Source organism: Aeromicrobium sp. IC_218 (assembly GCF_004336805.1).
In the GTDB taxonomy this organism is placed as follows: Bacteria; Actinomycetota; Actinomycetes; order Propionibacteriales; family Nocardioidaceae; genus Aeromicrobium.
Genome location: NZ_SJXM01000002.1, coordinates 282,813 through 338,352, shown reverse-complemented (window position 1 = coordinate 338,352; position 55,540 = coordinate 282,813). Strand labels below are relative to the sequence as shown.

At 72.3% G+C, this 55,540-nt stretch carries 62 protein-coding genes (2 of these 62 only partly in view); 50 read left to right on the top strand and 12 right to left on the bottom strand.

All coding sequences use genetic code 11. The annotated features are described in order from the left end of the window. The 7 genes from E0W78_RS03685 to E0W78_RS03655 form a co-directional block, all read left to right on the top strand. Positions 1 to 135: the final stretch of a ribonuclease HII gene (locus E0W78_RS03685; protein WP_242686211.1), read on the top strand. The gene continues 606 nt to the left of window position 1, outside the view; only the last 135 of its 741 coding nucleotides appear in the window; the start codon falls outside the window, past its left edge; its stop codon occupies positions 133 to 135. A gap of 53 nt (positions 136 to 188) precedes the next feature. Beyond that, positions 189 to 497, top strand: coding sequence for a DUF2469 domain-containing protein (locus E0W78_RS03680; protein WP_019145359.1), 309 nt, complete (start codon positions 189 to 191; stop codon positions 495 to 497). Position 498: 1 nt separating this feature from the next. Then, positions 499 to 1,650: an acyl-CoA dehydrogenase family protein gene (locus E0W78_RS03675; RefSeq protein WP_131402479.1), complete on the top strand. Its 1,152-nt coding sequence runs from the start codon at positions 499 to 501 to the stop codon at positions 1,648 to 1,650. Between the two features lie 90 nt (positions 1,651 to 1,740). Beyond that, a complete protein-coding gene (locus tag E0W78_RS03670) occupies positions 1,741 to 2,103 on the top strand; it encodes a YraN family protein (protein ID WP_131402478.1) in 363 nt (120 codons plus the stop codon). After that, positions 2,103 to 3,674, top strand: coding sequence for a YifB family Mg chelatase-like AAA ATPase (locus E0W78_RS03665; RefSeq protein WP_207392614.1), 1,572 nt, complete (start codon positions 2,103 to 2,105; stop codon positions 3,672 to 3,674). Before E0W78_RS03670 ends, E0W78_RS03665 begins: the two co-directional genes overlap by 1 nt. After that, positions 3,671 to 4,831 (top strand): DNA-processing protein DprA, encoded by a 1,161-nt coding sequence (locus E0W78_RS03660; protein WP_131402477.1) that lies wholly within the window; start codon positions 3,671 to 3,673, stop codon positions 4,829 to 4,831. Before E0W78_RS03665 ends, E0W78_RS03660 begins: the two co-directional genes overlap by 4 nt. Positions 4,832 to 4,881: 50 nt before the next feature. Beyond that, complete coding sequence (locus E0W78_RS03655; protein ID WP_131402476.1) at positions 4,882 to 5,802, top strand: tyrosine recombinase XerC; 921 nt, start codon at positions 4,882 to 4,884, stop codon at positions 5,800 to 5,802. Between the two features lies 1 nt (position 5,803). Here the strand turns inward: E0W78_RS03655 and E0W78_RS03650 are convergent, their stop codons facing one another. After that, entirely contained in the window at positions 5,804 to 6,685 is an 882-nt protein-coding gene (locus E0W78_RS03650) for a M23 family metallopeptidase (RefSeq protein ID WP_131402475.1), read from the bottom strand. 302 nt (positions 6,686 to 6,987) lie between these two features. Between E0W78_RS03650 and rpsB the strand changes: the two genes are divergently transcribed. From rpsB to E0W78_RS03600, 10 genes are all read left to right on the top strand, one after another. Beyond that, positions 6,988 to 7,911, top strand: coding sequence for a 30S ribosomal protein S2 (gene rpsB, locus E0W78_RS03645; protein ID WP_131402474.1), 924 nt, complete (start codon positions 6,988 to 6,990; stop codon positions 7,909 to 7,911). A 93-nt stretch (positions 7,912 to 8,004) separates the two neighbouring features. Next, entirely contained in the window at positions 8,005 to 8,820 is an 816-nt protein-coding gene (gene tsf / locus E0W78_RS03640) for a translation elongation factor Ts (RefSeq protein ID WP_131402473.1), read from the top strand. Between the two features lie 41 nt (positions 8,821 to 8,861). Beyond that, on the top strand, positions 8,862 to 9,608 hold the full coding sequence (gene pyrH / locus E0W78_RS03635; RefSeq protein ID WP_131402472.1) for a UMP kinase: 747 nt from the start codon (positions 8,862 to 8,864) through the stop codon (positions 9,606 to 9,608). 86 nt (positions 9,609 to 9,694) lie between these two features. After that, positions 9,695 to 10,249, top strand: a complete 555-nt coding sequence (gene frr / locus E0W78_RS03630) for a ribosome recycling factor (RefSeq protein WP_207392628.1) — start codon at positions 9,695 to 9,697, stop codon at positions 10,247 to 10,249. Next, complete coding sequence (locus E0W78_RS03625) at positions 10,239 to 11,120, top strand: phosphatidate cytidylyltransferase (protein ID WP_131402470.1); 882 nt, start codon at positions 10,239 to 10,241, stop codon at positions 11,118 to 11,120. Before frr ends, E0W78_RS03625 begins: the two co-directional genes overlap by 11 nt. A gap of 1 nt (position 11,121) precedes the next feature. Next, positions 11,122 to 11,571: a PGPGW domain-containing protein gene (locus tag E0W78_RS03620; protein WP_131402469.1), complete on the top strand. Its 450-nt coding sequence runs from the start codon at positions 11,122 to 11,124 to the stop codon at positions 11,569 to 11,571. 40 nt (positions 11,572 to 11,611) lie between these two features. Beyond that, the gene (gene rlmN / locus E0W78_RS03615) at positions 11,612 to 12,739 is read left to right on the top strand and encodes a 23S rRNA (adenine(2503)-C(2))-methyltransferase RlmN (protein WP_131402468.1); all 1,128 of its coding nucleotides are present in this window, start codon (positions 11,612 to 11,614) and stop codon (positions 12,737 to 12,739) included. 99 nt (positions 12,740 to 12,838) lie between these two features. Continuing rightward, a complete protein-coding gene (locus tag E0W78_RS03610) occupies positions 12,839 to 13,549 on the top strand; it encodes an enoyl-CoA hydratase (RefSeq protein ID WP_242686210.1) in 711 nt (236 codons plus the stop codon). Further along, positions 13,546 to 14,001 carry an AMP-binding protein gene (locus tag E0W78_RS03605; protein ID WP_131402466.1) on the top strand — a complete coding sequence of 152 codons (456 nt, stop codon included), beginning with the start codon at positions 13,546 to 13,548 and terminating at the stop codon, positions 13,999 to 14,001. The genes E0W78_RS03610 and E0W78_RS03605 overlap by 4 nt, the downstream gene beginning before the upstream one ends. Further along, positions 13,998 to 14,558, top strand: a complete 561-nt coding sequence (locus E0W78_RS03600; RefSeq protein ID WP_165570398.1) for a GNAT family N-acetyltransferase — start codon at positions 13,998 to 14,000, stop codon at positions 14,556 to 14,558. The genes E0W78_RS03605 and E0W78_RS03600 overlap by 4 nt, the downstream gene beginning before the upstream one ends. Positions 14,559 to 14,564: 6 nt before the next feature. On the opposite strand, the gene E0W78_RS03595 is transcribed toward E0W78_RS03600, so the two are convergent. Both E0W78_RS03595 and E0W78_RS03590 read right to left on the bottom strand, forming a co-directional pair. Beyond that, positions 14,565 to 15,017, bottom strand: coding sequence for an Lrp/AsnC family transcriptional regulator (locus E0W78_RS03595; RefSeq protein WP_131402464.1), 453 nt, complete (start codon positions 15,015 to 15,017; stop codon positions 14,565 to 14,567). Further along, on the bottom strand, positions 15,014 to 16,411 hold the full coding sequence (locus E0W78_RS03590) for an aspartate aminotransferase family protein (RefSeq protein ID WP_131402463.1): 1,398 nt from the start codon (positions 16,409 to 16,411) through the stop codon (positions 15,014 to 15,016). Before E0W78_RS03590 ends, E0W78_RS03595 begins: the two co-directional genes overlap by 4 nt. 202 nt (positions 16,412 to 16,613) lie before the next feature. Here E0W78_RS03590 and E0W78_RS03585 point away from each other — a divergent pair, with 202 nt between their 5' ends. From E0W78_RS03585 to E0W78_RS16455, 10 genes are all read left to right on the top strand, one after another. Next, positions 16,614 to 17,525, top strand: a complete 912-nt coding sequence (locus tag E0W78_RS03585) for an ATP-binding cassette domain-containing protein (RefSeq protein ID WP_207392613.1) — start codon at positions 16,614 to 16,616, stop codon at positions 17,523 to 17,525. Continuing rightward, entirely contained in the window at positions 17,522 to 18,307 is a 786-nt protein-coding gene (locus E0W78_RS03580; RefSeq protein ID WP_131402461.1) for an ABC transporter permease subunit, read from the top strand. Before E0W78_RS03585 ends, E0W78_RS03580 begins: the two co-directional genes overlap by 4 nt. Positions 18,308 to 18,339: 32 nt before the next feature. Next, positions 18,340 to 19,542 (top strand): 1-deoxy-D-xylulose-5-phosphate reductoisomerase, encoded by a 1,203-nt coding sequence (gene dxr / locus E0W78_RS03575; protein WP_131402460.1) that lies wholly within the window; start codon positions 18,340 to 18,342, stop codon positions 19,540 to 19,542. After that, the gene (locus E0W78_RS03570; RefSeq protein ID WP_131402459.1) at positions 19,539 to 20,837 is read left to right on the top strand and encodes a M50 family metallopeptidase; all 1,299 of its coding nucleotides are present in this window, start codon (positions 19,539 to 19,541) and stop codon (positions 20,835 to 20,837) included. Before dxr ends, E0W78_RS03570 begins: the two co-directional genes overlap by 4 nt. Positions 20,838 to 20,854: 17 nt before the next feature. Then, the gene (ispG, locus tag E0W78_RS03565) at positions 20,855 to 21,985 is read left to right on the top strand and encodes a flavodoxin-dependent (E)-4-hydroxy-3-methylbut-2-enyl-diphosphate synthase (protein ID WP_131402588.1); all 1,131 of its coding nucleotides are present in this window, start codon (positions 20,855 to 20,857) and stop codon (positions 21,983 to 21,985) included. A 64-nt stretch (positions 21,986 to 22,049) separates the two neighbouring features. After that, positions 22,050 to 22,889 carry a DUF4081 domain-containing GNAT family N-acetyltransferase gene (locus E0W78_RS03560; protein ID WP_131402458.1) on the top strand — a complete coding sequence of 280 codons (840 nt, stop codon included), beginning with the start codon at positions 22,050 to 22,052 and terminating at the stop codon, positions 22,887 to 22,889. 17 nt (positions 22,890 to 22,906) lie between these two features. Next, positions 22,907 to 23,269 (top strand): MauE/DoxX family redox-associated membrane protein, encoded by a 363-nt coding sequence (locus E0W78_RS03555; protein WP_131402457.1) that lies wholly within the window; start codon positions 22,907 to 22,909, stop codon positions 23,267 to 23,269. Positions 23,270 to 23,319: 50 nt separating this feature from the next. Then, positions 23,320 to 25,056 carry a proline--tRNA ligase gene (locus E0W78_RS03550; protein WP_207392624.1) on the top strand — a complete coding sequence of 579 codons (1,737 nt, stop codon included), beginning with the start codon at positions 23,320 to 23,322 and terminating at the stop codon, positions 25,054 to 25,056. 8 nt (positions 25,057 to 25,064) lie between these two features. Further along, positions 25,065 to 25,313 carry a hypothetical protein gene (locus tag E0W78_RS03545; protein WP_131402455.1) on the top strand — a complete coding sequence of 83 codons (249 nt, stop codon included), beginning with the start codon at positions 25,065 to 25,067 and terminating at the stop codon, positions 25,311 to 25,313. Between the two features lie 6 nt (positions 25,314 to 25,319). Then, positions 25,320 to 25,493 carry a hypothetical protein gene (locus E0W78_RS16455; protein ID WP_165570397.1) on the top strand — a complete coding sequence of 58 codons (174 nt, stop codon included), beginning with the start codon at positions 25,320 to 25,322 and terminating at the stop codon, positions 25,491 to 25,493. A 6-nt stretch (positions 25,494 to 25,499) separates the two neighbouring features. On the opposite strand, the gene E0W78_RS16450 is transcribed toward E0W78_RS16455, so the two are convergent. Further along, on the bottom strand, positions 25,500 to 25,910 hold the full coding sequence (locus E0W78_RS16450) for a DUF4439 domain-containing protein (RefSeq protein ID WP_165570396.1): 411 nt from the start codon (positions 25,908 to 25,910) through the stop codon (positions 25,500 to 25,502). Further along, positions 25,907 to 26,332, bottom strand: coding sequence for a hypothetical protein (locus tag E0W78_RS16445; protein ID WP_165570395.1), 426 nt, complete (start codon positions 26,330 to 26,332; stop codon positions 25,907 to 25,909). The genes E0W78_RS16450 and E0W78_RS16445 overlap by 4 nt, the downstream gene beginning before the upstream one ends. A gap of 90 nt (positions 26,333 to 26,422) precedes the next feature. On the opposite strand from E0W78_RS16445, the gene rimP reads away from it, so the two are divergent. From rimP to E0W78_RS03500, 8 genes are all read left to right on the top strand, one after another. Continuing rightward, positions 26,423 to 26,869 carry a ribosome maturation factor RimP gene (gene rimP / locus E0W78_RS03535; RefSeq protein ID WP_131402453.1) on the top strand — a complete coding sequence of 149 codons (447 nt, stop codon included), beginning with the start codon at positions 26,423 to 26,425 and terminating at the stop codon, positions 26,867 to 26,869. A 4-nt stretch (positions 26,870 to 26,873) separates the two neighbouring features. Further along, positions 26,874 to 27,944 (top strand): transcription termination factor NusA, encoded by a 1,071-nt coding sequence (gene nusA, locus E0W78_RS03530; protein WP_131402452.1) that lies wholly within the window; start codon positions 26,874 to 26,876, stop codon positions 27,942 to 27,944. Then, positions 27,839 to 28,255, top strand: coding sequence for a YlxR family protein (locus E0W78_RS03525; protein ID WP_347559422.1), 417 nt, complete (start codon positions 27,839 to 27,841; stop codon positions 28,253 to 28,255). The genes nusA and E0W78_RS03525 overlap by 106 nt, the downstream gene beginning before the upstream one ends. A gap of 139 nt (positions 28,256 to 28,394) precedes the next feature. Further along, a complete protein-coding gene (gene infB, locus E0W78_RS03520) occupies positions 28,395 to 31,226 on the top strand; it encodes a translation initiation factor IF-2 (protein WP_131402450.1) in 2,832 nt (943 codons plus the stop codon). A gap of 75 nt (positions 31,227 to 31,301) precedes the next feature. Beyond that, on the top strand, positions 31,302 to 31,739 hold the full coding sequence (rbfA, locus tag E0W78_RS03515) for a 30S ribosome-binding factor RbfA (RefSeq protein WP_131402449.1): 438 nt from the start codon (positions 31,302 to 31,304) through the stop codon (positions 31,737 to 31,739). Beyond that, complete coding sequence (gene truB / locus E0W78_RS03510) at positions 31,736 to 32,617, top strand: tRNA pseudouridine(55) synthase TruB (RefSeq protein ID WP_131402448.1); 882 nt, start codon at positions 31,736 to 31,738, stop codon at positions 32,615 to 32,617. Before rbfA ends, truB begins: the two co-directional genes overlap by 4 nt. 18 nt (positions 32,618 to 32,635) lie before the next feature. Continuing rightward, positions 32,636 to 33,871 carry a phospholipase D-like domain-containing protein gene (locus E0W78_RS03505; RefSeq protein WP_207392612.1) on the top strand — a complete coding sequence of 412 codons (1,236 nt, stop codon included), beginning with the start codon at positions 32,636 to 32,638 and terminating at the stop codon, positions 33,869 to 33,871. 42 nt (positions 33,872 to 33,913) lie between these two features. Continuing rightward, positions 33,914 to 34,849, top strand: a complete 936-nt coding sequence (locus E0W78_RS03500; RefSeq protein WP_242686209.1) for a bifunctional riboflavin kinase/FAD synthetase — start codon at positions 33,914 to 33,916, stop codon at positions 34,847 to 34,849. On the opposite strand, the gene E0W78_RS03495 is transcribed toward E0W78_RS03500, so the two are convergent. Next, positions 34,846 to 35,724, bottom strand: coding sequence for an SGNH/GDSL hydrolase family protein (locus tag E0W78_RS03495; protein WP_131402447.1), 879 nt, complete (start codon positions 35,722 to 35,724; stop codon positions 34,846 to 34,848). The genes E0W78_RS03500 and E0W78_RS03495 overlap by 4 nt on opposite strands. 176 nt (positions 35,725 to 35,900) lie before the next feature. Here E0W78_RS03495 and rpsO point away from each other — a divergent pair, with 176 nt between their 5' ends. The 9 genes from rpsO to dapB all read left to right on the top strand — a co-directional run bounded on the left by rpsO (position 35,901) and on the right by dapB (position 46,556). Beyond that, positions 35,901 to 36,155 carry a 30S ribosomal protein S15 gene (gene rpsO / locus E0W78_RS03490; RefSeq protein ID WP_131402585.1) on the top strand — a complete coding sequence of 85 codons (255 nt, stop codon included), beginning with the start codon at positions 35,901 to 35,903 and terminating at the stop codon, positions 36,153 to 36,155. A 225-nt stretch (positions 36,156 to 36,380) separates the two neighbouring features. Then, positions 36,381 to 38,612: a polyribonucleotide nucleotidyltransferase gene (locus E0W78_RS03485; protein WP_131402446.1), complete on the top strand. Its 2,232-nt coding sequence runs from the start codon at positions 36,381 to 36,383 to the stop codon at positions 38,610 to 38,612. Positions 38,613 to 38,858: 246 nt separating this feature from the next. Continuing rightward, a complete protein-coding gene (locus E0W78_RS03480; RefSeq protein ID WP_131402445.1) occupies positions 38,859 to 40,139 on the top strand; it encodes an extracellular solute-binding protein in 1,281 nt (426 codons plus the stop codon). Next, on the top strand, positions 40,139 to 41,164 hold the full coding sequence (locus E0W78_RS03475) for a sugar ABC transporter permease (protein ID WP_131402444.1): 1,026 nt from the start codon (positions 40,139 to 40,141) through the stop codon (positions 41,162 to 41,164). Before E0W78_RS03480 ends, E0W78_RS03475 begins: the two co-directional genes overlap by 1 nt. Before the next feature lie 2 nt (positions 41,165 to 41,166). Further along, positions 41,167 to 41,988, top strand: coding sequence for a carbohydrate ABC transporter permease (locus E0W78_RS03470; protein WP_131402443.1), 822 nt, complete (start codon positions 41,167 to 41,169; stop codon positions 41,986 to 41,988). Beyond that, positions 41,985 to 43,373: a GH1 family beta-glucosidase gene (locus E0W78_RS03465; protein ID WP_131402442.1), complete on the top strand. Its 1,389-nt coding sequence runs from the start codon at positions 41,985 to 41,987 to the stop codon at positions 43,371 to 43,373. Before E0W78_RS03470 ends, E0W78_RS03465 begins: the two co-directional genes overlap by 4 nt. Next, positions 43,370 to 44,386 carry a LacI family DNA-binding transcriptional regulator gene (locus tag E0W78_RS03460; RefSeq protein ID WP_131402441.1) on the top strand — a complete coding sequence of 339 codons (1,017 nt, stop codon included), beginning with the start codon at positions 43,370 to 43,372 and terminating at the stop codon, positions 44,384 to 44,386. The genes E0W78_RS03465 and E0W78_RS03460 overlap by 4 nt, the downstream gene beginning before the upstream one ends. Positions 44,387 to 44,445: 59 nt before the next feature. Further along, positions 44,446 to 45,783, top strand: a complete 1,338-nt coding sequence (gdhA, locus tag E0W78_RS03455) for an NADP-specific glutamate dehydrogenase (protein WP_165570404.1) — start codon at positions 44,446 to 44,448, stop codon at positions 45,781 to 45,783. Positions 45,784 to 45,812: 29 nt separating this feature from the next. After that, positions 45,813 to 46,556, top strand: a complete 744-nt coding sequence (gene dapB, locus E0W78_RS03450; protein ID WP_131402439.1) for a 4-hydroxy-tetrahydrodipicolinate reductase — start codon at positions 45,813 to 45,815, stop codon at positions 46,554 to 46,556. Here the strand turns inward: dapB and E0W78_RS03445 are convergent, their stop codons facing one another. The 3 genes from E0W78_RS03445 to E0W78_RS03435 are packed head-to-tail and all read right to left on the bottom strand — an operon-like array spanning position 46,557 to position 48,063. Then, on the bottom strand, positions 46,557 to 46,865 hold the full coding sequence (locus E0W78_RS03445) for an AzlD domain-containing protein (protein WP_131402438.1): 309 nt from the start codon (positions 46,863 to 46,865) through the stop codon (positions 46,557 to 46,559). Beyond that, the gene (locus E0W78_RS03440) at positions 46,862 to 47,530 is read right to left on the bottom strand and encodes an AzlC family ABC transporter permease (protein ID WP_131402437.1); all 669 of its coding nucleotides are present in this window, start codon (positions 47,528 to 47,530) and stop codon (positions 46,862 to 46,864) included. Before E0W78_RS03440 ends, E0W78_RS03445 begins: the two co-directional genes overlap by 4 nt. After that, positions 47,527 to 48,063: a GNAT family N-acetyltransferase gene (locus tag E0W78_RS03435; RefSeq protein ID WP_131402436.1), complete on the bottom strand. Its 537-nt coding sequence runs from the start codon at positions 48,061 to 48,063 to the stop codon at positions 47,527 to 47,529. Before E0W78_RS03435 ends, E0W78_RS03440 begins: the two co-directional genes overlap by 4 nt. Before the next feature lie 50 nt (positions 48,064 to 48,113). Here E0W78_RS03435 and E0W78_RS03430 point away from each other — a divergent pair, with 50 nt between their 5' ends. Both E0W78_RS03430 and E0W78_RS03425 read left to right on the top strand, forming a co-directional pair. Next, positions 48,114 to 48,929 carry a thymidylate synthase gene (locus tag E0W78_RS03430; protein ID WP_131402435.1) on the top strand — a complete coding sequence of 272 codons (816 nt, stop codon included), beginning with the start codon at positions 48,114 to 48,116 and terminating at the stop codon, positions 48,927 to 48,929. After that, on the top strand, positions 48,926 to 49,414 hold the full coding sequence (locus tag E0W78_RS03425; RefSeq protein ID WP_131402434.1) for a dihydrofolate reductase: 489 nt from the start codon (positions 48,926 to 48,928) through the stop codon (positions 49,412 to 49,414). Before E0W78_RS03430 ends, E0W78_RS03425 begins: the two co-directional genes overlap by 4 nt. On the opposite strand, the gene E0W78_RS03420 is transcribed toward E0W78_RS03425, so the two are convergent. The 3 genes from E0W78_RS03420 to E0W78_RS03410 form a co-directional block, all read right to left on the bottom strand. Continuing rightward, entirely contained in the window at positions 49,411 to 50,385 is a 975-nt protein-coding gene (locus tag E0W78_RS03420) for a glycosyl hydrolase family 18 protein (RefSeq protein WP_165570394.1), read from the bottom strand. The genes E0W78_RS03425 and E0W78_RS03420 overlap by 4 nt on opposite strands. A 66-nt stretch (positions 50,386 to 50,451) precedes the next feature. Next, a complete protein-coding gene (locus tag E0W78_RS03415; protein WP_131402432.1) occupies positions 50,452 to 51,663 on the bottom strand; it encodes a mechanosensitive ion channel domain-containing protein in 1,212 nt (403 codons plus the stop codon). Between the two features lie 46 nt (positions 51,664 to 51,709). Beyond that, complete coding sequence (locus E0W78_RS03410; protein ID WP_165570393.1) at positions 51,710 to 52,477, bottom strand: thioesterase family protein; 768 nt, start codon at positions 52,475 to 52,477, stop codon at positions 51,710 to 51,712. Between the two features lie 88 nt (positions 52,478 to 52,565). Between E0W78_RS03410 and dapA the strand changes: the two genes are divergently transcribed. From dapA to E0W78_RS03390, 4 genes are all read left to right on the top strand, one after another. Then, complete coding sequence (dapA, locus tag E0W78_RS03405) at positions 52,566 to 53,480, top strand: 4-hydroxy-tetrahydrodipicolinate synthase (RefSeq protein WP_131402430.1); 915 nt, start codon at positions 52,566 to 52,568, stop codon at positions 53,478 to 53,480. A 10-nt stretch (positions 53,481 to 53,490) separates the two neighbouring features. After that, complete coding sequence (locus E0W78_RS03400) at positions 53,491 to 55,170, top strand: ribonuclease J (RefSeq protein WP_131402429.1); 1,680 nt, start codon at positions 53,491 to 53,493, stop codon at positions 55,168 to 55,170. 4 nt (positions 55,171 to 55,174) lie between these two features. Continuing rightward, positions 55,175 to 55,393 carry a hypothetical protein gene (locus E0W78_RS03395; protein ID WP_131402428.1) on the top strand — a complete coding sequence of 73 codons (219 nt, stop codon included), beginning with the start codon at positions 55,175 to 55,177 and terminating at the stop codon, positions 55,391 to 55,393. Between the two features lie 98 nt (positions 55,394 to 55,491). Further along, positions 55,492 to 55,540, top strand: partial view of a sirohydrochlorin chelatase gene (locus tag E0W78_RS03390; RefSeq protein ID WP_131402427.1) — the beginning only. 752 nt of this gene lie beyond the right edge of the window; 49 of the gene's 801 nt are visible here — the first part of the coding sequence; the start codon lies at positions 55,492 to 55,494; the stop codon falls past the right edge of the window.

The following is a 55,540-nucleotide window of genomic DNA, read 5'->3' as shown; positions in this document are numbered from 1 at the left end:
AACAAGGGCTACTCCGCCCCCGGTCACGTCGCCGCGCTGGCCGAGCACGGCCCGAGCCCGCACCACCGCGTGTCGTGGCGCCTGCCCGGTCTCGGCGGCGCGGACGACGTGCCGCCCGAGGCTCTGCTCGGCTGAGGCGACCCGCCCGTACAGTTGCCCCCACCTGCCATCGAAGGAGCGCCTGTCGCATGAGTGCCGAGGACCTGGAGCGGTACGAGTCGGAGATGGAGCTCGCGCTGTACCGCGAGTACCGCGACGTCGTCGAGATCTTCAAGTACGTCGTCGAGACCGACCGGCGCTTCTACCTGTGCAACGCCGTCGACGTGAAGGTGCGCTCCGAGACCGGCGACGCCTACTTCGAGGTGACGATGAGCGACGCCTGGGTGTGGGACATCTACCGCCCGGCCCGCTTCGCCAAGAACGTCAAGGTGCTCACCTTCAAGGACGTCAACGTCGAGGAGCTGAGCAAGTCCGACTTCAAGGTCCCGACGACCTGACATGGACCTGCGACCCACTCCCGAGCAGGAGTCCTTCCGCGACGTCGCCCGCGCGTTCCTCGAGCGCGAGGTCGTCCCGTTCCGGCGCGACTGGGACCGCGCGGAGTCCATCGACACCTCGCTGATCGGGCGCCTGGGGGAGCAGGGCTTCTTCGGCGTCACCATCCCCGAGGAGCTCGGCGGCGTCGGCGGCGACTACGTCACCTACGCGCTGATGATGGAGGAGCTCGGCCGCGCCGACTCGTCCGTGCGCGGCATCGTCTCGGTCTCGTCCGGCCTGGTGGGCAAGCCCGTGCTCGAGCACGGCACGCCCGAGCAGCAGGAGCAGTGGCTGCGTCCCATCGCCCGCGGCGAGAAGCTCGGCTGCTTCGGCCTCACTGAGCCCGGCACCGGCTCGGACGCGGGCAGCCTCACCACGCGGGCCGTGCGCGACGGCGACGACTACGTGATCGACGGCGCCAAGATCTTCATCACCAACGGCACCTGGGCCGACGTGTGCCTGGTATTCGCCCGCACCGGCGGCCCCGGTCCCAAGGGGGTCAGCGCGTTCCTCGTGCCGACGGACACGCCGGGCTTCGAGCGGCGCGAGATCAAGGGCAAGCTCGGCCTGCGCGGCCAGGCCACGGCCGAGCTGGCGTTCCAGGGCGTCCGCGTCCCGGCCTCGGCCCGGCTCGGCGAGGAGGGGCAGGGCTTCAAGATCGCCATGTCCACCCTGGACAAGGGACGCCTGGGCATCGCGGCCTCGTGCGTCGGCATCGTCCAGGGCTGCCTCGAGGCGGTCGTCGACTACACCACCCAGCGCGAGCAGTTCGGCCGGCCGATCGCCGGCTTCCAGCTGGTGCAGGAGATCATCGCCGACCTCAGCGTCGACGCGGACGCCGCGCGGCTGCTCGTGTGGCGCTGCGCCGACCTGGTCGACCGGGGCGAGCCGTTCGGCGTCGCGGCGTCCAAGGCCAAGTACTTCGCCAGCGAGGCGGCCGTCCGGGCGTCCAACCAGGCGATCCAGGCGTTCGGCGGCTACGGCTACGTCGACGAGTACCCGGTGCAGAAGTACCTGCGTGACGCGCGGGTCATGACGCTGTACGAGGGCACGAGCCAGGTGCAGAAGCTGCTCATCGGCCGCGCCGAGACCGGCATCAACGCCTTCACCTGATCGTCCACAGCCGGTCGCCAGGGCGGGCCCGTCCACAGCCCGACGTGCTGGCGGGGCCTCCGGTCGGTGCGCGCGGCGAGCGTGGTCGCCATGACCTACGCACGCAACAAGGCGCTCGGCGGGTACGGCGAGCGGGTGGCGGCCGACCACCTGGTCGCCCAGGGCATGGTGATCCTGGCCCGCAACTGGACCTGCCGGTACGGCGAGATCGACCTGGTCGCCCGTGACGGCTCGACCCTCGTGGTGTGCGAGGTCAAGACCCGCACGTCCGAGACCCACGGGTCGCCGTTCGAGGCCGTGTCGGCGACGAAGGCGGCCAGGCTGCGCCGGCTGGCCTCCCACTGGCTCGAGGTGCACGACCTGCACCCGCCGGCCGTGCGCATCGACGTCGTCTCGGTCCGGCTGCCGCGGCGGGGCGCGCCGGTCGTCGAGCGCGTGACGGGGGTGGCCTGATGGCGTCCGCCACGCGCTCGGTCGCGCTCGACGGGCTGTCGGGGCGGCTCATCGAGGTGGAGGTCGACGTCAGCAGCGGCCTGCCCACCACGGTGGTCGTTGGGCTCGCCGACACGATGGTGAGCGAGGCGCGCGACCGGGTGCGGGCCGCGGTGGTCAACTCCGGCACGTCCTGGCCGGACCAGCGGGTGACCATCAACCTCGCGCCCAGCACGCTGCCCAAGACCGGCAGCCACTACGACCTCGCGATCGCGGTCGCCGTGCTCGGGGCCAAGGACGTCCTGCCGCTCGACGCCCTGCGTGACGCGGTGCTGCTGGGGGAGCTCGCGCTCGACGGCCGGCTGCGCGCGGTGCGCGGCGTCCTTCCCGCGGCGCTCGCGGCGGCCGAGGCGGGTGCGGACCACGTGGTCGTGCCGGAGTCCAACGTGGCCGAGGCCGCGCTCGTGCCCGGCCTGCGGGTCGTGGGCGTCCGCTCGCTGCGGCACCTGGTCGCGCTGCTGACCGGCGAGGACGAGCCGGACGACCCGCCGGTCCCGCCGCTCGAGCCGTCGCGCGAGACCCGGTGGGACGCGTGCGCCGGCCTCGACCTGGCCGACGTCGCCGGGCAGGACGAGTCACGCCTGTCCGTCGTGGTCGCGGCAGCCGGCGGGCACCACCTGCTGATGACCGGCCCGCCCGGCATCGGCAAGACCATGCTGGCCCAGCGGCTGCCGGGTCTGCTGCCCGACCTGGAGCGCGAGCAGTCGCTGTCGGTCAGCGCCGTCCACGCGGTCGCCGGGGTGCTGTCCGCCGACGAGCCGCTGCTGGTGCGGCCCCCGTTCCTCGACCCGCACCACACGGCCAGCGCGGTGTCGATCGTCGGTGGGGGCACGCGGGGCGTCCGTCCCGGGGCGATGAGCCTGGCCCACCACGGCGTCCTGTTCATGGACGAGGCGCCGGAGTTCGCCTCGAACGTCCTCGACGCGTTGCGCCAGCCCTTGGAGTCCGGACGCGTGGTGGTCTCGCGGGCGGCCCAGACCGCGGTGTACCCGGCGCGGTTCCAGCTCGTGCTCGCCGCCAACCCGTGCCCGTGCGGCCGGGCGGGCAGCACGGTCGACCGGTGCGAGTGCACCCCGCTGATGCGCCGGCGCTACTCCGACCGCATCTCCGGTCCGATCCGCGACCGCATCGACATCCACCGCACGCTCACGGCGCAGTCGCGGCCCGAGCTGGCCGGTGCGCTGGGCGACGCACGCAGCACCGCGGAGGTCGCCCAGCACGTCGCCGACGCCCGCGTCCGGCAGCGACGCCGGTACGCCGACACCCCCTGGCGCACGAACGCCGACGTCCCGGGGGCCGAGCTGCGCCGGCAGTGGCCGCTGGCCGACGACGGGCACGCCCTGGTCGACGCGCAGCTGCGGGCCCAGCGGCTCAACGCCCGCTCGGCCGACCGGGTGCTGCGCCTGGCGTGGAGCGTGGCCGACCTGCTCGGACACGACCGTCCCGACGCGAGCGACGTCGAGGCCGCCCTCGCGCTGCGCGGCTCGCTGCCGCTGCCGGGGCACCTGCGCCCCCTGGTGGCCAGCACATGAGCCCGGCGACGCGACGCTCGGAGTCCGACGTCCGGCGCCGGCTCAGCCTCGTCGCCGAGCCCGGTGATCCCCGCCTGCGCGACCTGCTCCAGCACCACGAGCCCGGTGCTGTGCTGAGAGCGGCGCAGGGCCGCGGGGTGCTGGCCGGACGTCCGCTGCCGGCGGCCTGGCAGGAGCGGGCGGCCGGTCTGGACGACGCCGACACCGTGGCCCTGGCCCGGGCGGAGTCGGTGGGTCTGCGCTGGGTGGTGCCGGGCGACGACGAGTGGCCGGAGCCGCTAGGCGACCTGGACCACGTCGAGCCGCTGGGCGGCACCGCCGGTGCTCCGCTCGGGCTCTGGGTGCGCGGCACCGTGCGACTCGACGAGGCGCTGTCCGCCGCGGTGGCGATCGTCGGCGCCCGGGCGGCCACGACCTACGGGCTCGGTCTCGCCGGCGAGATCGCCGCCGGGCTGGGCGACGCCGGTGTCGCCGTCGTCAGCGGGGCGGCGTTCGGCATCGATGCCGCCGCGCACCGCGGCGCTCTCGCCGCGCGGGGCACGACGGTCGCCGTGCTGGCCGGGGGAGCGGACCTGCCCTACCCGCGGGCGCACGCGTCCCTGCTCGACCTGATCGCGGCCGGCGGCGCGGTCGTGAGCGAGCAGCCGCCGGGACAGGTGGCGATCCGCGCGAGGTTCCTCACCCGCAACCGCCTCATCGCCGCGCTCGCGGGCGGCACCGTGGTGGTCGAGGCGGCCGCCCGCAGCGGGTCGCTCAACACGCTGCACTGGGCCGACCGGCTCGGTCGCACGACGATGGGCACGCCGGGGCCGGTCACCTCGCAGATGTCGGAGGGCGTCCACCTCGCGCTGCGCTCGGGCGAGGCCGAGCTGGTCACCCGGGCCGACGACGTCCTCGAGTCGCTCGGCGGCATCGGTGCCGAGCCGGCGCCCGAACCGGTGCGTCGCACGACCGCCTACGACCGACTCGGACCCGACGCGGCGCGGACGCTCGACGGCCTCCGGTGGTCCGAGACCCTCACCACCGACCAGGTGGCCCGACGTGTCGGCCTGGCCGGGTCGCAGGCGCAGGAGCACCTGACCGCGCTGGTCGACGCCGGCTACGCCGAGCGGCTCGGCGACGGCTGGACGCTCGTGCGGCGCGCCGACCTGGCCTGAACCCGGCGCGTCGCGGGGAAGCCACGGCGAGCCGCAGGGAGACTGGGGGCGTGAGCGAGCCGCGTGACGCCTGGGACGAGGTGCTGGACGTCTACGCCCACCACCTGCGTCACGAGCGCGGGCTGTCCGAGCACTCCGTGCGCGCCTACGTCACCGACCTCCAGGCACTGGCCGAGCACGCCCGGCTGCTGCACGTCCACGACCCGGCCGGACTCACCCTCCGCACCCTGCGCAGCCACCTGGCCAACCAGCAGACCCGTGGCCGGGCCCGCACCACGCTGGCCCGCCGGGCCACGTCCGCGCGCGTGTTCACCGCCTGGTTGGTCCGCACCGGACGCGCGACGCAGGACGCCGGCGCGCTGCTCGCCAGCCCCCGTCCGCACCGGCCGCTGCCGCCGACGCTTCGCCGCGACGAGGTCGAGACGATGCTCGAGCGCGTCACCGAGGGCCTGCCCGACGAGGGTCCTGTCGGGCGGCGCGACCTGGCGATCCTCGAGCTGCTCTACGCGACCGGCATCCGGGTCGCCGAGCTCGCCGGGCTCGACCTGGACGACGTCGACCGCGAGCGGCACGTCGTCCGGGTGCTCGGCAAGGGCAGCAAGGAGCGGGTCGTCCCGTTCGGCGGTCCCGCGGCCGACGCGGTGGACGACTGGGTGCGTCGCGGCCGTCCCGCCCTCGCCGTGTCGACGTCCGGGCACGCGCTCTTCCTGGGCGCCCGGGGCGGACGCATCGACGTGCGCGCCGTGCGCCGGGTCGTCCATGAGCGGCTGCGCCTCGTCGAGGACGCGCCGGACCTCGGACCGCACGGCTTGCGGCACAGTGCGGCCACCCACCTGCTCGAGGGCGGGGCCGACCTGCGGAGCGTCCAGGAGATGCTCGGCCACTCCTCGATGGCCACCACGCAGATCTACACGCACGTGAGCACCGACCGACTGCGCCAGGCCTACCGTCAGGCGCACCCGCGCGCCTGACTCACCCCAGTGGGTCGACCGGGGTGCCGCCGACCACGAGCATGAGGTGCAGGTGGCAGCCGGTCGACGAGCCGGTGGACCCGACGCGTCCCACCACGTCGCCGGCCGCCACGCGCTGCCCGGGCCGGACGTCCATCGCCGACAGGTGCGCGTAGCCGGTCAGCGCGTCGCCGTGCTCGACGTCGACCCGGTTGCCGTAGGCGCCGGCGAACGACGCGGACGCGACGGTGCCGGCCGCCGCGGCCCGCACCGGGGTGCCGCACGGCGCTGCGATGTCGGTGCCGTCGTGCAGCTTGCGGACCCCGGTCACCGGATGGACCCGCATGCCGAACGCGGACGTGACCGGGCCGGCCACCGGACGGCCGAGGTCGCCCGACCACTCGCCGGCGGGCGGCTGGGGGAGCGGGCCGTCGGGGTCGACCAGCCGGAAGCGTCCGGCCCCGAGAGCGGCCAGCGGGTCGAGGTACTCGTCGCCGGCCAGCCGGCCCAGGTGCAGGCAGGCGCGCGGCGCGCAGTGGCTGTGCTCGGCGACGAGCCGGCCGAGCGGCTCGCCCGCCGCGACCGCGTCCCCGACCCGCACGCCCGCGGCCACCGGCTGGTACGTCGAGCGCTCGGCCCCGTGGTCGACCACCACGACGGGCACCCCGCCCACCTGCCCGGCGAAGGTGACCCGTCCGGCCGCCACCGACCGCACGACCTCGCCGACCTCGCCGCGCAGGTCGACCCCGCGGTTGCCCGCGCCGTACTCGGTGGCGGGCGGCTCGAACTCGCGCTCGACGGCGCTGTCGGACAGCGGCCACGTCCAGCGCGGTGGAGCCCCGTGCGCCGGGGCGGCAGCAAGGAGCAGGACGGCGACGAGCAGCAGGCGGGCGAGGGGGCGCATGACCCCAGCGGACGCCTCCGAGCGGCGCCGCGGCCACGCCGTCCGGCCCGGCTGTGGACACCGTCCGGACGGGCCGACGATGTGGACCGAGCCGATTTCCGGCGGCGCGAGGCCGCACGGTAGGATGGGCCCATCACCTCACCGGAGGTGAAATTCGCGCGCCTGCACCACCTCGCGAGGGGTGGACCGGGTCCTGGTCTCCTCGGAGTCCTTCCCGCACGGCAGGCGCCAGGGTGTCGGCGGAGGTCGCCGGCACGTCAACCAGGACGGCACGCGTCAGCGTGCCACAAGGAGGAACGGCCATGGCCGTCGTCACCATGCGTCAGCTGCTCGAGAGCGGCGTCCATTTCGGGCACCAGACCCGTCGCTGGAACCCCAAGATGAAGCGCTTCATCCTGACCGAGCGCAACGGCATCTACATCATCGACCTGCAGCAGTCGCTGGCGTACATCGACTCCGCGTTCGAGTACGTCAAGAACACCGTCGCCCGCGGCGGCACGATCCTGTTCGTCGGCACCAAGCGCCAGGCGCAGGAGCCGATCGAGGAGCAGGCCAAGCGCGTCGGCATGCCCTACGTGAACCAGCGCTGGCTGGGCGGCATGCTCACCAACTTCACCACGATGCACCAGCGCCTCCAGCGCATGAAGGAGCTCGAGGAGATCAACTTCGACGACGTGGCCGGCTCCGGTCGCACGAAGAAGGAGCTCCTGCAGATGCGTCGTGAGTACGACAAGCTCAACCGCACCCTCGGCGGCATCCGCGACATGGGCAAGACCCCGTCCGCGGTCTGGATCGTCGACACCAAGAAGGAGCGTCTGGCGGTCGACGAGGCCAAGAAGCTGGGCATCCCGGTCGTCGCCATCCTCGACACCAACTGCGACCCCGACGACGTCGACTACCCGATCCCGGGCAACGACGACGCGATCCGCTCGGTCGCGGTCCTGACCCGCGTCGTCGCCGACGCCGTCGCCGAGGGCCTCAAGGCCCGCAGCGGCGCGCAGGGCGCGACCGAGACGCCCGGTGGCGACGAGCCGCTGGCCGAGTGGGAGCAGGAGCTCCTGCAGACCGGCGCCGAGGCTCCGGCCGCCGACGCCGCTGCGACCGAGGCTCCGGCCGCCGACGCCGCCACGACCGAGGCCCCCGCGGCCGAGGCCACCGAGGTTCCGGCCGCCGAGACCACCGAGGCGCCCGCCGCCGAGGCTCCGGCCACCACCGAGAACGCCTGATCGGTCGGCTCCGGCCGACCACCCGACCACCGCGGACGGCGGTCGCCGAGCAGCGATGCTCGGCGGCCGCCACCACGACGTAAAGGACATCCCATGGCAATCACCGCCGCAGACGTGAAGAAGCTCCGCGACGCCACCGGCGCGGGCATGATGGACGCCAAGAAGGCCCTCACCGAGGCCGACGGCGACTTCGACAAGGCCGTCGAGATCCTGCGCATCTCGGGTGCCGCCAAGGCCGCCAAGCGTGGCGCCGAGCGCGAGGCCACCGCCGGCCTCGTCGCCAGCAACGGCAACGCCCTGGTCGAGCTGAACGCCGAGACCGACTTCGTCGCCAAGAACGACCAGTTCATCGCCCTGGCCGAGCAGCTCGCCGCCGCCGCCAACGAGAACAAGACCGCCGACGCCGCCGCGCTCGCCGCGGTGACGCTGGAGGACGGCCGCACCGTCGCCGACACCGTGAGCCAGCTGGCCTCGGTCATCGGCGAGAAGATCGAGCTCGGCCGCGTGGCCTACCTCGACGGCGACGTCGCCGTGTACCTGCACCGTCGCGCCAGCGACCTGCCGCCCGCCGTCGGCGTCCTCGTCTCGTACGAGGGCCCGGACGAGGCCGCCGCCCGCGGCGCCGCGATGCAGATCGCCGCGATGCGGCCGCGCTTCCTGTCGCGCGAGGACGTCCCGGCCGAGACCGTCGCCAAGGAGCGCGAGATCGCCGAGGCCATCGCCCGCGAGGAGGGCAAGCCGGAGCAGGCGCTGCCCAAGATCGTCGAGGGTCGCGTCAACGGCTTCTTCAAGGAGGTCGCTCTCCTGGACCAGCCGTCGGTCACCGACAACAAGAAGACGGTCAAGGGCGTGCTCGACGAGGCCGGCGTGAAGGTCACCGGCTTCGCGCACATCGAGATCGGCGCCTGATCACCTACGATCGACAGCACGACGAGACGAGAGGGGCCGCAGTGGTCGACAGCTTCAACGAGGCCGACCCTGCGGCCCCTCCGTTCCGTCGGGTGCTGCTCAAGCTCTCCGGCGAGGTCTTCGGCGGCGGACGTCTGGGGCTCGACCCCGACGTCGTCAACGCCATCGCCCGGCAGATCGCCGACGCCGCCCGCGAGGGCGTCCAGGTCGCGATCGTCGTCGGCGGCGGCAACTTCTTCCGGGGCGCCGAGCTGAGCCAGCGTGGCATGGAGCGTTCGCGGGCCGACTACATCGGCATGCTGGGCACCGTCATGAACGCGCTCGCGCTGCAGGACTTCATCGAGAAGCAGGGCGTCGAGACGCGCGTGCAGACCGCCATCACCATGGGCCAGGTCGCCGAGCCGTACATCCCGCGCCGCGCCGTGCGGCACCTGGAGAAGGGCCGCGTCGTCATCTTCGGCGCCGGCGCCGGCATGCCGTACTTCTCCACCGACACCGTCTCGGCCCAGCGCGCGCTGGAGATCAAGGCCGACGCGGTGCTCATGAGCAAGAGCGGGGTCGACGGCGTCTACACCGCCGACCCGCGCAAGGACCCCACCGCGGTCAAGTACGACTCGGTGACCTTCGAGGACGCGCTGCGGCTCAACCTCAAGGTCGTCGACGCGGCCGCGTTCGCGCTGTGCATGGAGAACCACCTGCCGATGGTCGTCTTCGGCATGGAGGGCGAGGGCAACATCGCCCGTGGCCTGCGCGGTGAGAAGATCGGTACGCTCGTCCACTCGTCCTGAGCGGACGCAGCCACGCACCACCGGCCGACGCCCCGCGTCGGCCCCCGAGAGGCGCCGCCGAGCGGCCCGTGAAGGAGCATGACGTGATCAACGAGACGCTGAACGAGACCGAGGCGAAGATGGCCAAGGCCGTCGAGCACTCCCGCGAGGAGTTCGCCGCGATCCGCACCGGTCGCGCGCACCCGGCGATGTTCTCGCAGATCACCGCCGACTACTACGGCACGCCGACGCCGCTGCAGCAGCTGGCCAGCTTCACGGTCCCCGAGCCGCGCGTCGTCATCATCAACCCGTACGACGCGGGCGCGAAGAACGCCATCGAGAAGGCCATCCGCGACTCCGACCTCGGCGTGAACCCCACCGACGACGGCAAGGTCATCCGGGTCTCGCTGCCCGAGCTCACCGAGGAGCGTCGCAAGGAGTACATCAAGCTCGCCAAGTCCAAGGCCGAGGAGGGCCGCGTCGCGGTCCGCAACCTGCGCCGTGCGGGCAAGCAGGCCTTCGACAAGGCCGAGAAGGACTCCGAGATCAGCAAGGACGACAACACCGGCGCGGAGAAGAAGCTCGACGCGCTGACCAAGAAGTACGTCGACACGATCGACGACATGCTCAAGAAGAAGGAAGCGGAGCTCCTTGAGGTCTGAGCCGACCCCGGTCGACCCGACCGAGCCCGAGCCGGCCGAGCCGGCGGAGGCGCTCAAGCAGAGCCGCGCCGGGCGCAACCTGCCCGCGGCCATCGCGGTCGGTGTCACCCTCGTCGCGCTCGTCGTCTGCTCGCTCGTCTTCTGGAAGGCCGCGTTCGTCGGCGTCGTCGTCGTGGCGTTGACCGTCGGCGTGACGGAGCTGTCCAAGGCGCTGGGCACCGCGGGCATCCGCGTGCCGCTGGTGCCGATCGTCGTCGGCGGCATCGCGATGAACGTCGGCGCCTACGCCGAGGGCGTCGACGTGGCGGCCATCGCCATGGCGCTCACCGTCATCGGCACGTTCGTGTGGCGCATGGCCGAGGGGGCCGACGGCTTCGTCCGCGACACGTCCGCCGGCCTGCTCTGCCTGTCGTACGTCTGGCTCATGGGCGTGTTCGTGCTGCTCATGCTGGCCGAGGACGACGGACCGTGGCGCATCATCGCGTTCATCGCGGTGACCATCGCGTCCGACACCGGCGGCTACGCCGCGGGCGTCCTGGCCGGCAAGCACCCGATGGCCCCGTCGATCAGCCCGAAGAAGTCCTGGGAGGGCTTCGCCGGCTCGATGACGGCGGGCGTCCTCGTCGGCGTGCTCGTCGTGACGCTGGGCCTGGAGGGCGACTGGTGGGCCGGTGCGCTGCTCGGCGTCGTGGGCGTGCTCGCCGCGACGCTCGGCGACCTGTCGGAGTCGCTCATCAAGCGCGACCTCGGCATCAAGGACATGAGCGACCTGCTCCCCGGCCACGGCGGCCTCATGGACCGGCTCGACTCGCTCATCGTGGTCGCGCCGATGGCCTGGCTCGTCCTGCACTACCTGGTCCCGGTGGCCTGACGTGACCAAGCAGGTGAAGCGCGTCGCGCTCGAGGTGCTCGGCTGGCTGCTCGTGCTGGTCGGCCTGGCCGCGCTCGTCCTGCCCGGCCCCGGCCTGCTGTGCCTGTTCGCCGGCTTGGTCGTGCTCTCCCAGCAGTACGAGTGGGCCGAGCGCCGGCTCGACCCGGTCGAGCGTGCCGCGCTGCGTGCCGCGTACGAGGGCGTCAGCACGGCCCCGCGCATCGCCATGTCGGTCGCCGGCGGCGCCGCGCTCGTCGCCCTCGGCGTGCTGTGGATGGTCGACCCGGACGCTCCCGGCTGGTGGCCGCTGCGCGACTCGTGGTGGCTCGTCGGCGGGTTCTGGACCGGTTTCTCGCTGGCCGTCTCGGGCGTCATCTCGTGGGCCCTGATCGTCTACAGCTACCGCCGCTTCCGCGTGCGTGGGGAGAAGCCTCCGGCCCGTCGCGGCTGACGATTCGGTCGATCCTTGCCCCGGGTGGGAGACTGGTTCGGTGAACGACACGCCCCGGACGCTCCCGCTCGTCCTCGAGCAGCCGCGCGGCCGCGCCAAGCCGCCGCGCCACCTCGCCGACCTCGCGCCCGAGGAGCGCAAGGACGCCGCCGAGAAGCTCGGGCTCCCCGCCTTCCGGCTCAAGCAGGTCGCGAACCACTACTTCGCGCGGCTCGAGCGCGACCCCGAGGCCATGAGTGACCTGCCGGCCGCGATCCGCGCCGAGCTGGCCGAGGGCATGCTGCCGACCCTGCTGACGCCGGTACGCGTCATGGAGGCCGACAAGGGCACGACCCGCAAGACGCTGTGGCGCCTGTTCGACAACGCGCTCGTCGAGTCGGTGCTGATGCGCTACTCCGACCGCGCCACCCTGTGCGTCTCCAGCCAGGCCGGCTGCGGCATGGCCTGCCCGTTCTGCGCCACCGGTCAGGGCGGTCTGCAGCGCAACATGAGCACGGCGGAGATCATCGACCAGGTCGTCGACGGCGCCCGCGCGATGCGTGACGGCCTCGTCGCCGGCGGCCCCGGCCGCCTGTCGAACATCGTGTTCATGGGCATGGGCGAGCCGATGGCCAACTACAACGCGGTCATCGGCGCCGTGCGCCGCATGGTGACGCCCGCGCCCGACGGCCTGGGCATGAGCGCCCGCAACATCACGGTCAGCACCGTCGGCCTGGTGCCGCGCATCAAGCAGCTGGCCACCGAGGGCATCCCGGTGACGCTCGCGGTGTCGCTGCACGCGCCGGACGACGAGCTGCGCGACACGCTCGTGCCGATCAACACCCGGTTCAAGGTCGACGAGGTCGTCGACGCCGCGTGGGAGTACGCGCGCACCACGAAGCGCCGCGTCTCGATCGAGTACGCGATGATGCGCGACATCAACGACCAGGCCTGGCGCGCCGACCTGCTCGCCGAGGTGCTGCAGAAGCGCGGCGACTGGAACTGGGTGCACGTCAACCTGATTCCGCTCAACGAGATCCCCGACTCCCAGTTCACGCGCTCGCGCGACGAGGACATGGACGAGTTCGTGCGCCGGCTCGAGCGCCACGGCATCAGCACGACCATCCGAGACACCCGAGGCGACGAGATCGACGCCGCCTGCGGCCAGCTGGCGGCCTCCGAGGTCTGACCGGGCCCGCCGGGGGAGTGGCGGACCGCACACGGTGACGTCGGTCGGTCTGGGTACGGTGTGCCCACACCCCTGGCAGAAGGAGATCCGTTGCTCGCCGTGACCCGTGAGGGACCCGTGGCCGTCCTGACGCTGCAGCGTCCCGAGAAGCGCAACGCGCTGGACCTCGACCTGTGCCGTCAGCTCTACGTGGCCGTCGACGAGCAGGTCGAGGCCGGCGCGCGCGTGCTGGTGCTGACCGGCGAGGGCTCGGCGTTCTGCGCGGGGGCCGATCTCGACGGCGTCCACGGCGACGAGTTCCTGCACGCGCTCTACGGGATGCTGCACCACCTCGCCGCGGTGAACGTGCCGGTCGTGGCGGCCGTGAACGGCCCGGCGATCGGTGCCGGCACCCAGCTGGCCCTGGCCTGCGACCTGCGCGTGGTCGACGAGCGGGCGCGGTTCGCGGTGCCCACCGCGCTGAACGGCATGGCCGTCGACGCGTGGACCATCCGCACGCTGGAGAAGCTGGCCGGCACCGGCCGGGCCCGGCGCATGATGCTCGCCGCCGCGACGATCGAGCGCGACGAGGCCCTGGCCTGCGGGCTGGCCGACCGCACCGGGACGCTCGAGGACGCGCTCGCCTGGGCCCAGGAGATCGCGGCCATGGCGCCGATGACGCTGGCCTACAACAAGCTCGTCCTCAACGGCTCCGACGACGACGATCCGGCGGTCGAGGCCGCGTTCGCGAGCGTGTGGCGCAGCGACGACGTCCAGGAGGCCTCGCGCGCCCGGGCCGAGAAGCGCCAGCCGGTCTTCGAGGGACGATGAGCTCGCTCGCGTTCGAGGCGCTCGACCGGCACGTGATCGGCGGCCGGGCCGACGACCTCGCCGTCGCCGGTGCCGCGCGCCCGGTCACGTACGCCCGTCTGCTGGAGCTGTCGGCCGCGCTCGGCGGCGGACTGCGCCTGCTCGGCGTCGAGCCGGGCACGTCCGTCGACCTGCGCGTCGAGCCCGGCCTCGACCAGGTCGTGGCGGTGCTCGCGGTCGTCCGGCTGCACCTGGAGGTCGCCGAGGGTGGCGATCCACGGCTCGGCGGCGCCGACCCGCTCCGCGTCCACCTCGGCACCGACGAGTACGAGTGGGACACGGTGCTCAAGGCGGGCGCCGGCAATCCCGCCGGGGCCGCCGAGCGCGACCCGGAGGGGTACTCCGACCGGATGCGGGCGCGCTTCGGACACCTGCTCGACCCGTTGCTCGGCGGCGGCACCGTCACCCTGTGAGCGTCGACGGGCCGGTCGCGGCGTCCGGCGTCACCGTGCGCCGGGTCCGCGAGCACGAGTGGAGCCGGCTGCGTGACCTGCGGCTCGAGGCGCTCGGGGACCCCGTGGCCCACCTGGCGTTCGTCGAGACGCTCGACCAGGCGCTGGCGCGCCCCGACGACTTCTGGCGCGAGCGCACGGGGTCGGCCGCGACGTCCGACGACGTCGTCCAGGTCGTCGCCGTCGACGAGCACGACCGGCTCGCCGGAACCGTCACCGGGCTCCTCACCCGGCCGGGGGAGCCCGACTACCGGGGGCGGCGCACCCCGGACCTGCGCGCGGCCGTGGTCGCCGTCTACGTGCGCCCGTCCCACCGCGGCCGCGGCGTGCTGGAGCAGCTGCTCAGGGCCGTCGAGGCCTGGCTCGCGGACCAGGGCGTCCGCCGGGTGCACCTGCACGTCCACGAGCAGAACGAGCGGGCCCGCCGGGCGTACCTGCGCGCCGGCTACACGGCCGTCCCCGGCCTCGTCGAGCTCGCCGGGGTGCCCCACCGCGAGCTCGTCCGTGAGCTCGGCTGAGACCCGTCAGCGCACGCCCCAGGAGTACGTCTGCTTGGCCAGCTTGAGGTAGACGAACGTCTCGGTCGAGGTGACCTTCTCCATCGCCGCGATGGTGTCGCCGACCAGCTCGAGCAGCGCGTCGTCGCTCTCGCAGACGACCTCGGCCAGGATGTCGAAGCGTCCCGTGGTGACCACGACGTAGTCGATCTCGGGGATCTCGGCGATCCGCTGGGCCACCTCGGTGATGTGCGAGGCGACCTTCACGCCGACCATCGCCTGCTTGGCGAAGCCGAGCTGCAGCGGGTCCGTGACGGCCACGATCTGCATGACGCCGGACTCGGTGAGCCGCTGCACGCGCTGGCGCACGGCGGCCTCCGAGAGCCCGACCTCCTTGGCGATCGCCGCGTACGAACGACGTCCGTCGACCTGGAGCTTGGCGATGATCGCCTTCGACACCTCGTCCAGGGGCGAGGTCACAGCAGCGTTCCGGCCTCGGTCAGGACGCTGCGCAGGATCTGCTCGATCTCGTCGAAGTGCGACTGGTCGCAGATCAGCGGGGGAGCGAGCTGGATGACCGGGTCGCCCCGGTCGTCGGCCCGGCAGTACAGGCCGGCGTCGTACAGCGCCTTGGACAGGAAGCCGCGCAGCAGGCGCTCGGACTCGTCCTCGTCGAACGTCTCGCGGGTGGCCTGGTCCTTGACCAGCTCGATGCCGTAGAAGTAGCCGGCGCCACGGACCTCGCCGACGATCGGCAGGTCCAGCAGCTTCTGCAGCGTGCCCAGGAAGGCCGGCTCGTTCTCACGGACGCGCTCGTTGAGCTTCTCGCGCTCGAAGATGTCCAGGTTGGCCATCGCCACGGCGCACGAGACCGGGTGGCCGCCGAAGGTGTAGCCGTGCAGGAAGCTGTTGTTGCCCTCCAGGAACGGCTCCATGACCTTCTCGGAGGCGATCATCGCGCCGAGCGGGGAGTAGCCCGAGGTGAGGCCCTTCGCGCAAGTGATCATGTCCGGCTCGTAGCCGAAGCGGGTCGCGCCGAACATCTCGCCGAGACGACCGAAGGCGCAGATGACCTCGTCGGAGACCAGCAGCACGTCGTAGGTGTCACAGATCTCGCGGACCCGCTGGAAGTACCCGGGCGGCGGCGGGAAGCAGCCGCCGGCGTTCTGCACGGGCTCGAGGAACACCGCCGCGACGGTGTCGGGACCCTGGGCGAGGATCGCGTCCTCGATCTGGTCGGCGGCCCAGCGGCCGAACGCGACCGGGTCGACCATGCCGTCCTCGCCGTGCGGCAGATAGGCCGGCGCGCGGTAGGCGTTGGTGTTGGGCACGTGGACGGTCGAGGGCACGAGCGGCTCGAACGGCGCCTTCATGTCCGGGATGCCGGTGATGGACAGCGCGCCCTGCGGGGTGCCGTGGTAGGCGACCTGGCGGCTGATCACCTTGTGCTTGAGCGGCTTGCCCTTGAGCTTGAAGTACTGCTTGGCCGCCTTCCAGGCGGTCTCGACCGCCTCGCCGCCGCCGGTGGTGAAGAAGACCCGGTTGAGGTCGCCCGGGGCGTACGACGCCACGCGCTCGGCCAGCTCGATCGCCTTCGGGTGCGCGAACGTCCAGAGCGGGAAGAACGACAGGTCCTTGGCCTGGTCGTACGCGGCCTTGGCCAGCTCCTCGCGGCCGTGGCCGGCCTGCACGACGAACAGTCCCGCGAGCCCGTCGAGGTAGCGGCGGCCCTGCGCGTCCCAGACGTAGGCGCCCTCGCCCTTGACGATCACCGGGATGTCGTGGGCGGCGTCGTACGACCCCTGGCGCGAGAAGTGCATCCAGAGGTGGTCCTTGCCGGCCCGCTGGAGATGGTCGAGGTCGAGGTCGCTCATGACTCGCAGTATCACGCGTCGCCGGGGCCAGCCACAAGGGAATCCGTCGTGAAATGCCTCTGTAACGTCGTAATCAGTCGTCCTGGCCGGCGTCGGGCTGGCTCTCGTCCATCGCGCTGTCACGGACCGGTCACCGGACGGACGCCCCGGCGCGCGTGGCGGTGCTGGCGGTCGCGGGGCCGGGTCGGGCAGGGTGGAGGCCATGATCGCGGTCGAGCACCTCTCCAAGACGTACGGGTCGTACCAGGCCCTGAACGACGTCTCCTTCGTCTGCCGCCCGGGCACCGTCACCGGCTTCCTGGGCCCCAACGGCGCCGGCAAGTCCACGGCGATGCGCATCATGACCGGCCTCACGCCGGCATCGTCGGGCGTCGCCACCATCGGGGGAGTCGCCTACCGCGACATCCCCAACCCGTCGTCCCAGGTGGGCGTGCTCCTGGACGCCTCGGCCCAGCATGGCGGACGCACCGGACGCGAGGTGCTCACCATCGCGGCCAAGACGATGGGGCTGCCCAAGTCCCGCGTGGACGAGATGCTCGCCCTCGTCGGCCTCACGCCCAGCGAGGCCAAGCGACGGGTCCGGAACTACTCGCTCGGCATGCGCCAGCGTCTCGGCCTGGCCCAGACGCTCCTGGGCGACCCGTCCGTCCTCATCCTCGACGAGCCGGCCAACGGCCTCGACCCGGCCGGCATCCACTGGATGCGCTCCCTCCTGCGCAGCTTCGCCGAGAAGGGCGGCACCGTGCTGCTGTCCTCGCACCTGCTGCACGAGATCGAGGTCATCGCCGACGAGATCATCGTCATCGGCCACGGCCGCATCGTCGCCCAGGGCACGAAGGACGAGCTGCTGAAGGGCAGTGGCACCTTCGTGCGGGCACTGGACCCCTCCGCGCTGGTCAACGCGCTCGTCTCGGCCGGGATCGAGTCGCACGTCTCCGGCGCCGGCCTGGCCACCGACGCGACGGCCGAGCAGGTCGGCCGCGCCGCGGCTGCCGCCGGCGTCGTCCTGCTCGAGCTGCGGGCCGCCGAGTCCGCGAACCTCGAGGAGATGTTCCTCCAGCTCACGTCCGACACCCAGCGCGACGCGCTGGCCACCGAAGGAGCCCGCGCATGAGCGCCCCCGCCGTCGACCTGAACCGCCCGTCGATCCCGCTGGGCCGACTCGTCGCGGTCGAGGCCCGCAAGGTGTTCGACACCCGCGCCAGCCGCTGGTTCAGCCTGTCGATCCTGGGCCTGGTGCTGCTCGTCATGGTGCTGCAGGCGTTCGTCTTCGTGGACGGCCTGCAGGACCTCGACATGTTCCTGGCCTTCTCGGGGAACATCCTGGGCTACTTCCTGCCCATCGTGCTGATCATGCTGGTGACGTCGGAGTGGGGACAGCGCACCGCACTGGTCACGTTCACGCTCGAGCCGCGCCGTGGCCGGGTCGTCGCCGCCAAGCTGATCGCCGGCCTGCTGCTCTCGTTCGCGGCGTTCGCGCTGGCGTTCCTGATCTCGCTGCTCGGGACGTTCCTGGCCTCCTCCGTGCGCGGCCTGGACGTGTCGTGGAGCCTCGAGGGCGACGTGATCCGCAACTTCCTGATCAGCAACACGATCGCCGTCCTGGTGGGCTTTGCCCTGGCGATGCTGCTGGGCAACACGGCGGCGGCGATCGTCGGCTACTTCGTCTACACCTTCATCGTCCCGATCGTCATCAACCTGCTCGGCTCGTTCGTCGACTGGTTCGGCGACATCGTGCCGTGGATCGAGTTCAGCAGTGCGCAGACCCCGCTCGTCACCGGGGACGGCAGCCTGAGCGGCGAGGAGTGGGCTCACCTGGCCACGTCGGGCACCATCTGGCTGGTGATCCCGCTCGTCGTCGGCATCCTGCGTCTGCTCCGACGCGAGGTGAAGTAACCGCCGGAGGGTGGTGCGAGAGGATGGGCGGCATGCGCAAGCGTGTCGCCCTTCTCGGTTCCACCGGCTCGATCGGTACCCAGGCCCTCGACGTGATCGCGGCCAACCCCGACCGGTTCGAGGTGGTGGCCCTGGCGGCCGGCGGTTCCGACCCGGCGCTGCTGGCCCGCCAGGCGCTCGACCACGAGGTGCCGCTCGTCGCCGTCGCCCGCACCACGGCCGTCCAGGACGTCCAGCTGGCGCTCTACGCGGACGCCCAGCGCCGTGGCTGGTCCGAGGGTGACGTCCGCCTGCCGCGCATCGTCGCCGGACCCGACGCCGCCGTCGAGGCGGCCCGCGCGCCGGCGGACGTCGTGCTCAACGGCATGACCGGGGCGGTCGGCCTGCTGCCGACCCTTGCGGCCCTCGAGACCGGCGCGACGCTCGCGCTGGCCAACAAGGAGTCGCTCATCATCGGCGGCGAGCTCGTCACCGGTGCTGCGAAGCCGGGCCAGCTCGTGCCCGTCGACTCCGAGCACTCGGCCATCGCCCAGGCGCTGCGCGGGGAGCGGGTCGAGGACGTGAAGCGGCTCCTGGTCACGGCGAGCGGCGGGCCGTTCCGCGGACGCACCCGGGAGGCGCTCGTCGACGTCACCCCCGAGCAGGCCGCGGCCCACCCGACCTGGGACATGGGCCCGGTCATCACCATCAACTCGGCGACGCTGGTCAACAAGGGCCTGGAGGTCATCGAGGCCCACCTGCTGTTCGGCATCGGCTTCGACCGCATCGACGTCGTCGTGCACCCGTCGTCGGTCGTCCACTCGATGGTGGAGTACGTGGACGGCTCGACCATGGTCCAGGCGTCGCCGCCGGACATGCGCCTGCCGATCGCGCTGGGCCTGGCTTGGCCCGAGCGCCTGCCCGGCGCCGCCCGCGGCTGCGACTGGACGTCCTCGACGGCGTGGGAGTTCTTCCCGCTCGACGACTCCGCCTTCCCGGCGGTCCGGCTGGCCCGCCGGGCGGGGGAGTTCGCGCGCACCGCCCCGGCGGTCTACAACGCCGCCAACGAGGTGTGCGTGGACGCCTTCGTGGCCCGCGACTTGGACTTCCTTGGCATCGTGGACACCGTGGGCGCCGTCCTCGACGACCACCTCACCGATCCCGACAGCGCCACGCGCGACCTGACGCTCGACTCCGTCCTGGAGGCCGACGCCTGGGCCCGCGAGCGCGCCCGAGCCCTTGTGGAGCAGCGTTGACCGCCCTCGTGTACGCCCTCGGCGTCCTGATCTTCGTGATCGGTGTCGCCGTCTCGATCGCGCTGCACGAGTGCGGCCACATGATCCCCGCGCGCCGGTTCGGCGTGAAGGTGACGCAGTTCTTCGTCGGCTTCGGCAACACGGTGTGGTCGTTCCGCCGCGGCGAGACCGAGTACGGCCTCAAGGCGATCCCGCTGGGCGGCTACGTGAAGCTCGTCGGCATGCTCCCTCCCGGCAAGGGCGAGGACCCGCACGAGCTGCGCAGCACGAGCACCGGCCTGTTCAGCCAGCTCGCCGCCGACGCGCGCGACGCCGAGCGCGAGCACATCGGTCCCGAGGACGAGGGCCGGCTGTTCTACACCCGGCCCTGGTGGCAGAAGGTCATCGTCATGGCCGGCGGCCCCATCGTGAACCTGGCCATCGCCTTCGTGCTCTTCGCCACGGTGTTCATGGGCTTCGGCGCCTACGAGCCGACCACCACCGTCAACACGGTCTCGGCCTGCGCGATCCCCGACACCGAGGCCGGCCGCTCGTGCACGTCCGCGGACCCGGAGACGCCGGCCAAGAAGGCCGGCCTGCAGCCCGGCGACGTCATCACCACGTTCGACGGCGACCCGGTCGCCGACTGGGACGAGCTGAGCGCGCACATCCGGGCCAACGGGTCGGGCGAGGCCACGATCGGCTACGAGCGCGACGGCCAGGCCCGCACCGTCGACATCGAGACCACCGTGCTGGCCCGCGCCGACCTGGACGACCCCGACAAGACCGTCGAGGTCGGCTTCCTGGGTGTCTCGCCGACCACGGAGCAGGAGCGCCAGGGACTCGGCTACGTGTTCGGCGTCATGGGCGACTCGGTCGTCGGCACCGTCCACGCGATCATCGACCTGCCCCAGCGCATGGTCGGCGTCGTGAAGGCCGCCGTGGGCGGGGAGCGCGAGGACGACGGCCCGGTGAGCGTCGTCGGCGCCGGCCGCGTGGCCGGTGAGCTGGTCACCTACGACGACCCGTCCTGGGGCGACCGCGCGGTGCGGCTCATGACCCTGCTCGCCTCGGTCAACCTGTTCCTGGGCATGTTCAACTTCGTCCCGCTGCTGCCGCTGGACGGTGGCCACATCGCCGGTGCCCTGTACGAGGCGGTCCGGCGCGGGTTCGCCCGCCTGTTCCGCCGCCCCGACCCGGGCTACGTGGACGTCGCCAAGATGCTTCCCGTCGCCTACGCCGTGGGGGCGGTCCTTATGATCATGAGCGTGATCCTGATCTACGCCGACATCGTCAACCCGGTGAGCATCTCGTGAGCGCCGTGAGCCTGGGCATGCCCGCCGCGCCGCCGCCGGTGCTGGCCCCGCGACGCCGCTCGCGCAAGATCAAGGTCGGCACCGTCGACGTCGGCGGCGACGCCCCCGTCTCGGTGCAGTCGATGACCACGACGCTCACGTCTGACGTCAACTCCACGCTGCAGCAGATCGCCGAGCTGACCGCGGCCGGCTGCGACATCGTGCGCGTCGCCTGCCCCAGCCAGGACGACGCCGACGCGCTGCCGGACATCGCGCGCAAGTCGCAGATCCCGGTCATCGCCGACATCCACTTCCAGCCCAAGTACGTGTTCGCCGCGATCGACGCCGGCTGCGCCGCCGTCCGCGTGAACCCGGGCAACATCCGCAAGTTCGACGACCAGGTCGGCGCCATCGCCAAGGCGGCCAAGGACGCCGGCGTCTCGCTGCGCATCGGCGTCAACGCCGGCTCGCTCGACAAGCGTCTGCTCGAGAAGTACGGCCGCGCGACGCCCGAGGCGCTCGTGGAGTCGGCCGTCTGGGAGGCGTCGCTGTTCGAGGAGCACGACTTCCACGACTTCAAGATCTCGGTCAAGCACAACGACCCGGTGATCATGGCGCAGGCCTACGAGATGCTCGCCGAGCGCGGCGACTGGCCGCTGCACCTCGGCGTCACCGAGGCGGGCCCGGCGTTCCAGGGCACGATCAAGTCGGCCACCGCCTTCGGCTACCTGCTCGGCAAGGGCATCGGCGACACCATCCGAGTCTCGCTGTCCGCCCCGCCGGTCGAGGAGGTCAAGGTCGGCATCCAGATCCTGCAGTCGCTCAACCTGCGCGAGCGCAAGCTCGAGATCGTCTCGTGCCCGTCCTGCGGCCGCGCCCAGGTGGACGTCTACACGCTCGCCGAGCAGGTGACCGCCGGCCTCGAGGGCATGGAGGTGCCGCTGCGCGTCGCCGTCATGGGCTGCGTCGTCAACGGCCCGGGCGAGGCCCGCGAGGCCGACCTCGGCGTCGCGTCCGGCAACGGCAAGGGCCAGATCTTCGTCAAGGGCGAGGTCATCAAGACCGTCCCCGAGAGCAAGATCGTCGAGACACTCATCGAGGAGGCCATGCGCATCGCCGAGGACATGGAGCCCGTCGACGGCGGCGCGCCCTCGGTCTCGGTCTCCTGAGGCCCGCGCCGACGGGCGTGACGCCCCCGCGTCGATAGGCTGGCCGCCGAGGGAGGTGGGGACGGTGCTCGGGACGACGAACCTGCGCGTGCTGACGCCCGAGGAGATGCCCCTCGTGCGCTCGCTGACCGCGCTCGACCCCGCCGTCAACGTCTTCCTGCAGCACCGGCTCGACGTCACCGGCATGCGTCCGCGCTGGATGGGCGGACGCATGTGGGGCTGGTTCGAGGGCGAGCGCATCGTCTCGGCCTGCTACGTCGCCTCCAACGTCGTGCCGCTCAACGCGAGCCCCGAGGCGGTGGCCGCGTTCGCCGAGCACGCGCTGCCCCAGGCGCCGCGTGCAGCGTCGATCGTCGGCCCCCGCGAGACGGTCATGGACCTGTGGGGCCGGATGGCCCCGCTGTGGGGCCCGGCCCGGTCCGTGCGCGACGAGCAGCCGTTCCTGCTCATCGACCACGACGGGCTGGTCGCCCCCGACCCCCGCGTGCGCCGGGTGCTGCTCGACGAGGTGGACGTGCTGTACCCCGCGTCGGTGGCGATGTTCACCGAGGAGGTCGGCGTCGACCCCGAGGTCATGAGCGGGTCGGCCTACCGCGCGCGCGTCACGCAGCTCGTCGGGCAGGGCTGGTCGTTCGCGATCATCGAGGACGACACGGTGCTGTTCAAGGCCGAGGTCGGTGCCGCGGCCGGCGACGTCTGCCAGGTGCAGGGCGTCTACGTGCACCCGGACGTCCGCGGGCAGGGCCTCGCCGCCCCGGCCATGGCCGCGGTGGTGCAGCAGGTCCGGCGGACGATCGCACCCGTCGTCACGCTGTACGTCAACGGCCACAACGTCCCCGCCCGGCGCACGTACGACCGGGTCGGCTTCCGCCAGCACACGACCTTCGCCACCATCCTGCTGTGACGCCGTAGGGTCGGGCCATGCCCAAGTCCCTGGCCGGTCTCGCCGCGCTGTTCACCGTCTCCGGCGTCCTGCACCTCGTGCGTCCGCAGGTGTTCGAGTCCATCGTCCCGAAGCAGCTGCCGCGCAAGCGCGAGCTCGTCCACGCGTCCGGCGTCGCCGAGCTGGCCTGCGCCGCGATGCTCGCCGTCCCGCGCACGCGCCGGGCCGGCGGGGTCGCGTCCGCGGCGCTGCTCGTGGCCGTCTTCCCGGCCAACGTGCAGATGGCCGTCAGCACCCGGCGCAGCCGCAAGGCCCCGGCCTGGCTCAAGGCCGGCACCCTGCTGCGACTGCCGCTGCAGTGGCCGATGATCCGCGTCGCGCTGCGCGCCGGCCGGGCCTGACCGCGCGGCCGGGCGGCCGGTCGCCGCTCGGTAGGGTTCAGCCCATGCGCATGTCCCAGCTCTTCCTCCGCACCCTGCGTGACGACCCCGCCGACGCGGAGGTCCCCAGCCACAAGCTGCTCGTGCGCGCCGGCTTCGTCCGGCGCGTCGCCCCGGGCATCTACACGTGGCTGCCGCTGGGCCTGAAGGTGCTGGGCAAGGTCGAGAAGATCGTCCGCGAGGAGATGGACGCGATCGGCGCCCAGGAGGTGCGCTTCCCGGCGCTCCTGCCGCGCGAGCCCTACGAGGCGACCGACCGCTGGACCGAGTACGGCGACAACCTGTTCCGCCTGCACGACCGCCGCGGCGGCGACTACCTGCTCGGCCCCACGCACGAGGAGATGTTCACGCTCCTGGTGAAGGACCTGTACTCGTCCTACAAGGACCTGCCCCTGAGCCTGTACCAGGTGCAGACGAAGTACCGCGACGAGGCGCGCCCGCGCGCGGGCATCCTGCGCGGCCGCGAGTTCGTCATGAAGGACTCCTACTCCTTCGACGTCACCGACGAGGGCCTGGAGAAGAGCTACCAGGCGCACCGCGCCGCGTACGTCCGCATCTTCGACCGGCTCGGCCTCGAGTACGTCATCGTCCAGGCCGACTCCGGCGCGATGGGCGGCTCGGCCAGCGAGGAGTTCCTCGCCGTGGCCGAGACCGGCGAGGACACCTTCGTGCGCTCGCCCGGCGGCTACGCGGCCAACGTCGAGGCGGTCACGACCGTCGTGCCGGACGCGCTGCCGTTCGACGACGCGCCCGCGGCGCACGTCGAGGACACCCCCGACACCCCGACCATCCAGACGCTGGTCGACCACCTGAACGCGGCGTTCCCGCGCGACGACCGCGCCTGGACGGCGGCCGACACGCTGAAGAACGTCCTGGTGATGCTTCACCACCCCGACGGCACCCGCGAGCCGCTCGCCGTCGGCGTCCCCGGCGACCGCGAGGTCGACGCCAAGCGCCTGGAGACCCAGGTGTCGCCGGCCGAGGTCGAGCCGTTCGAGGAGAAGGACTTCGCCCAGCACCCCGCGCTGGTGAAGGGCTACATCGGTCCCGGCGTCCTAGGCACCGAGAACGCCTCCGGCATCCGCTACCTGGTCGACCCGCGCGTCGTCGACGGCACCCGCTGGGTGACCGGCGCGAACGAGCAGGGACGCCACGTCATCGACCTGGTGGCCGGCCGCGACTTCACCGCCGACGGCACGATCGAGGCCGCCGAGGTGCGCGCGGGCGACCCCGCGCCGGACGGCTCGGGACCGCTCGAGCTCGCCCGCGGCATCGAGATGGGCCACATCTTCCAGCTCGGCCGCAAGTACGCCGAGCGCCTGGGCCTGCAGGTGCTGGACGAGAACGGCAAGCTCGCGACCGTGACGATGGGCTCCTACGGCGTCGGCGTCTCGCGGGCGGTCGGCGCGATCATCGAGAACTCCTTCGACGAGGCCGGCATGATCTGGCCGCGCGAGGTGTCGCCGTTCGACGTCCACGTGGTCGTCGCGGGCAAGACCCCCGAGCTGTTCGAGGGCGGCGACCGCATCGTCGCCGACCTCGAGGCGGCCGGCTTCGACGTGCTGCACGACGATCGTCCGAAGATGTCGCCCGGCGTGAAGTTCAAGGACGCCGAGCTCATCGGCGTCCCGACCATCGTCGTCGTGGGCAAGGGCCTGGCCGACGGCGTCGTCGAGGTCAAGGATCGCGCCACCGGCGAGCGCACCGACGTCCCGGTCGACCAGGTCGTCGCGCACCTGCGCGGCTGAGCGACGTCATGAAGGTCGTCGGTGTCGACGAGCGCGACTCGGCGTGGGAGGACGACCGCCCGCGGTTCCGCGTGTACCTGCACGGCAGCGGTCCGGACGCCACGCGGGGCTGGACCGACACCTACGACGTCACCGGCGCCGACGTGCTGCAGGTCGTCGACTGGGCCCAGCGGCAGGCGGGCGGCGTGCTCACCTACGCGATCGCCCTGGTCGTGGACGACCGGCACGAGGACCGGCTGAACCCGGGACTGGGCTGAGGTCTGGTGTGGCTGGTCGGGAGTGACGGCAACGACGTCGCCGACACGCCGACGGAGCAGGACCGGCAGCGTCGCATGCTCACCCGCCGGGTCGACCCGGTCGGCGTGCTCGCAGCCGACCGGGTGGGCGACCGGACCTGGATGCCCTACGTCGACGGCTCGCTGTCGCGGCGCGGCTGAGGTCGGTCAGTCGGCGTCGGGCCGGTCGAGACCGGGGAACGCCACCGGCTCGGCGTCCCAGGCGACGGCGCGCAGCGCAGCGCGCTGGAGCAGCCGCACCGCCAGGCGGCGCTCGACGCCGCTGGTGACCCGCACGGCGGCGGCCGCGGCGTCGGCCGCGTCCTGCTCGACCTGCTGGGCCAGCCGCCGCCCGGCCGCGAGGTCCGACGGCACCTCGAGCTCGTAGGACGCCGGGGGAGCGGGGGGCGTGGCACCGCGGGCGTCGAGCGCGGCCAGCAGGTCGTCGCGGTCGCGCCGGCTCGAGGCGAACGAGTCCGCGGGGCGCGGGTCGTCCAGCCGGGCGCCGAGCAGGCCGAACACCCACACGGCGCGGTGGGCCTGGGCCAGGCACGCCTCGAGGGCGTCGGCGGCGCTCACACCAGGCTCCGGGCCTGGAGCAGGCCGGCCGACGCGGACGCGAGCACCTGGGCGAGCGCGGGGGAGACGGCCCCGAGGCACGCGGCCTCGACCTCGTCGGCCGCGTCCTGCAGGGCCACCGTGAGCCGGGGCGCGGGCGCCGTGGCTCCGGCGTCGGCGCCGCCCAGGGCGTCCAGCTGCTCGCGGACGAGCGTCGCGACCTCGGGGGAGTCCTGGGACTCGGCGGCGGCCAGGACGCCGCTGAGCGTCGTGCGCACCTGCGCCAGGCGGCGCTCGTCGGACGGGTCGGGCTGGGGGACGGGCTCGAGGCCCGTGGCACGCAGCGCGTCGTCCAGGACGCCCGCGCGCTCGGCCACGACGACGCCTCCACCGGCAAGCGCCAGGACACCCGTGCCGACGATCACCCCGCGACGTCCGATCACGATGGCAGGCTACCGGCCCGGACCCGGTAGGCTTGTCCGGACCCGCGAGGGCCGCACACGGACCGACAAGTACATACGGAGGACGACCCCATGGCCGACACAGTCGAGAACCTCGTCGAGAGGTGCGTGGCCGACCTGGGCCTCGACCTCGAGGCGGTCGAGCTCGCTCCCGCCGGCAAGCAGCGCATCCTGCGCGTGGCCGTCGACACCGACGGCGGCATCACCATCGACCACGTCGCCGAGCTGACCCGCGCCCTGTCGCGCGAGCTCGACGAGTCCGACGTCATGGGTGACGGCGCCTACACGCTCGAGGTCACCTCGCGTGGCGTCGACCGTCCGCTGAGCCTGCCGCGCCACTGGCGCCGCAACGCCGGCCGCCTGGTCAAGGCCACGACGACCGAGGGCACCAAGGTCGTCGGGCGCATCGGCGAGAGCGACGACGAGGGCGTGACCCTGGACGTCGCCGGCACCCCCACCCGCTACGCCTACGACGAGCTGACGAACCCGCTCGTCCAGGTCGAGCTGAACCGGAAGTAGGACCATGGACATCGACATCGCCGCCCTCCGCCTCCTCGAGCGCGAGAAGGACATCTCCTTCGACGTCGTCGTCGAGGCCATCGAGCAGGCCCTGCTCTCGGCGTACCACAAGACGAGCGACGCCCACTCCCACGCGCGCGTCGAGCTCGACCGCAAGACCGGCCACGTGACCGTCTGGGCCAAGGAGCGGCTCGAGACGCCCCCGCCCGCCGAGGGCGAGGAGCGTCCCGCGCCCCGCTTCAGCGAGGAGTTCGACCACACGCCCCAGGACTTCGGCCGCTACGCCGCCACCGTTGCGCGCCAGCTGATCATGCAGCGGCTGCGCGACGCCGAGGACGAGCAGAAGTTCGGCGAGTTCTCCGGCAAGGTGGGCGACATCGTCTCCGGCGTCGTCCAGCAGGGCCGTGACCCGCAGGACGTCCTGATCAACCTGGGCCGGCTCGAGGCGCTGCTGCCGGCCACCGAGCGCGTCCCCGGCGAGACCTACAGCCACGGCGAGCGGGTCAAGGCGTACGTCTACTCGGTCGAGAAGGGCATGCGCGGTCCTCGTGTTCGCGTCTCGCGCACGCACCCGGGCCTGGTGAAGAAGCTGTTCGAGCTCGAGGTGCCCGAGATCGCCGACGGCACGGTCGAGATCGTCGAGATCGCCCGCGAGGCCGGTCACCGCAGCAAGATCGCCGTCCGCTCGCGCGCCCAGGGCGTCAACGCCAAGGGCGCCTGCATCGGCCCGATGGGCCAGCGCGTGCGCAACGTCATGAGCGAGCTGCACGGCGAGAAGATCGACATCGTCGACCACAGCGACGAGCCGGCCGAGTTCATCGCCCACGCGCTGTCGCCCTCGCAGGTGAAGAGCGTCACGCTCGTCGACCCCGCGGCCAAGGCCGCCCGCGTGGTCGTGCCCGACTTCCAGCTGTCGCTGGCGATCGGCAAGGAGGGCCAGAACGCCCGGCTCGCCGCGCGTCTGACCGGGTGGCGCATCGACATCCGCTCGGACACCGACCCGCGCGGCGACCAGCCGTCGGCACCCGCCGGCGGCGGCGCGTCCGGTCGTCCCGGCGCGCCCGGCGGCGCGTGACGACCAGGGAGCCGCTAGACTCGTCGTTGGTGATCCGCACGTGCATCGGTTGTCGAGAGCGAGCGGAGAAATCCACCCTGGTACGTGTCGTCGCGACGGGGGACTCGCCGGTGACGGTGGTCCTCGACCGTGACGGCCGACTTCCGGGCCGAGGGGCGCACCTGCACCCCGATCCCGGATGCCTGGAGCTGGCCCAGCGCCGCAAGGCGTTCGGCCGGGCCCTGCGTGTCGCCGGCACGCTCGACCTGACCTCGGTCGTCGAGCAGCTGGCACCCGACGCGGGGCACGCACCACCCGCACGACCCACGTAAACCCGGCGGGGCCCACCCAGGGCCCCCGAGACGAAATCGGAGCACTCGCTCATGAGCACTCGATGAGTTCTTTCCGATGAGCCTGTACGACAACTAGTGGTCTGCGCCCTTCAGGGTGTGGGCCCCCTGAAGGAGAAGTGTGGCTGTCAGAGTCCACGAGCTCGCCCGCGAGTTCGGTGTTGAGAGCAAGGTCGTCCTGTCCACCCTCAAGGACATGGGCGAGTACGTGAAGTCCGCCTCGTCCACGATCGAGGCGCCGGTCGTCCGCCGCCTCACCGAGGAGCACGGCGACGCGCTGCGCGCCCAGGGCGCGAAGAAGGGCGGCGCCAAGAAGGCGGCCGCCAAGCCCGCCGACAAGGCGGCGCCCAAGCCCGGCCCCAAGGCTCCGGTCGCCGAGGCGCCCGCCGCCCCGGCTCCCGAGGCCCCCGCTGCTGCGACCGAGGCACCGGCTGCTCCGGCCGCCGAGGCCCCCGCCGCTCCGGCCCCGGCCAAGCCGCGTGGTCCGGTCCCCGGTCCCGCCGCCCCGAAGCCCGCTCCGGCGGCTCCGCCGGCGCCCGAGTCGGCCGCCCCCCAGGCGCCGACGCCGCCGCGCACCCCCGGTCCGCGTCCCGCGGCCCCCGGTCCGCGTCCCGGCCCGGGTCGTCCCGGCGCTCGTCCGGGCAACAACCCGTTCTCGTCGAAGCAGGGCATGCAGCAGGAGCGCCCGCCGCGTCCGCCGGCCGCCCGTGAGGGTGGTCAGGGTGGCGCTGCCGCGCCGCGTCCGGGCATGCCGCGCCCCAACCCGGCGATGATGCCCAAGCAGTCCGGTCTCCAGCGTCCCGGCCCGGCCGGTCGCGGCCCGGGCGGTCCCGGCGGTCGTCCCGGCCCGGGCGGTCGTGGCCCCGGTGGACCCGGTGGTCGTCCCGGTGGTGCCGGCGGCGGTCGTCCCGGTGGTGGCGGCGGTGGCGGCGGCTTCGCCGGTGCCGGTCGTCCCGGCGGTGGCGCTCCCGGCGGCTTCGCCGGTCGCCCCGGCGGTGGTGGCAACCGTCCCGGTGGACGTGGTGGCACGCAGGGCGCCTTCGGTCGCCCCGGCGGTCCCGCCCGTCGCGGACGCAAGAGCAAGCGCGCGAAGCGTCAAGAGTTCGACCAGATGCAGGCGCCCGCCATCGGCGGCGTCCGCGTCCGCAAGGGCAACGGCGAGGTCGTGCGCATGGCGCGCGGCGCCTCGCTGACCGACTTCGCCGAGAAGATCGGCGTGGACGCGGCGTCCCTGGTCCAGGTGCTGTTCCACCTGGGCGAGATGGTCACCGCGACCCAGTCGGTCAACGACGAGACGCTGCAGATCCTCGGCGAGGAGCTGAATTACGACGTCCAGGTCGTCTCGCCCGAGGACGAGGACCGCGAGCTGCTCGAGTCCTTCAGCCTCGGCTTCGGCGAGGACGAGGGCTCCGAGGAGGACCTGGTGGCCCGTCCGCCGGTCGTCACGGTCATGGGCCACGTCGACCACGGAAAGACCAAGCTGCTGGACGCGATCCGCAGCACGAACGTGGTCGCGAAGGAGGCCGGCGGCATCACCCAGGCCATCGGCGCCTACCAGGTCACGACCGAGGTCGACGGCAACGAGCGCGCGATCACCTTCATCGACACGCCCGGTCACGAGGCGTTCACCGCCATGCGTGCCCGTGGTGCGCAGTCCACCGACATCGCGGTGCTGGTGGTGGCGGCCGACGACGGCGTCATGCCGCAGACGGTCGAGGCGCTCAACCACGCCAAGGCCGCCGGTGTGCCGATCGTCGTCGCGGTCAACAAGATCGACAAGCCCGACGCCGACCCGACGAAGGCTCGCGGTCAGCTGACCGAGTACGGCCTGGTCCCCGAGGAGTACGGCGGAGACACGATGTTCGTCGACGTCTCGGCTCGTGCCGGCCTCAACATCGAGGGCCTGCTCGAGGCGATCATCCTGACCGCCGACGCCGAGCTCGACCTGCGGGCCAACCCGCACCAGCACGCCGAGGGCGTCGCCATCGAGGCGCACCTGGACCGCGGTCGCGGCCCGGTCGCCACGGTGCTCGTCCAGCGCGGCACGCTGCGTGTCGGTGACTCGCTCGTCGCCGGTCCGGCCTTCGGCCGTGTCCGCGCGATGCTCGACGAGCACGGCGACAACATCGAGGAGGCGACCCCGTCGCGTCCTGCGCTGGTACTCGGCCTCACGGCCGTGCCCGGTGCCGGTGACAACTTCATGGTGGTCGAGGACGACCGTCTGGCCCGTCAGATTGCCGAGAAGCGCGAGGCCCGCGAGCGCAACGCCACGCTGGCCAAGCGCAGCGGTCGCCGCACCCTCGAGGACTTCATGTCCTCGATGGAGAAGGGCGAGACCGACGAGCTGCTGCTCATCCTCAAGGGCGACAGCTCCGGTGCCGTCGAGGCGCTGGAGGACTCGCTGGCCCAGATCGACGTCGGCGAGGACGTCGCGCTGCGGGTCATCGACCGCGGTGTCGGTGCGATCACCGAGACCAACGTCGACCTGGCTGCCGCCTCCAACGCCGTCATCATCGGCTTCAACGTGCGGCCGCAGGGCAAGGCCACCGAGCTGGCCGACCGCGAGGGCGTCGACATCCGCTACTACTCGATCATCTACCAGGCGATCGAGGAGATCGAGGCGGCGCTCAAGGGCATGCTCAAGCCCGAGTTCGAGGAGGCCCAGCTGGGCACGGCGGAGATCCGCGACATCTTCCGCTCGTCCAAGATCGGCAACATCGCCGGCTGCATGGTCCAGTCCGGCACGATCCGCCGCAACAGCAAGGCTCGCCTGCTGCGCGACGGCACCGTGGTGGCCGACAACCTCGACCTCGCGAGCCTGCGCCGCGAGAAGGACGACGTCAGCGAGGTCCGCGAGGGCTTCGAGTGCGGCATCGTCCTGCGGGGCTTCAACGACATCAAGATCGGCGACGTCATCGAGACGTTCGAGATGCGCGAGAAGCCGCGCGACTGACCGTCGCACGACCATGTCGGCCCGGTCTTCCGCAGCTGCGGGAGGCCGGGCCGACGTCTCACCCTAGGAGGAGCAGTGCCCGGACCCCGCGTGAACAAGGTGGCCGACCGCATCAAGGTCGTCGTCGCCGAGATGCTGGAGCGCCGCATCAAGGACCCCCGCCTGGGCTTCGTGACCATCACGGACGTCCGGCTGACCGGCGACGCCCAGCACGCGTCGGTGTTCTACACCGTCATGGGCGACCAGAAGGCGATCGACGGCACCGCGCAGGCGCTCGAGAGCGCCAAGGGCGTCATCCGCTCCGAGGTCGGCAAGCAGCTCGGCGTGCGCCACACGCCGTCGCTGGAGTTCCACCTCGACGCCGTCCCCGAGAACGCCAAGGCGATCGAGGAGCTGCTCGAGCGGGCGCGCAAGCGCGACGAGGAGGTGGCGGCGCGGGCCGCCGGCGCCGAGTTCGCCGGTGACCCCGACCCGTACAAGAAGAAGGACGACGCGGACGACGAGGACGCGTGAGCGAGCCCGTCGCCGGCATCGTCGTCGTCGACAAGCCGGCCGGGTGGACGTCCCACGACGTCGTCGGACGCACCCGCCGGCTGGCCGGCACCCGCAAGGTCGGCCACGCCGGCACGCTGGACCCCATGGCGACCGGCGTGCTCGTGCTCGGCGTCAACCGGGCCACCCGCCTTCTCGGTCACCTCATGACGACCGAGAAGGAGTACCTGGCCACCGTCCGCCTCGGCCAGTCCACGGTCACCGACGACGCCGAGGGCGAGGTGACGTCGTCGGCCCCGGCCGGCGACGTCGACGCCGCGGCCGTCGAGGCGGCGCTCGCGCCGCTGCGCGGCGACATCATGCAGGTGCCGTCGTCGGTGTCGGCGATCAAGGTCGACGGCCAGCGCTCGTACGCCCGGGTGCGCGGGGGAGAGGACGTCGAGCTGGCGGCCCGCCCGGTCACCGTCTCGACCCTGGAGGTCACTGACCTGCGCCCCGGCGCCGGCGTCACCGACGTCGACGTCCGGGTCGTGTGCTCCAGCGGCACGTACGTGCGCGCCCTGGCCCGTGACGCCGGCGCGGCGTTGGGCGTCGGCGGGCACCTGACGATGCTGCGCCGCACGCGCGTCGGCGGCTTCACGCTCGACCAGGCCCGCACCCTGGAGCAGCTGGAGGAGTCGTTCGAGGTCGTCGGCATGGACGACGTCGCCCGCAGCTCCTTCACCACCTGGACGGCCGACGAGCGCAGCGCCGCCGACGTCCGCTTCGGCCGGCGGCTCACCGCGACCGACCTCGGTGGCGACGGGGGCCCGGTCGCCGTGCTCGACCCCCAGGGGCACTTCCTGGCGCTCTACGAGCAGGCCGGCGCCACGGCGCGTCCGGTCGCCGTGTTCGTCTGAGCCCCTAGGGTGATCGCCATGGCAGACCGCATGCGCCCGGGCCGACTCCTGCGCCGCGCGCTCCTGACGCTGCTGGCCGCCCAGGCGACGGTGGTCGCCGCGCTCATGGGCACCACGAAGGTGCGCAAGATCCTGCGCGGCGACCACGCGGCGGAGTTCCCCGTCACCCCGCCGGTGCCGCTGCCCCTCGACGAGAACGTCGCCACGGTCTACACCTACGGCGAGGACCTGTTCGAGGACATGATCGCGGCGATCGAGAACGCCCAGCACCGCGTCCTGTTCGAGACCTACATCATCAAGGCCGACGCGACCGGTCGGCGGTTCAAGGCGGCGCTCGAGGCCGCCGCCGACCGTGGCGTGGAGGTGCGGGTCGTCTACGACGCCTTCGCCAACCTCGTGGTGCCGCCGAGCTTCCTGCGCTTCCGCCCGCCGGTCCAGGTGCTGCGCTACCCGGTGTTCGGTCCCGGCTGGCGCATCTTCGACTTCCGCCGCTACGGCCGCGACCACCGCAAGATCCTGGTCGTCGACGACGTGGTCGGCTACGTCGGCGGGTACAACATCGGCTCGCTGTACGCCACCGAGTGGCGCGACACCCACGTGCGCATCACCGGCCCGGCGGTGTGGGACCTGGACAACGCCTTCGTCGACTTCTGGAACCTGCGCAGCCCCGACCGGATCATCCGGGAGTCCGGCGCGTCCAGCTGGGGCGCGCACGTGCGGGCGCACCGCAACGTGCCGCGCGTGCTGCACTTCCCGATCCGGGGGATGTACCTGGAGGCGATCGATCGGGCCAGCGACCACGTCTACATCACCGCGGCGTACTTCATCCCCGACCACGACATCCTCCGCGGGCTGCTCGAGGCCGCGCGCCGTGGCGTGGACGTGCGCATCCTCGTGCCCGAGGTGTCGAACCACGTGCTGGCCGACTGGCTCTCGCGCGGGTTCTACTCCTCGCTGCTCGACGGCGGCGTGCGGATCTTCCTGTACCAGGACGCCATGGTGCACGCGAAGACCGCGACGATCGACGGCATCTGGTCGACCGTCGGCACCGCCAACATCGACCGGCTGAGCCTGACCGGCAACTACGAGATCAACCTCGAGATCCTCGACGAGGGGTTCGCCGGCCACCTCGAGACGGTGTTCGCCAACGACGTGGCCCACGCGCGCGAGCTGACCCGCGACGAGTGGTCGCGTCGTCCGTACATCGCCAAGGGCTGCGAGCTGCTGCTCGCCCCGCTCCGCCCGTTCCTCTGAGCGGTCCTGCCGCGCCGGCGCCGGGTGGCTACAGTGTCCGGCGTGGCGATCTGGGCTGAGGTGGACGGAGCGACGGGCGTGCCGCGCACGAACGCGTGCGTGGTGACCATCGGCAACTTCGACGGCGTGCACCGCGGGCACCGGCTGGTGCTGGAGCACACCCGCGAGGACGCGCGGCGTCGTGGCATCGCCACCGTGGCGGTCACGTTCCACCCGCACCCGCTGGAGGTCATCGCCCCGGCCCACGCCCCGAAGCGCCTGACGTCCATCGAGCGGCGGATCGAGCTGCTGCGCGAGGCGGGCGCCGACGAGGTGTACGTGCTGGACTTCGACCGCGAGATGGCGTCGTGGAGTCCCGAGGAGTTCGTGACCCGCGTCGTGGTCGACCAGCTGCACGCGGCCAACGTCGTCGTCGGCGACAACTTCCGCTTCGGCCACAAGGCCCAGGGCGACGTGGAGTACCTGCGTGCGGCGGGGGAGCGGCTCGGCTTCGCCGTCGACGACCGCCGCCTGCTCGGGGACGGGGAGGCGTTCTCGTCCACCCGCGTCCGCGAGCTCGTGGCCGAGCGCCGGCTCGACGAGGCGGCCGAGGTGCTGGGCCGACCGGTCGAGGTCACGGGCACGATCGTGGGCGGCGACCGCCGCGGCCGCGAGCTGGGCTTCCCGACCGCCAACGTGCCGGTCGACGAGGCGTACGCCGTGCCGCCGGACGGGGTCTACGCCGGCTGGCTCGTGCGTGCGTCCGGCGAGCGACTGCCCGCCGCGATCTCCGTCGGGTCGAACCCGACCTTCGACGGCACCGAGCGCCGCGTCGAGTCGTACGTGCTCGACCGCGACGACCTGGACCTGTACGGCGAGCAGGTGCGCGTCGAGCTGGTCGCCCCCGTGCGCGAGATGGAGCGCTTCGACGGCATCGACGCCCTGGTGGCGCGGATGCACGACGACGTCGCGCGCACCCGCGCCCTCCTGGCGCTCTAGGAGTCCTGTCCCGCCGCCTCGGCCACCGCGTCGGCGACGGCCTCCATGCCCTCGGCGTTCGGGTGCAGCCCGACGCCGTCCCCGAGCGGGGCGTTCAGCCCGTTGGTCCACGGGTCGTCGCTGCAGGCGTGGTGGTCCTCGGACTCCGCGGTCATCGACACGTAGGTGACGCCGGCCGCCTGCGCGGCCTTGGAGAGCGCCGCGTCGATCTGCTTCTCGCCCTGCACGACGCCGGACGTGTCGACGCCGCTGCCGCCGAGCACGTCGCAGCTCTGGCCGTCGGCGGTGACGCGCAGGTAGCCGACCAGCAGCACCTCGGCCTCGGGCGCCTTCTGCTGCACCGCGTCGAGCACGGCGGTGACCCGCTCGGACGTGGCGGCGAGCACCCGGGGCAGCTTCTTGCTCAGGTAGGTGCCGCAGGCGTCGCCGGGCGCGACGCAGACCGTGGCCAGGCTGCTGAAGAGACCGTCGTCGTTGCCGCCGATGCCGACGGTGACCAGCGAGGTGCTCTCGTCCACGGCGTCGAGCTGGGCCGGGACGGGCTCGGTCGTGCCGGGGATCGGCACGGCCTTCAGGATGTTCTCCGACGTCGCGCCGCTGCAGCTCACGTCGGTGAACGACGCGACGTCGAGCTCCTCGGCCAGCACGCTCGGGTAGTTCTTCGTCGAGCGACCGCACTCGCCCGAGTCGCCGTCGACCGGGTTGATCGAGGGGCCCGCGGTGTACGAGTCGCCCAGGGCGACGTAGCGCACGGCGTCGGCGGAGGCGGCGGAGGCCTCGTCGGAGGAGGAGTCGTCGTCACCGCCGGAGCAGGCGGGCAGGACGAGCAGGGCGGCCGCGCACAGGGCGGCGCTGGTTCGGGATCGCAGACGCATGCGACGCAGCGTAGGCGATGGGATTACCGCCGGGGATCACCGCGCTGGTAGGCTGGGGACGCCGTCAGAACGGCCACGGACAGAGAGTGCCCCGGTGAACCGGCCCGGGCGCGCCGTGCAACGAGACCCACAGGAGTCACATGTCGAAGAAGACTGCCGCCCCCACCGTCGTGGACATGTCCAAGGCGGACATCATCAAGGAGTACGCGACCGCGGAGGGCGACACCGGCTCCCCGGAGGTCCAGATCGCTCTGCTCACGGGTCGCATCGCGCACCTGACCGAGCACCTCAAGGAGCACAAGCACGACCACCACAGCCGTCGTGGCCTGCTGCTGCTCGTCGGTCAGCGTCGTCGCCTGCTGAACTACCTGCAGAACAACGACATCGAGCGCTACCGCTCGCTGATCGAGCGTCTCGGCCTGCGTCGCTGACGTGACAGGAGGCGGTCACCCACCGGGTGGCCGCCTCTGCTGCACCTCCCACAACTGAACAAGTACCAACACCACCGGACGAGGCCGCCAGGCACGACGAGCCCGGTCCTCGGTAGTGGCTCTCGGGACGACGTCCCGCGGGCCTCGATCGAAGATCGGCACCACCAGCGCCGGCCGGCGTCCTCGTCCCGACGAGCGGGCATCGTGCCCGCGGAAGGGACTTCCATGTCCGAACCCACCGTCCACTCGGTCGAGACGACCATCGACAACGGCCGCTTCGGCACGCGCACCGTGCGCTTCGAGACCGGCCTCCTGGCCCGCCAGGCCGGCGGCGCCGTGTCCGCGTTCCTCGACGACGACACGATGCTGCTGTCGACGACCACCGCCAGCAAGCAGCCGAAGGACCACTTCGACTTCTTCCCGCTGACGGTCGACGTCGAGGAGCGCATGTACGCCGCGGGCCGCATCCCCGGCTCGTTCTTCCGTCGCGAGGGCCGTCCCAGCGAGGACGCCATCCTGACCTGCCGCCTGATCGACCGCCCGCTGCGCCCGACCTTCAAGAAGGGCCTGCGCAACGAGGTCCAGGTCGTCATCACGGTCATGGCGCTCAACCCCGACACGCCGTACGACGTCCTGGCGATCAACGCCGCGTCGGCGTCCACGCAGATCTCCGGCCTGCCGTTCTCGGGCCCCATCGGTGCCACGCGCATCGCGCTCATCGATGGTCAGTGGGTCGCGTTCCCGACCCACGCCCAGCTCGAGGACGCCGTCTTCGACATGGTCATCGCCGGCCGTGTCGCCGGTGACGACGTCGCCGTGATGATGGTCGAGGCCGAGTCCACCGAGAAGACGTGGGAGCTCGTCCAGGCCGGCGTCCAGGCGCCGACCGAGGAGGTCGTCGCCGAGGGCATGGAGGCGGCCAAGGCCGTCATCAAGCAGATGTGCGAGGCCCAGGCCGAGCTCGCGTCGTCCGCCGCGAAGCCCGTCCAGGACTTCCCGGTCTTCCTCGACTACGAGGACGACGCCTACGACGCGGTCGCCGAGATCGCCTCGGAGTCGATGAAGCAGGCGCTGACCATCGTCAGCAAGGCCGACCGCGAGGCCCGCGAGTCCGAGATCAAGGCCGACGTCGTCGACCAGCTCGGCGAGCGCTTCGCCGGCCGCGAGAAGGAGCTCGGCGCCGCGCTGCGCTCCCTGACCAAGGCCCTGGTGCGCGAGCGCGTGCTGCGCGACAAGGTGCGCATCGACGGTCGTGGCCTGGCCGACATCCGCGAGCTGTCCGCCGAGGTCGGCGTCATCCCGCGCGTGCACGGCTCGGCGCTGTTCCAGCGCGGCGAGACCCAGATCCTGGGCGTCACCACGCTGAACATGCTCGACCTGGAGCAGAAGCTCGACACGCTCTCGCCCGAGAAGACGCGTCGCTACATGCACAACTACAACTTCCCGCCGTTCTCCACCGGTGAGACCGGACGCGTGGGCTCGCCCAAGCGTCGCGAGATCGGCCACGGCGCGCTGGCCGGCCGGGCGCTCATGCCCGTCCTGCCCCCGCGCGAGGAGTTCCCCTACGCGATCCGTCAGGTCTCCGAGGCGCTGAGCTCCAACGGCTCGACGTCGATGGGCTCGGTCTGCGCCTCGACCCTCGGCCTGCTCAACGCCGGTGTGCCGCTGCGCGCGCCGGTCGCCGGCATCGCCATGGGCCTGATCTCGGGCGAGCTCGACGGCAAGACCGAGTACGTGACGCTGACCGACATCCTCGGAGCCGAGGACGCCTACGGCGACATGGACTTCAAGGTCGCCGGCACGCGCGAGTTCGTCACCGCGCTGCAGCTGGACACCAAGCTCGACGGCATCCCCGCCGACGTGCTGGGTGGCGCGCTGAAGCAGGCCCGTGAGGCCCGCTTCACGATCCTGGACGTCATGGCCGAGGCCATCGACGTGCCGGACGAGATGAGCCCCTTCGCCCCGCGGATCATCAGCATCAAGATCCCGGTCGACAAGATCGGCGAGGTCATCGGCCCGAAGGGCAAGATGATCAACCAGATCCAGGACGACACGGGCGCGAAGATCTCGCTCGAGGACGACGGCACCGTCTACATCGGCGCCGACAACGGCGACGCCGCCGACGCCGCCCGCGCGGCGATCAACGCGATCGCCAACCCGACGATGCCCGAGGTCGGCGAGCGCTACCTCGGCACCGTCGTCAAGACGGTCGACTTCGGCGCGTTCATCTCGCTGCTCCCGGGCAAGGACGGCCTGCTGCACATCAGCAAGCTGCGCGAGCTCAACGGCGGCCAGCGCGTGAACAACGTCGAGGACGTCCTGTCGGTCGGCCAGAAGATCCAGGTCGAGATCGCCGAGCTCGGCGACCGCGGCAAGCTCTCGCTGATCCCCGTCGTCGAGGGCAAGGAGGAGGCCTCCGAGGAGGCCCCCGCCGAGGAGTCGGCCACCGAGGCCTGATCCGTCCCTCCTGACGCGCCGGCGTCCGGGCCACGTGCCCGGGCGCCGGCGTCGTCGTTCCCGGACCGTCCCGGAGCGGAGGGGCCGGTCGGCTGACCCCGCGCACGGGGCAGGATCGGTCGCGGACCGCATGACTTGGGAACGCTCCCAAAAAGTCCTTGACGCCGAATGTGACCCCGGTCATACTCGTGGGAACGCTCCCACAGAGGGCCGTCCGGGCCGGCGGGGCAGTCAAGGAGGCATGACGTGAAGACCACACGACAGCTCGTCGGCGCCGCTGTGCTGACGCTCGTGACGGCTGCGGTCGCGGCCGGTTGCGGGGGTTCGAGCGGCGACGACGGCGACGTCACGCTCCGGGTGAACCTGTTCGGCAAGTTCGGCTACGAGAAGGCCTACGAGCAGTTCGAGAAGGACCACCCGGGCGTCAAGATCGTGGAGACCGCCGAGGGCGACCTGGGCAAGTACAACACCAAGCTCAGCCAGCAGATCGCGGCGAACGGCTCCGCGGGCGACGTGGTGGCGATCGAGGAGGGCCAGACGGTCTCCTTCCTGGCCGCGGCCGACAAGTTCGTGAACCTGCAGGACGCCGCCGGCGACACCAAGGACCAGTGGCTGCCCTGGGTGTGGGACAAGGCGACGACCGCGGACGGCAAGACCACCATCGGCCTCGGCACCGACGTCGGCGGCCTGGCCATGTGCTACCGCCGCGACCTGTTCGAGAAGGCCGGCCTGCCGACCGACCGGGCCGAGCTGGCCAAGCAGTGGACCACCTGGGACGACTTCATCGAGGTCGGCAAGAAGTTCCAGAGCGGCATCAAGGACGACAAGGTCCACTTCATCGACGCCGCCACGAACAACTACAACTCGATCCTCATGCAGAGCGGCGACTACACGTACTTCGACCGCGACGACGAGCTCGTCGTCGAGGAGAACCCGGCGGTGAAGTCGTCGTGGGACACCGCGATGAAGATGATCGACGCCGACCTGAGCGCCAAGCTGGTCGCCTTCTCCGACGAGTGGAACGCCGGCTTCAAGAACGGCTCGTTCGCGACCGTCGCGTGCCCGGCCTGGATGACCGCGTACATCACCGAGCAGGCCGGCGACGCCGGCAAGGGACTGTGGGACATCGCCACGGTGCCCGGTGGCGGCGGCAACTGGGGCGGTTCCTGGCTGGGCGTGCCCAAGTCCAGCAAGCACCAGGAGCTGGCCGTCGAGCTCGTCGAGTACCTCAGCGGCGAGGAGGGCCAGATGCTGGCCTACGAGTCGGCCGGACGCCTGCCGTCCCTGCCCGCGCTGTACGACGACCCGGCGCTGACCGAGGACACCAACGAGTACTTCAGCGACGCCCCGACCGGTCAGCTCTTCGTGGCCGGCGCGAGCAGCCTGCAGCCGGTGTACCTGGGCACCAAGAACGTCCCGGTGCGTGACGCGGTCGAGAACGCGATGCGCAGCGTGGAGAACGGACAGCGGTCGGCGGCCAAGGGCTGGACGACGGCCGTCTCGGACGCCGAGAAGGCGGCCCGCTGATGTCGGACGTGCGTCGCGCCGAGCGTGCCACCCAGGCGCGGCGCACGTCCGCCACCGGCCCCGTGGTGCCCGCACCGACCCTCCAGGCGGTGCGGGCCCCACGCGGTTGGCGGAAGCGTGGCGGGGGCGGACGGCGGGGGACCGAGGCGCGCGTCGCGCCCTACCTGTTCGTCTCGCCGTTCTTCCTGATCTTCGCCGTCTTCGGCCTGTTCCCGCTGCTGTACACGGCCTGGGTCTCGATGCACGACTGGAGCCTGCTGTCGGGCAACGAGGGCTTCGTGGGCCTGGGCAACTACCAGGACCTGGCCACCGACAGCCAGTTCTGGCGGGCGCTGGTCAACACGATGGGCATCTTCGTCATCGCGACGATCCCGCAGCTGGTGCTGGCCACGCTGCTGGCCCAGGCGCTCAACCACGGACTGCGTGCGCGGACGTTCTGGCGGATGAGCGTGCTCGTCCCGAACGTCACGTCGGTGGCCGCGGTCGGCATCATCTTCTCGCTCATCTTCGCCCGGGACTTCGGCATCGTGAACTGGGCGCTGGACTCGGTCGGCATCGGCGCGATCGACTGGCAGGCGCACCGCTGGTCGTCCTGGCTGGCCATCTCGGTGATGGTCGACTGGCGCTGGACCGGCTACAACGCGCTGATCCTGCTCGCGGCCCTGCAGTCGGTGCCCAAGGAGCTGTACGAGGCGGCCCGGATCGACGGGGCCTCCGCCTGGCGGCAGTTCTGGAGCATCACCGTGCCCATGCTGCGTCCCACGCTCGTCTTCGTGACCATCGTGGCCACCATCGGCGGCGTCCAGCTCTTCACCGAGCCGCTTCTCTTCGGCTCCGGCGTCAACGCCATCGCGGGCGGCACCACCGGCCAGTACCAGACCGTCGCGATGTACCTGGTGCAGGAGGCCTTCACCGGCCAGCGCTTCGGGTACGCCGCCACGATCGCCTGGGTGCTGTTCCTGCTCATCGGCGTGGTGTCGGCCGTCAACCTCCTGCTCCTGCGACGCATCCGATCGGCGGACTGACCATGCGACGTGCTCCCGTCACCCTCTACGTGGCCCTGGCCCTCACGGCCCTGCTCTCCATCGCGCCGCTGTACTTCATGCTGGTCATGGCCTCGCGCACCACCAGCGAGATCCTCAGCGTCCCGCCGCCGCTCGTCCCCGGCGGGGAGCTGTTCGACAACATCGAGCGGGTCTTCGCCAACGAGGACGTCATCTTCGGCCAGGCGCTGCTCAACAGCCTGATCGTCGCCGGCGTCACCACCGTCTCGGTGGTCGTGTGCTCGTCGCTGGCCGGGTTCGCGTTCGCGAAGCTGAGGTTCCGCGGCCGCAACGCGCTGCTGCTGGTCGTCGTCGGCACGATGATGATCCCGGTGCAGCTCGGCCTGGTGCCGCTGTACATGCTCATGAACAAGCTGGGGCTCAACGGCCAGCTGTCGTCGGTGATCCTGCCGTTCCTGGTGACCGGGTTCGGCGTGTTCATGATGCGTCAGTACGCCAGCCAGGCCATCCCCGACGAGCTCATCGAGGCCGCGCGGCTCGACGGCGCGTCCACGTGGCGGATCTTCCGCAGCATCGTGTTCCCGGTGCTGCGCCCGGCGGCGGCCGTGCTCGGGCTGCTGACGTTCATGGAGCGCTGGAACGACTTCCTGTGGCCCTACCTCGCGCTCGACGCCGAGCACCCCACCGTGCAGGTCGCGCTGTCGCGCCTGTCCGGCGGCTACTACACCGACCAGGCGCTGGTGATGGCCGGGACCCTCATGGGCACCCTGCCGCTCGTCGTGGTCTTCATCATCTTCGGCCGCCAGATCATCGGCGGCATCATGGAAGGCGGTCTCAAGGCATGACGCTCGACCTCTCGGCACTGCGCCACGACTTCACCTGGGGCGTCGCGACGTCCTCGTTCCAGATCGAGGGAGCGGTGGACGTGGACGGCCGCACGCCGTCCATCTGGGACGACTTCTGCGCGACCCCCGGTCGCGTCCGCGACGGCGACACCGGCGAGCCCGGCTGCGACCACTACCGGCGCTGGGAGGACGACGTGGAGCTCATGACCGGGCTCGGCGTGGACGCCTACCGGCTGTCGCTGTCGTGGCCGCGGCTGCAGCCCGGCGGCAAGGGCCCGGCCAACCAGCTGGGCGTCGACTTCTACGACCGCCTGGTCGACCGGCTCCTGGAGCGCGGCATCACGCCGTGGATCACTCTGTACCACTGGGACCTGCCGCTCGAGCTCGAGCAGGCCGGCGGCTGGCCGCTGCGCGAGACCGCGGAGCGCTTCGCCGACATGACGACCCTCGCCGCCGAGGCGCTGGGGGACCGGGTCAAGCACTGGATCACGCTCAACGAGCCGTGGTGCTCGGCGTTCCTGGGCTACGGCAGCGGCGTGCACGCGCCCGGCCGCACCGACCCGGCCGACGCCCTGGCCGCCTCGCACCACCTCATGCTGGGCCACGGGATGGCCGTCGATCGGCTGCGCGCGGCCGTGCCGGACGCGAAGGTCGGCGTCACCGTCAACCTCTACCCGGTCAGCCCGGTCGACGACTCCGGACGCCACGACGACGCCGTGCGCCGCGTCGACGGCCTGATGAACCGCTGGTTCCTGGACCCGATGCTGCGCGGCAGCTACCCGGCCGACGTGCTCGAGGACGTCCGCAGCGTCACCGACGCGTCGTTCGTCCACGACGGCGACCTCGAGACGATGTCGCCGGCCCTGGACTTCCTCGGCGTCAACTACTACACGCGTCACGTGGTGGGCGCCACGCCGTGGCCGTCGGCGTCGTTCGCCCAGTTCCACAGCCGCGACGTGCCCAAGACGGCGCTCGGCTGGGACGTCGACCCGGCCGGCCTCACCGAGGTGCTGGAGCGCCTGCACCGCGAGTACCCGCCGCTGCCGATGTACATCACCGAGAACGGCGCGGCCTTCGACGACGTGCTGGAGGACGGCGCGGTGCACGACGAGCGGCGCGTGGCGTTCCTGCGCGACCACCTCGCCGCGGTGACCGACGCCTGCCGGTCCGGCGCCGACGTCCGGGGCTACTTCGCCTGGTCGCTCATGGACAACTTCGAGTGGGCCGAGGGGTACGCGTCGCGCTTCGGCATCGTCCACGTCGACTACGACACCCAGGAGCGCACGCTCAAGGACAGCGCGCACTGGTACAAAGACCTCATGAACGCCCACCGCGGACAGGCCGGCCGGACCGGCGTCCCGCGCGACGGGAGCAGCGCCGGGTGAGCGCCGTGGGGCCGCCGACCCTGGAGCAGGTCGCCGCGCGCGCCGGAGTCGGGCGCGGCACGGCGTCGCGCGTCATCAACGGCTCCTCGCAGGTGTCGCCGCGCACCCGCGAGGCGGTGCTGCAGGCCGTCGCCGACCTGGGCTACGTGCCCAACCAGGCCGCCCGCGCCCTGGTCACGCGCCGCACGGGCATGGTGGCCCTGGTCATCGCCGAGTCCGAGGAGCGCATCTTCGGCGAGCCGTTCTTCGCCGGGGTGGTGCGCGGCATCTCCGCCGAGCTCGCCGACGCGTCGCGCCAGCTCGTGCTGTCGCTCGTCCAGTCCGCGGAGCAGGCCGACCGGCTGCACGGCTTCCTGTCGCCGGCCCACGTCGACGGCGTGCTGGCGCTGTCGATCCACGACGACGGAGCCCTCCCGGTCGACCTCAGCGCGCGCGGCATCCCGACCGTGCTGGGCGGCCGGTCCGAGCGCTGGCCGGAGGCGTCCTACGTCGACGTCGACAACCGGGCCGGCGCCCGCACCGCCGTGCAGCACCTGCTCAAGCGCGGACGCCGCACGGTCGCGACCGTCACCGGCCCCCAGGGCATGACCGCCGGCCGCGACCGGCGCGACGGCTACGGCGACGCGCTGCGCGACGCCGGGCTCGCCGCCGACCCGGCCCTCGTCGCCGAGGGCGACTTCAGCGAGGCGTCCGGCCACGCGGCCACCCGCGCGCTGCTGGAGCGGCGGCCCGACCTCGACGCCGTCTTCGCGGCCAGCGACCTCATGGCGCTCGGCGCGATCCGCGCGCTGCGCGAGGCCGGCCGTTCCGTGCCCGGCGACGTCGCCGTGGTCGGGTTCGACGGCATCCCGCGCGCCGCGTCGCACGAGCCGCCGCTGACCACCGTGGTGCAGCCGCTGGACCGGCTGGGCCGCGAGATGGCGCGCATGGTGCTGCGCCACGTCGAGGGCACGCCCGGCGGGCCCGAGCAGCTCGTGCTGCCGGTCGAGCTCGCGGTGGGCGGCACGTCCTGAGACATGCCCCACCCGGGGCGGCGGAGGAGCGTCGTTACGCTGCTGGAGTGATCGAGCAGCTGCACCCCGCCCTCCGTCCGTCCTTCGAGGCCGTGCTCCAGCGCAACCCCGGGGAGCCCGAGTTCCACCAGGCCGTCCTGGAGGTGATGCTCAGCCTCGCGCCCATCGCCGACAGCCGGCCCGACTACACGCAGTGGTCGATCCTGTCGCGGATCTGCGAGCCCGAGCGGCAGATCATCTTCCGCGTCCCGTGGACCGACGACGCGGGCGTGGTGCACATCAACCGCGGCTTCCGCGTCGAGTTCAACTCCGCGCTCGGCCCGTTCAAGGGCGGCCTGCGGTTCCACCCGTCGGTCAACCTCAGCATCATCAAGTTCCTCGCGTTCGAGCAGGTGTTCAAGAACGCGCTCACCGGCATGCCGATCGGTGGCGGCAAGGGCGGCTCGGACTTCGACCCCAAGGGACGCTCGGACGCCGAGATCATGCGCTTCTGCCAGTCGTTCATGACCGAGCTCTACCGCCACATCGGCGAGTACACCGACGTGCCGGCGGGCGACATCGGCGTGGGCGGCCGCGAGATCGGGTACCTGTTCGGCCAGTACAAGCGCATCACGAACCGCTACGAGTCCGGGGTCCTCACCGGCAAGGGTCTGTCGTGGGGCGGTTCGCAGGTGCGCACGGAGTCCACCGGCTTCGGCACCGTCTTCTTCGCCGCCGAGATGCTCGCGGCCCGGGGCGAGTCGCTCGAGGGCAAGCGCGTCGTGGTGTCCGGCTCGGGCAACGTGGCGACGTACGCCATCCAGAAGGCGCAGGCCCTGGGCGCGACCGTCGTGGCGTGCTCGGACTCCGCCGGCTACGTCGTCGACGAGGACGGCATCGACCTGGCCCTCCTGCGCGACGTCAAGGAGACCCGTCGCGAGCGGCTGACGGCGTACGCGGACGAGCGTCCGTCGGCCACGCACGTCGCCGACGGCTCGATCTGGGACGTCCCGTGCGACGTCGCGCTGCCCTGTGCGACCCAGAACGAGCTCGAGGCCGACCACGCCCGCGTCCTGGTCAAGAACGGGGCCCGGCTGGTCGCGGAGGGCGCCAACATGCCGTGCACGCCCGAGGCGGTGGCGATCTTCCGCGAGGCGGACGTCGCGTTCGCCCCGGGCAAGGCGGCCAACGCCGGCGGCGTCGCCACCAGCGCGCTGGAGATGCAGCAGAACGCCAGCCGCGACTCGTGGGCGTTCGGCTACACCGAGGACCGGCTGCGCACGATCATGCGCGACATCCACACGTCCTGCGTGGAGACGGCGGCGCGCTACGGCGAGCCGGGCAGCTACGTCATGGGCGCGAACCTGGCCGGCTACACCAAGGTGGCCGACGCGATGGTCGCCCAGGGCGTCATCTGAGCCGGACGGCGGTCGATAGCATCGGCGCCATGACACGGGTCGCGGTGCTGGGAGCCAAGGGACGCATGGGCACGGAGGCGGTCAAGGCCGTCGGTGCCGCCGACGGCCTGGAGGTCGTCGCCGAGATCGGGTCCGGCGACCCGCTCGAGGCCATCGTCGAGGCGGGGGCCGAGGTCGCCGTCGAGCTCACCCGTCCGGACGTCGCGCTGGAGCACGTCCGGTTCTGCGTCGAGCACGGCATCCACGTCGTCGTCGGCACGTCCGGCTTCGACGACGCCAAGGTCGAGCAGGTGCGCGCGCTGCTGGCCGACCACCCGGGCGTCGGCGTGGTCGTGGCGCCGAACTTCTCGATCGGTGCGGTGCTCATGATGCGGTTCGCCGCGATCGCCGCCCCCTTCTTCGAGTCGGTCGAGGTCGTCGAGATGCACCACCCGGACAAGGTCGACGCGCCCTCGGGCACGGCCGTCCGGACGGCCGAGCTGATCGCCGCCGCCCGCCGCGAGGCCGGCTCGGCGCCGCTGCCCGACGCGACCCGCACCGACCCCGACGGCTCGCGCGGCGCCACGGTCGACGGCATCCCCGTGCACGCGGTGCGCATGCGCGGGTTCACCGCCTCGCAGGAGGTGCTGCTCGGCGACCCGGGCGAGATCTTCTCCATCCGGCACGACTCCTCGCACCGCGAGTCGTTCATGCCCGGCGTGCTCGCCGCCGTCCGCGCCGTGCCGCAGCGCCCCGGCGTCACGCTCGGGCTCGACGCGATCCTCGGCCTGTAGCTAGAACGGCAGCGCGCGCACGAGCGCGGCGACCAGGGCGGCGCCCACCACCACGGGCAGGAACGACATCCGCAGCGACAGCATGATCGCCGCCGCGACCAGGGCGACGGCGCGGGCGTCGAGCACGACGGCCGACCCCGCGCCGAGCACCTGCACGGCCACGAGCGCGCCGAGCAGCGCCACCGGGATGAGGTCGGAGACCCGGCGCGTGAAGGGATGGTCCAGCACGCGCTGGGGGACGGCCAGGCCGGCCAGCTTCAGCACGTAGGTGCCCACCACGAGCACGCCGATCGCGAGCCAGAGCGTCACGCCGTCCGTCCCTTCTGCGTCAGCAGCCCGACCAGGACGGCGACCGCGCCGCCGGCGATGATCGGGACCCCCGCGGGCGTGAGAGGCACCAGACCGGTCGCGGCGGCGGCGCCCACGAGCGCCACCATGCGCGCGTGCCAGGTGGTCAGCCGCGGCCACAGCAGCGCGAGGAACGCGGCACCCACCGCGGCGTCCAGGCCGTACGTGCGCGGGTCGCCGATCGCCTTGCCGGCCAGGGCGCCGAGCAGCGTGAACAGGTTCCAGAGCACGAGGATGCCGACGCCGGTCCACCAGAAGGCGACACGCGCCGAGCGGGTGTCGTCCTGGCCCAGCGCCATCGCGGTGGACTCGTCGATGACGACGTGCGCGGCCGGCAGTCGTGCGGCGCCACGCAGGCGCAGCAGCGGGGCCAGGCTGATGCCGTAGAAGGTGTTGCGCGTGCCGAGCAGGATCGCGGTCGCGGTGCCGGCGAACGGGTTGCCGCCGGAGGCGACGACGCCGATGAACGCGAACTGCGACGCGCCGGTGAAGACGAGCAGCGACAGCAGGCAGGTCTGCAGCACGTCCAGCCCCGACGTCACGCCGATGGCGCCGAACGAGACGCCGTACGCGCCGGTCGGCACGGCCACGCCCAGCGAGTCGGCGATGATCCGGCGGTCGCTCACGACCCGACCAGCGCGGTGTGCAGCCGGACCTGGCGCAGCCGCGCCCCGCCGGGGCCCTCCAGCTCGCGGAACGCGCCGTCGGCGGCCCACCCGGCGCCCAGCGCGAACGCGCGGACGTCGTCGGCGGTCGACGGGATCCACCACGTCGCCCGGGTGAAGCCGTCGGCGAGCAGGGTGTCGGCGGCCGCCTGCAGCAGGCGCGAGCCGTGGCCGGCCCCGCGGTGGTCGGGGGAGACGACCAGCTCGCCGAGCTCGCCGTCGGCGACCGGGTCGGCGTCGGCGTCCTGGGCCGGGTGCAGCAGCGCGTAGCCGCGCAGGTCCGGACCCTCGGTGGCGACCAGCACCCGCGCCCGGGCGTCCGCCGGCCGGGCGAGCACGGACGCCCACGGCCGGGCGAGGTCGTCGGCGGTGAGGCCGACCAGCGCGGGGCCGAGCGTGTCGGCGTAGTCGTGACGCCACGCGGCGAGCTGGAGCGCCCCCAGCACCGGGGCGTCGTCGGGCCAGGCCAGGCGGGCTCCCACGTCACCGTTCACGGGCGCGAGTCTCGCACAGGACGTCGGTGCGCTGTCGTAGCCTTGGCGCCATGCGCGCGTACCTCGACCTCGTCCAGCGGATCCTCGACGAGGGGGTCGAGAAGTCCGACCGCACCGGCACCGGCACCCGCAGCGTGTTCGGCCACCAGATGCGCTTCGACCTCACCGAGGGCTTCCCGCTGGTGACGACCAAGAAGATCTACACGCGCGCCGTCTTCGCCGAGCTGCTGTGGTTCATCGCCGGCGACACGAACAACAACACGCTGCGCGACCAGAACGTGACCATCTGGGACGAGTGGGCCGACCCCGAGACTGGCGACCTCGGTCCGGTCTACGGCGCCCAGTGGCGCTCGTGGCCCACGCCCGACGGCGGGCACGTCGACCAGCTCGCCAAGGTCGTCGCCGACCTCAAGGCCAACCCCGACTCGCGCCGCCACATCGTCAGCGCCTGGAACGTCGCCGAGCTCGACAAGATGGCGCTCGCCCCCTGCCACGCGTTCTTCCAGTTCTACGTGGCCCCGGCCGTCGACGGCGGACGTCCGCGGCTGTCGTGCCAGCTCTACCAGCGCAGCGCCGACGTGTTCCTGGGCGTGCCGTTCAACATCGCCTCCTACGCGCTGCTGACCCACATGGTCGCCCAGGTGTGCGGCTACGACGTCGGCGACTTCGTGCACACGTTCGGCGACGCGCACCTGTACCTCAACCACCTCGACCAGGCGCGCGAGCAGCTGACCCGCGACCCGCGCCCGCTGCCGACGCTGCACCTCGACCCGACTGTCACCGACATCGACGGCTTCGCGCTGGAGTCGATCACCCTCGAGGGCTACGACCCGCACCCCGCGATCAAGGCGCCGATCGCCGTATGACGGTCACGATCGTCGTCGCAGTCGGCCGCAACGGCGTCATCGGGCGCGACGGGCAGATGCCCTGGCCCCGCACCGGCGACATGCGCCAGTTCAAGGAGCTCACCTGGGGCCACCCCGTCGTCATGGGCCGGGCGACGTTCGAGTCGATCGGACGTCCGCTGCCCGGTCGCACGTCGGTCGTCCTCACCCGGCAGGCCGACTGGCGGCCCGGGCACGACGACGTGGTGGTGGTGCACGACCTGACCGACGCGCTCGAGGCCGCGGCCGCGCTGGACGACGAGGTGTTCCTGGTCGGCGGGGCCCAGGTGTACGCCGAGGCGCTCGCGGCCGGGCTGGTCGACCGGCTGGTCGTCACCCACGTGCCGCTCGAGCGCGAGGGCGACGCCTTCTTCGGACCGGTCGACGCCGACGTCTGGCGCGAGGTCGCGCGCACGGCCCACGCGGGCACGCCCGACTACGAGATCGCGACCTACGAGCGCCGCTAGCGCAGCCGGCCGGACGAGCCGACCTGCCAGATCGCCACGCCGCGCACTCCCGCGGCCCGCGCGACCTTCTCGCGGGCCCGCAGCGAGCGCCGGTCGGACCACCAGATCGTCCGGCCACCGGGCAGACGGGCGTGCCACTCGGCGTGCTTGCGGCTCCACCGGGCCCGGTCGCCGGCCAGCCGCCGGGCCTGCGGCACGGTCAGCGTCCCGGCGCCGCCACCCCACTGGTAGCCGTACGCCGCCACACCCAGGTCGACCTTGCGCCGCGGGACGCGACTCGTCAGGAACCGCAGCTCCGAGCGCACCCAGCGCACCGACCCGATCGCGCCCGGCCCGGACCACGTGGGGCCGTGCTGGTCGTAGGCCATGAGCACCACGCGGTCCAGGCTGCGGGCCAGGCGGCGCAGGTCGTAGCCGCGGGCGCGGTACCCGGCGTCGTCCGAGGACGCCATGACGGCCATCGACAGCGACGATCGGCGGGGGAGCGCTCGGCGCAGCTCGCGCGTGAAGGCGACGAGACCGGCCCGGTCGCGCGGGGCCAGCGACTCCAGGTCGACCTGGACACCGTCGAAGCCGCGCGCCTGCCGGACCAGGCTCCGGACGACCGCCGTCCGGTTGCTGCGCGACGACAGCATCCGGTACGCCAGCGGCTCGTCGAAGTCGCCCAGCGCGTCGGTGTAGTTGGAGACGAGCAGCACGGCCTTGCGGTCGTGCCGCTGCGCGGTGCGGCGCAGGGCGTGCGCCTGAGGGGCGACGCGGGTGACGGCACGCGGGCCGGCCAGCACGACGCCGTCGATCCCGATCGTGCGCAGGTACCCGCCGTCGCGGGTGACGTCGGACGGGCGCGCCTGGCCGGCCAGGGCGTACCCCGTGACGTCGAGCCGGCGGGAGGGGCTGGCGTCCGCCGCGTGCACAGGCGCCAGCAGGGCGACGGCGGCGAGCAGGACGACGAGACGGGGTGCGCGGGTCACCGGGACAGTGAACACGAAGCCCACCGCCGGCGTCCGCGGGACCGGTCGGACGTCGCGCAGGTCACGTCACGCGTCGCCGTCGTGCCCCTCCTGGGTCGTGCGCTGCGGCCGCTCGGGCAGCTCGGCCTCCACGACCGGGATCTGCCCGGTGACCCGCGCCGCGCGCGCCTCGGCGTCGGCGTCACCGGTGAACAGGCCCTGCGGCTCGCCCTCCCGCTGCGGGCCGCGCGGGGAGACGGTCCGGTTCACGTTCTCCACCCGGAAGCGCGGCAGGCCGCCGCGGTGGTCGCGGCCGAGCCACTCGACCATCCGCTCGCGGACGTGGCAGCGCAGGTCGAACAGCGACGGGGCGTCCTTGGCGCTGACCAGGATGCGCACCCGCACCCACCCGTTGACCGCGTCGGTCACCTGCAGCACCTTCGTGCGTCCGTCCCACAGGTCGGTGTCGGCGAGCACGTGGTCGAGCTGGTCGCGCATGTCGTGGGGGGAGATGCCCCAGTCCAGGTCGAGCTCGACCGCGCCGAGCAGCTCGGAGTGCTTGCGCGTCCAGTTCTGGAACGGCGTCGTCGTGAAGTACGTCGAGGGCAGCACCAGGCGCCGGTCGTCCCACAGCCGCACCACGACGTAGGTGAGCGTGATCTCCTCGATCCAGCCCCACTCCTGCTCGACGATCACCGCGTCGTCCAGGCGGATCGAGTCGCTGAACGCGATCTGGATGCCGGCGATGACGTTGGCGAGCGTCGACTGGGCGGCCAGGCCGGCCACGATCGACAGCACGCCGGCCGAGGCGAGCACGCTCGCGCCGACGGCCCGGACGCCGTCGAAGGTGAGCATCACCGCGCCGAGGGCGACGACCACGACGGCGGCGACGGTCAGGCGCCGCACCACCTGCATCTGCGTGCGGGCCCGGCGGGCGAGCCGGTTGTCGGGCACGTCCACGTCGTACCGGCGCAGGCCCGAGTCCTCCACCAGCAGCAGGATGCTGGCCACGAGCCCGGCGATCGTGAGGATCATGAGGATCTGCAGCGTGTGCCGGATCAGCTCGTCCCAGCGGTACGTGTAGTCGATCTGCGGCATGGACGTCCGGACGGCGACGGTCACCGCGATCTCCAGCACCAGCAAGCGGAACCACAGCTTCGAGCGCCGTTCCAGCTGCCGGGCCACGTCCCAGCGGCGTCCGCCCACCTGGACGACCACCTTGGCCGCGACGATGACGACGGCCGCCACCAGCAGCGCGACGACCAGAGCCCTGACGAAGTCCTCCCACGCGTCGGTCATGGCCCCCATCGTGGCAACGACCCGGTGAGACCTCGACTCGAGCGGTCTAGAGCAGGATGCCGAGCTGGCGGCTCTGTGCGAGCAGGTTGCCGTCCTCGTCCCAGAGCTCGCAGTCCTCCTCGTGGTAGCCGCCCGCGACGTGCCGGGTGCTGACGACGGTCGCGACCCACGGGGACACCGGGACGCGGTGGAGGTGGACGGTGAGCTGCACCGTCACCGAGCCGCCCGGGCTGACCTCGAGCACCGGCGGCGGGCACGAGTCGACCAGGAACGCCAGGGCGTACAGGTCAGGCACCCGCTCGCCGGCCATCCGCTGCCAGAGCCGGTACGTGGGGTCGCCCGCGCCGCCGGCGCCCTGGTGCGGCATGCGGTACTCGACACGGTGCATGAGACCGGCGTCGGGACGGTGCTCGGCGAACGGGTCGAGGCAGTCCTGCGGGTCGGGCAGGGCGGGCGGGGCGCCCAGCTCCATCGACGTGCCCGAGCGCTCGCCGTACGACGCGGTCAGCTGGGCGACGACGCGCTCGTCGCACACGAGCTCGGCCGTGCCGGTGCTCAGCCGGCGCCCGGTCTTCAGCGTGGACGTGCGCAGGCTCGCCGGGCCGGGGCGGGCCGGGCTCAGGTACGAGATCGCGGCGACGAGCGGCTGGTCGGACCCGAGCTCCTCGCCGAGGCCACGCAGCATCGTGGCCAGGACGTAGCCGCCGTTGGGCGTCCCTACCGGGGTGTTCCAGCGGTCGGTCACGGTCAGGTCGCGCACGCCGTCGCCGCGCCCGGTGGAGGCGGTGTCGGTGGGGTAGAGGTCCTCGGTCACGTCCGACATTGTGCAGCAGGTCACCCGCGCGCCGGGGCGCGGCGACGCGGCGCAGCCACGACGGCCCCCAGACGGTAGCCTGAGGGCCATGACCTCGCCGTTCGCCACCGACGCCGCGCCCTTCGGACGCGTGCTCACCGCCATGGTCACCCCGTTCACCGTCGACGGTGAGCTGGACCTGGCGGCGGCGCAGAAGGTGGCGACGCACCTGGTCGACCACGGCAACGACGGCCTGGTGGTCAGCGGCACGACGGGGGAGTCCCCGACGACGTCCGTCGACGAGGACGGACGCCTGCTGGCCGCCGTCGTCGAGGCGGTCGGCGACCGCGCCACGGTCGTGGCCGGCGTGGGCACCAACGACACCCGTCACTCGGTCGCGCTGGCCGAGCAGGCGGCCAAGGTCGGTGCCGACGGCCTGCTCGTCGTCACCCCGTACTACTCCAAGCCCCCGCAGCGCGGCATCGTCGCCCACGTCGACGCCGTCGCGGCGGCCGGCGACGGCCGACCGGTCATGCTCTACGACATCCCCGGACGCACCGCCACGACGATCGCGCCCGAGACGTACGTCGAGCTGCGCCGCAACCCGGCCGTCGTCGCGGTGAAGGACGCCGTCGGCGACCTCGACCGCGGCGCGCGGATCATGGCCGAGACCGGCATCGTCTACTACTCCGGCGACGACCAGCTGACGCTGGGCTGGCTCGCCTACGGTGCTGCCGGCACGGTCAGCGTGGTCGGCCACGCCGCCGGCCGGCAGTACGCCGAGATGGTCCGGGCGGTCGACGCCGGCGACCTGGCCTCGGCCCGCGCGGTCCACCAGCGGCTGGCCCCGCTGGTGACCGCGATGATGACTTACACGCAGGGTGCGATCACGGCGAAGGTCGCGCTGAACCTGCTCGGTGTGCTCGAGCACACCACCATGCGCCTTCCCTTGCCCGACGCGGACGAGCAGGAGGTCGCCGTCGTGCGTGCCGGCCTCGTCGCCGCCGGGCTGCTCGAGAGCTGAGGAGCTCGTCTTGACCCACGTGTACAACGATCTGTCCACCCCGCCGCCGCTCGCCGAGGGCGCGCTGCGCGTCGTCCCGCTCGGCGGCCTGGGCGAGGTCGGCCGCAACATGACCGTCTTCGAGTACGGCGGGAAGCTGCTGATCGTCGACTGCGGCGTCCTGTTCCCCGAGGAGCACCACCCGGGCGTCGACCTGATCCTGCCCGACTTCGGCCCCATCCGTGACCGGCTCAAGGACGTCGTCGGCATCGTGCTGACGCACGGCCACGAGGACCACATCGGCGGCGTCCCGTACCTGCTGCGCGAGCGCGGCGACATCCCGCTCATCGGCTCCAAGCTGACGCTGGCGTTCGTCGACTCCAAGCTGCGCGAGCACCGGCTCAAGGACGTGCCCAAGCACGTCGTCGACGCCGACGAGACGCTGTCGCTCGGCCCGTTCGACCTGGAGTTCGTCGCGGTCAACCACTCCATCCCGGACGCACTGGCCGTCGCCATCACCACCGGTGCCGGCGTCGCGCTGCACACCGGCGACTTCAAGATGGACCAGCTGCCGCTCGACGGCCGCATCACCGACCTGCGCGCGTTCGCGCGGCTCGGCGAGCAGGGCGTCGACCTGTTCCTCACCGACTCCACCAACGCCGACGTGCCCGGCTTCACCACCGCCGAGCGCAACATCGGCCCGGCGATCGACGCGGTGTTCGCGAACAGCAAGAAGCGCATCATCGTCGCCTCGTTCGCCTCGCACGTGCACCGCGTGCAGCAGGTGCTCGACGCCGCCGCCAAGCACGGCCGCAAGGTCGCCTACGTCGGACGCTCGATGGTCCGCAACATGCAGATCGCGCGCGAGCTGGGCTACCTGCACGTCCCGGACGGCGTCGTCGTCGACAAGCTCGACGCGGCGCCGCCGGAGAAGATGGTGCTCATGAGCACCGGCTCGCAGGGCGAGCCGATGGCCGCGCTGTCGCGCATGGCCAACCGCAGCCACCAGCAGGTGAGCCTGGAGCCCGGCGACACCGTGCTGCTCGCGTCCTCGCTCATCCCGGGCAACGAGAACGCGGTCTACCGCGTCATCGACGGCCTGACCAAGCTCGGCGCGAACGTCGTGCACAAGGGCAACGCCCTCGTGCACGTGTCGGGCCACGCCTCGGCCGGCGAGCTCCTGTACTGCTACAACATCGTGCAGCCGTCGAACGTCATGCCGGTGCACGGCGAGATCCGTCACCTGCACGCCAACGCCAAGCTGGCCACGCAGACCGGCGTCCCGAACGTCGTCCTGGCCGAGGACGGCTACGTCGTCGACCTCGTCGACGGGCACGCCTCGGTCGTGGGCGCGGTCGAGTGCGGCTACGTCTACGTCGACGGCTCGTCGGTGGGCGACCTCACCGAGACCGAGCTCAAGGACCGTCGCGTCCTGGGCGACGAGGGCTTCGTGTCGGTCGTCGTCGTGGTCGACTCCACGACCGGCAAGATCATCACCGGCCCCGAGATCCACGCCCGGGGCATGGCCGAGGACGACAGCGTCTTCGACGAGATCGCACCGAAGCTGATCGCCGCGCTGGAGCAGTCGATCGCCGACGGCGCCCGCGACGAGTACCAGCTCAAGCAGGTCATGCGTCGTACGCTCGGCTCGTTCGTCGGCCGCAAGCTGCGTCGCCGCCCGATGATCCTGCCGATCGTCCTCGAGGCCTGATCCGGTGCACCGCCTGCCGCCGTGGGCGCGCCTCGTCGCGGCCACGGCGCTGGGCGCCGGCGTCGCCTGGGTGACCGTCCACCTGGTGTTCCGGGCGTCCGAGGGCACCTGGGCGCCGACCCGCTCGTGGGTCGTGTTCACCGTGTTCTTCGCGGTCTTCGGCCTCGTGCTGGCCGTGCTCGAGGAGCGTCGCCAGCGCCGCGAGCGCCACGGACGCCCCTGAGCGAACTGTTACGCGTCCGAAACCTCGGGTCGGTCCACCGTTCACACGGGCTCCCTACGGTCGATCCCAAGGGGGGACCGGCACCAGGGTCGGTCCCGATGGATCGCAGCAGTCGCGGCCGGCACCGGCCCGGTGGGTCACGCACGC

What these genes read in the sequence shown, in the direction of transcription:
- E0W78_RS03680 (WP_019145359.1), top strand. Translation starts at nt 189, where the DNA reads ATGAGTGCCGAGGACCTGGAGCGGTACGAGTCGGAGATGGAGCTCGCG.
- E0W78_RS03675 (WP_131402479.1), top strand. Translation starts at nt 499, where the DNA reads ATGGACCTGCGACCCACTCCCGAGCAGGAGTCCTTCCGCGACGTCGCC.
- E0W78_RS03670 (WP_131402478.1), top strand. Translation starts at nt 1,741, where the DNA reads ATGACCTACGCACGCAACAAGGCGCTCGGCGGGTACGGCGAGCGGGTG.
- E0W78_RS03665 (WP_207392614.1), top strand. Translation starts at nt 2,103, where the DNA reads ATGGCGTCCGCCACGCGCTCGGTCGCGCTCGACGGGCTGTCGGGGCGG.
- E0W78_RS03660 (WP_131402477.1), top strand. Translation starts at nt 3,671, where the DNA reads ATGAGCCCGGCGACGCGACGCTCGGAGTCCGACGTCCGGCGCCGGCTC.
- E0W78_RS03650 (WP_131402475.1), bottom strand. Translation starts at nt 6,685, where the DNA reads ATGCGCCCCCTCGCCCGCCTGCTGCTCGTCGCCGTCCTGCTCCTTGCT.
- rpsB (WP_131402474.1), top strand. Translation starts at nt 6,988, where the DNA reads ATGGCCGTCGTCACCATGCGTCAGCTGCTCGAGAGCGGCGTCCATTTC.
- tsf (WP_131402473.1), top strand. Translation starts at nt 8,005, where the DNA reads ATGGCAATCACCGCCGCAGACGTGAAGAAGCTCCGCGACGCCACCGGC.
- E0W78_RS03605 (WP_131402466.1), top strand. Translation starts at nt 13,546, where the DNA reads ATGAGCTCGCTCGCGTTCGAGGCGCTCGACCGGCACGTGATCGGCGGC.
- E0W78_RS03590 (WP_131402463.1), bottom strand. Translation starts at nt 16,411, where the DNA reads ATGAGCGACCTCGACCTCGACCATCTCCAGCGGGCCGGCAAGGACCAC.
- E0W78_RS03585 (WP_207392613.1), top strand. Translation starts at nt 16,614, where the DNA reads ATGATCGCGGTCGAGCACCTCTCCAAGACGTACGGGTCGTACCAGGCC.
- E0W78_RS03580 (WP_131402461.1), top strand. Translation starts at nt 17,522, where the DNA reads ATGAGCGCCCCCGCCGTCGACCTGAACCGCCCGTCGATCCCGCTGGGC.
- dxr (WP_131402460.1), top strand. Translation starts at nt 18,340, where the DNA reads ATGCGCAAGCGTGTCGCCCTTCTCGGTTCCACCGGCTCGATCGGTACC.
- ispG (WP_131402588.1), top strand. Translation starts at nt 20,855, where the DNA reads ATGCCCGCCGCGCCGCCGCCGGTGCTGGCCCCGCGACGCCGCTCGCGC.
- E0W78_RS03555 (WP_131402457.1), top strand. Translation starts at nt 22,907, where the DNA reads ATGCCCAAGTCCCTGGCCGGTCTCGCCGCGCTGTTCACCGTCTCCGGC.
- E0W78_RS03550 (WP_207392624.1), top strand. Translation starts at nt 23,320, where the DNA reads ATGTCCCAGCTCTTCCTCCGCACCCTGCGTGACGACCCCGCCGACGCG.
- E0W78_RS03545 (WP_131402455.1), top strand. Translation starts at nt 25,065, where the DNA reads ATGAAGGTCGTCGGTGTCGACGAGCGCGACTCGGCGTGGGAGGACGAC.
- rimP (WP_131402453.1), top strand. Translation starts at nt 26,423, where the DNA reads ATGGCCGACACAGTCGAGAACCTCGTCGAGAGGTGCGTGGCCGACCTG.
- nusA (WP_131402452.1), top strand. Translation starts at nt 26,874, where the DNA reads ATGGACATCGACATCGCCGCCCTCCGCCTCCTCGAGCGCGAGAAGGAC.
- E0W78_RS03505 (WP_207392612.1), top strand. Translation starts at nt 32,636, where the DNA reads ATGGCAGACCGCATGCGCCCGGGCCGACTCCTGCGCCGCGCGCTCCTG.
- E0W78_RS03495 (WP_131402447.1), bottom strand. Translation starts at nt 35,724, where the DNA reads ATGCGTCTGCGATCCCGAACCAGCGCCGCCCTGTGCGCGGCCGCCCTG.
- rpsO (WP_131402585.1), top strand. Translation starts at nt 35,901, where the DNA reads ATGTCCAAGGCGGACATCATCAAGGAGTACGCGACCGCGGAGGGCGAC.
- E0W78_RS03485 (WP_131402446.1), top strand. Translation starts at nt 36,381, where the DNA reads ATGTCCGAACCCACCGTCCACTCGGTCGAGACGACCATCGACAACGGC.
- E0W78_RS03475 (WP_131402444.1), top strand. Translation starts at nt 40,139, where the DNA reads ATGTCGGACGTGCGTCGCGCCGAGCGTGCCACCCAGGCGCGGCGCACG.
- E0W78_RS03470 (WP_131402443.1), top strand. Translation starts at nt 41,167, where the DNA reads ATGCGACGTGCTCCCGTCACCCTCTACGTGGCCCTGGCCCTCACGGCC.
- E0W78_RS03465 (WP_131402442.1), top strand. Translation starts at nt 41,985, where the DNA reads ATGACGCTCGACCTCTCGGCACTGCGCCACGACTTCACCTGGGGCGTC.
- dapB (WP_131402439.1), top strand. Translation starts at nt 45,813, where the DNA reads ATGACACGGGTCGCGGTGCTGGGAGCCAAGGGACGCATGGGCACGGAG.
- E0W78_RS03430 (WP_131402435.1), top strand. Translation starts at nt 48,114, where the DNA reads ATGCGCGCGTACCTCGACCTCGTCCAGCGGATCCTCGACGAGGGGGTC.
- E0W78_RS03425 (WP_131402434.1), top strand. Translation starts at nt 48,926, where the DNA reads ATGACGGTCACGATCGTCGTCGCAGTCGGCCGCAACGGCGTCATCGGG.
- E0W78_RS03415 (WP_131402432.1), bottom strand. Translation starts at nt 51,663, where the DNA reads ATGACCGACGCGTGGGAGGACTTCGTCAGGGCTCTGGTCGTCGCGCTG.
- dapA (WP_131402430.1), top strand. Translation starts at nt 52,566, where the DNA reads ATGACCTCGCCGTTCGCCACCGACGCCGCGCCCTTCGGACGCGTGCTC.